Source organism: Streptomyces sp. NPDC046876 (assembly GCF_040645035.1).
Lineage (GTDB): Bacteria > Actinomycetota > Actinomycetes > Streptomycetales > Streptomycetaceae > Streptomyces.
Map to the genome: position 1 here is coordinate 134,103 of NZ_JBEYXK010000002.1, position 57,671 is coordinate 191,773.

Sequence of the window (57,671 nt, forward strand, 5' to 3'; positions counted from 1 at the left end):
GATGCCCCCGGCGGGGCTGGGATGCCCCCGGCGGGGCTGGGATGCCCCCGGCGGGGCTGGGATGCCCCCGGCGGGGCTGGGATGCCCCCGGCGGGGCTGGGATGCCCCCGGCGGGGCCGAAAGGCCCGGGCGCTGCGCGCCCGGTGCGCTCAAGCGCCGCGCGGGCTGGATTTGCCTGGCCCGGCGTACACACGCACCTGCGGCGGAAGTGCGTCGGCACCGCGGATGCGGTCGGGGCCGGTCTCGACGTGGATCGTCCGAAGTCCGGTCAGCCCGGCAAGCGGTGCAAGGTCGATGTTCGCCTCCGCGCTGAAGTCCCCGGCCAGGTGGAGCTCCTGCAGTGCGAGGAAGGCCGAGGGCAGGCGGCGGACGGCCGCCTGGATCGCCCGTTCCCCGTCCCCGCCCAAGAGGGCCAGCCTCTCGACACCGGGCAGCACCACCTCGACCGGAAGCGTCTCGATCGAGGAGGCGGACACCCTGAGCTCGAAAAGGGGCAGGGCCAGGATCTCAAGCCAGTCGGCGGCCGAGGCCGGACTCGATGCAGGGTTGAGGTCCAGGACACCGAGGCCGGCCAGCTTTCCGAGACCCTTGAGCGCATGCGCGGGACGCACCTCGCCCGAGACCACCAGTTCGGTCAGGGGGGCACCCAGGGGAAGGTTCTCCGCGGACCAGCGCACGGCGGCGGGACCGTGGAGGACGAGGGACCGCAGCTCCGGCATCCGTGAGACGGGGCGCAGATCGAGATTCGGGCCGGGGTGCGCGATGACCAGCCACCGGATCCGCAGGCTGCTGATCGCGGAAAGATCCGTCAGGCTCGCGCAGTCGCTGACGGTCAGGGACTCCAGGGCGGACTGCCCCGCCAGAAAGCTCAGATCGGACACGGTGGCACGCGTGAGATCGATCTCCTTGAGGCCGTACCTGACGAGGAACGCCTCCAGCGCCTGCCCCGAAACGCCGCTCCTGATGTCCAGGCAGTCCGGTCGGAGTTCCAGGCGCTCCAGGTGGCGGAGCTGTTCGTCGGACCCGACGGTGTAGCGGAGACCGCTCGGATCCAGGCGGGCGATGACCTCGTCGGCGTAGTCCGCGGCGTCGAACCGGGACCAGGCCCACATGAGCTGGGAGCGGACCGGCAGGAAGGGATGAGCGACGAACCGGGCGAGGAAGGTGACCGCGGCTTCCGACTTGACGTGCGAGGCCGCGATCACCACGTGGTAAGCCGCCTCGTCGTCGAGCTCCTCCGGGCCGGGGAGGAGGCCCAGGATCAGCGGACCGACCTCCGCCAGGGCGCGCGCCTCCTGCTCGTTCCGCGGCGGGATAAGGGTGGCGGTGCGCTCCTCCACGGCAGACCGCACCTCGGGGTCGAGAGTGGTGGCGTGTTCCAGGCAGGCCGCGGCCAGCAGGTAGATGCGGGCCTTGGTACGCCGCTCGGTGGACCGGTCCCCCTGGGCGAGCAGGTCGCGGAAGAGCCGGACGCGCTCACCGGGCCGGGCGAGCGCGACCGCCATCCGGATCACGTCCTCCCACTGGTCGTCGGCGGCGTGGTCCGTGAGCAGCCCGAAGTCGCCCTCCTCCACAGCGGCCCGGGCTCCCAGGAAGTCCTGGAAGGTGCGGTGGATGAAGTCCACGGTGTCGGGCGCCGGTTCACGCAGGAGGCCGCTGCGCTGGAGGAAGTGGTCGAAGACCGCCGGCGCTTCGCCCAAGGCCGCTGCTTCGGGAACAGCGGGTAGGGCCCGGGCGATGATGTCCTGCGCCCGGGAGCGGTCCATCTCCGTCCGGCCGTTCCGGATCAGCCAGTACGCGAGGCGCTGGAGCAGTTCGAGCTGCGGTTCCTCCCTGAGGTCCGGGCCGCGCATGTCGCGTTCGCGGTCGCGGCGGCTGAGCAGCATGGAGAGGGCGGCCTCGTAGAGGTCCTTGCGGCCGTGCGGGAGGTACCCGCGGCGGTCCCGGTGCAGGGCGCAGATCAGCCCGCACATCAGGGGGTTGGTGGCCAGCCGGCCGAGATCTGGCTTGGTGCGGACGGCGGCGAGCAGCTGGGCCTCGTACACCTTGAGGTCGGCGTCGTCCTCCGCGCCGGTGCGCGCCGCGTCGTGCCAGCGCCTGATGAAGGTGGCGATCTCGGCGGGCCCCATGGCGGAGAGGGTCAGCTCGGCGAAGCCGTCCTCGGTCAGCCAGTCCGCTCCCACGGCAGAGGGGCGGGAGGTGACGAGCCAGCGGTTGTCGCCGCCGTACGTGTCCATCAGGTCCCGGAGCCAGCTGCGGGCCCGTTCCCGCTCCCGGTCGGGGATCTCGTCGATGCCGTCCACGAGGACCACGCCCCGTCCCGCGGCGAGGACGCGGTGGGCCCAGCCTTCGGGCTGGACCTCGCCGAGAGCGCAGCCCACGGCGGTCAGGAAGTCACGGGGGGCGGGGAGCCGTTCGCCGTGGCGGGTCAGGGTGCGCAGCGGCAGGACGAACGGGATGCGGTCCTCCAGGTACGCCATCTGCGGCGCGAGGTCCTGGCGGGCGGCGGAGACGGCGAGCCACTGCACGAGGGTGGTCTTGCCCGACCCGGCCTCGCCGCGCAGCAGCACGCGGGGACTGTCGGCCAAGGCCTGATCAGCAGGCAGCAGGGAGGCGGCGGCACGGAACAGGGCCAGCTGCGCCTCCAGGGGATGCTGGTGGAAGAGGCGGAGCGCCTCCTGCACGACGGACGACGCTGACGGCGAGGCCGAAGTCGCTTCGAGGCTCAGGTAAGCCACGTCCAGCGGCCACCGCTTCGGCGAGTTGCCGAGGTCGATCCCGTAGATCGTCAGCTTGCCGTGCTTCTTGGCCACGTACGGCAGGTACTGCTGCTCGAAGGCGGCGTCCTCGGTGCCGGGCAGGGGATTGCGGCGGATCAGCTCGTCGACTCCGGCGGTCAGTTCGGCGAGGTCGCGCGTCTGCTGGACCAGCGTGTGGGCGACGAACGTCGAGCGCTGCGTGAAGAAGTGCAGGATGTGCAGGCACGCGGCGTCGAGGAGGCGCTCGTAGAAGTACGTGGCGTCGGCGCTCAGGTGGCGCTCGGGGCGGCCGGCCGCCCGCCGCAGCTCCTTGGCGAAGGCTGCGGCGCCGAGCCGTACGGCCTCCAGGTCGGTCAGCGTCACGTCGCCGAGGGCGTGCAGCGTGGTGGCGAGGGCGTCGGCCACCGCCTGCTGCTCGTCCGCGGCGATGGGCCGCTCGCCGCCCGTGCGGAGCGCCTGGCGGACCAGCTTGTCGGCCAGGGTGCTCAGGTCGGAATCGGTCAGGGAGCGCTTCTCGCCCTTGAAGGAGACGTAGCCGGAGATCCGGATCGGCTTGTCGACGAGGCCGGCGCCGCTGCCCTCGGCCGCGAACAGCCGTTTGACCAGGGGTCCGATGGCCGCCGAGGCCAGTCGGGTGCCGATGATCCCGGGCTCCATGCATCCCCCCGCAACGTCGAGTCCGTTGTGGGGATCCTAGGCGCCCGGGTCCGGCTCCGCCGGGGTTTGGGCGAGCGGCTACGCCTCGACCAGGGCTTCCTGTTCCGCCGGGTTGAGGGTCTCGCGCAGGATGCGGGTGCGCTCCGCGGTGTCGTCGGAGGCCAGGAGGGCCGTCAGGACCGCGATGCGGGCCTGGCCGGCGCGGAGGGTGCCCGTCGGGACCGCGCCCGCCGCGACCAGGTCCACCGCACCGCCGTGCGTGTAGATCTCGGTGACCGGGCCGGCCGCGACCCGGGTGGTGAGGGCCACCAGGACGCCGCGCTCCACCGCCGCGCGGACCGCGTCCACGATCTCCGGGGTGGCGTTGCCCGCGCCGGTGCCGATCAGGACGATGCCGCGGGCCCCGGCCGCGACCGCGGCCTCGAACAGCACCGCGTCGCCGTCGGCGTGGTGCATCACCATGTCCACCCGCGGCGGCACCTCCGGCATCGCCGGCACCGGCAGCGGCTGCGGGCGCCGGGTCGTGCGCAGCAGGGTGACCTTGCCGAAGCCGATCTTGCCGAGGAGTTCGCGGGAGGGGTCGGCGAAGGCGTCCAGGGCGACGGCCTGGGTCTTGACCGTGCCGCGGGCCGCGTGCACGCGCCCGGCGAAGCTGACGAGGACGCCGAGGCCGCGGGTGGTGGCCGCGGTGAGCAGGGCGTCGTACAGGTTGCCCGGTCCGTCGCCCTCGGCGGTGCCCATGGGCAGCTGTGCGCCGGTGAAGACAACGCTGCGCTCGTCGTGGTGGTGCAGGTCGACCAGGAAGGCCGACTCCTCCAGGGTGTCGGTGCCGTGGGTGACGACGATGCCGTCGACGCCGGGGTCGGCGAGCACCTCGTGCACGGTGCGCAGCAGGGTCAGCTGGTGGGCGGTGGTCAGCCGGGGGCTGTTCACCCGGAACAGGTCGACGACCTCGACGGTCGTGCCCTCGGGCAGCGGCGCGGTGGCCATGACCTCCCGGCCGTCGGCGTCGGCCGCGAAGCCGTTGCCCTGCCAGCGGCTGGCAATCGTTCCGCCGGTGCTGATGACGACGATCCGCCCCATGGCCACCCTTCCCCAGTACGGGTGATACCTCGTACACGTGTGCTGATGTGCTGAAGTCAGCAATGATAGGGAGTTCTGTGCGCAATTCGATTGCCGGTTTGACGGATTCCGGTTGATTCCGTGGGGGATAATTGCGCCATGGATGCCATTGATCGCGAAATCTTGCGCGAGCTCCAAGCCGACGGGCGGCTCAGCAACCAGGAGCTGGCCCAGCGCGTGGGCCTCACCCCCTCCCCCTGCATGCGCCGCGTGCGCCAGCTCGAACAGGACGGGGTGATCCAGGGCTACCGGGCGGTGATCGACCCCGACGCCGTGGGCCGCAGCTTCGAGGTGCTGGTCTCCGTCGAGGTGCGCCGCGACCGCGAGGCCGTCGAGGCCTTCGAGGCGGCCCTGCAGGACATCCCCGACGTCATCGAGGCCTACCGGCTCTTCGGCAGCCCCGGCTGCCTGCTGCGCATCGCCGTCGCCGACTTGCGCGCGTACGAGCGGCTGTGGATCGAGAAGCTGACCGCGCTGTCGGGGGTCACCGAGGTCAACTCGCAGATCATCATGAAGCGGATCAAGGGGCCGACCGGGCTCCCCGTGTGACCGCCCGCCTCCCCGTGTGACACCGTCCGCCTGCCCGTGTGACCGGCCCCGTCAACGGGCCGACGCCCCCGCCGATAGCGGTGGCGGTCGTCGTGATAACCCGCCAATAAGGCCCCCTCCTACCTTCTGGATCCAGAACGGATGCTCACACCAGAAGGGGGTGCCGCATGGACTTCCGGCTTCTCGGGCCGGTCGAGGCCAAACGGGGAGGCGGCAGCACGATCCCGCTCTCCGGTTCCAAGGTGCATACGGTGCTGGCCGCGCTGCTGCTCTCCGAGGGCCGCGTGGTCTCCGATGCCCGGCTGAGCGCCCTGCTGTGGGGGTGGAACCCGCCGGCCACGGCCAGCGCGCAGATCTACACGTACATGTCGAGGCTGCGCAAGCACCTCGGCGAGGAGGCCGAGATCGTCCGGCGCCAGCCCGGCTACGTGCTGCACGCGCCCGGCGCCTGGATCGACCTCGGCGAGTTCGCCCGGCTCGACCGGCTGGGCCGCGAGGCCCTCGCCGAGCGGCGCCACGAGGAGGCGGGCGCCCTGCTGCGGGACGCACTGGAGCTGTGGCGGGGCACCGCACTGGCCAACACCACCGAGCAGATGATCGAGGCGGAGCTGCCCCGGCTGGAGGAGGCGCGGATGATCGCGCTCGAGAGCCGGATCGAGGCCGACCTCGCCCTCGGCCGGCACGAGCAGGTCACCGCCGAGCTGACCGGCCTGGTCGCCGAGCACCCCGTACGGGAGCGGCTGCGGGCGCAGCTGATGACGGCCCTGTACCGCTGCGGACGGCAGGCCGACGCCCTGCACACCTACTACGAGGGCCGCGCCGTCCTCGCCGACCAGCTCGGCGTGGACCCGGGCGAGGCGCTCGGCTCCACCTACCAGGCGGTGCTCGGAGGGGACCTCGGGCTCGGCCCGGCCGCCGCCGCACCCGCTGCCGCGGCCGCCTCCGCCGCTGCCGCCCCCGCCGCCGGTACGGCCGCTCCGGCCGCCGCGGCGGCCGTACCGGCGATGCTGCCGGCCCCGTACGGGGAGTTCACCGGGCGGCGGGCCGAACTGGTCCTGCTGCGCGAGCGGCTGACCCGCGACGACGGCCGCCCCCGCCGGCTGCTGATCACCGGCATGCCCGGGGTGGGCAAGACGGCCCTCGCGGTGCGCGCGGCCCAGGACTGCGCCGCGCGCTTCCCCGACGGGCAGCTGTACGCCGAGCTCTGCCACCCGGACGGCACCCCGAAGGAGCCCGCCGAGGTGCTGGTCCGGCTGCTGCGCGCGCTGGGCGAGCCGGCGCCGGCCGCCGCGGACGATCTGGAGGAGCTGGTCCGGCTGTACCGGACCCGCACCGCCGACGCCCGGCTGCTGCTCGTCCTCGACGACGCGGTCGGCGACCGCCAGGTGGCCCCGCTGCTTCCGGGCGGGCCCGAGGCCGCCGTCCTGATCACCAGTCAGGCCCGGCTCGCCCGGGTGGCCGGCGCGGACACCACCGCGCTCGCCCCCGTGGACGACGACGAGGCGCTGGAGCTGCTGGCCTCGCTGGCCGGCCGCGACCGGCTGGAGGCCGAACCGGACGCCGCCGACGACCTGGTGGCGTACTGCGCCGGCCTGCCGCTGGCGCTGACCGTCACCGGCGCCCGGCTCGCGGCCCGGCCGCACTGGCCGGTGTCGCGGCTGGCGGCCCGGCTCGCCGACCCGGACACGCGCCTCGGCGAGCTGGCCTTCGGCGACGTGAGCGTGCGCGAGGCGCTGGTGCACTCCGTACGACGCCTCGGCGGCCCGGAGCTGTCCGCGCTGACGGGACTCGTCGACCGCGACGGCGAGCCGTTCTCGGCGCAGTACGCGGCCCTGGTGCTGGGCACCGCGGAGGAGGAGGCCGAGTCGGCCCTGGACTCCCTCGTGGACTGCGCGCTGCTGGAGCTGTCCGGGCTGGACCGCCAGGGACGCCCCCTGTACCGGTGCAACGACCTCGTCAGGCTGCTGGCGGGCTCGCTGACGACCCGTGAGCTGAGCGCGGGCGGGGCCCTCCCCTCCGCGGTGCGGTGAGCGGTACGGCGCAGGGCAGCGGACCGGCGGCGCTCACCACGAGCTGTGCGACCGCGCGAACACCGTGCCGGTCGGCCGCAGTGCGGGCTCGATGGTCTCCCGTACGATCGTCCACACGTCGGCGACGACTCGCTCGCGCGGCGGACGCGGGGAGCGCGACAGCGCGTCCGCCGCGATCGCCCAGGCCGACGCGACGGCCGCCGTGGCCCGCACCTCGGCGGACGGCTTGGGGGCCTTGGCCCGGGCCCGGCCGACGTCGATGCGGAAGGCCAGCTCGGCGGCCTCGCGCAGCCGGACCCCGCGGATGAACCGGTCCGCCGGGAGCGCGAAGACGGCCGGCGAGAGCGGGTGGGCGTAGACCTGGCGGACCCAGGTGGAGAAGCGCAGCCGCTCGCGCTCCTCCCAGCCGCCGCGGGCCGCCGGGCCCGGGTCGTCGCGCTCGACGGCCTCGGCGATCAGCGCGAAGTACGCGGCCAGGTCCTCGGGGGTCGGGACGGGAACGCCGGGAGCGCCTGAAGCGCCGGCGGCCGGGTCGGTGAGCAGCTGGTCCACGGGGAAGAGGGACTCGACGGTCATGGCGGGACGGCCTTTCGCTGAGGCGGTTCGGGGCGGGATACGGGCGGCAGTGCGGGCGGTGCCCGGAGTACGGGCGGGGCGGGCAGGGTGCGCCGCGGTGTACGGCGGGGCCGCGGTACGGGCCCGCGTACGGGACGGCGTACGGGACGGCTCAGTGGTCCGCGTGCCGGTACACCGGGCCGTGCGCGGCAGGACCGGCCGGCCGGGCCAGCGCCACCGCGACGCCCTCGGCGAGCGGGAGGTCCTCCACGGTCCAGGCGGTGGTCCGGCCGCGGTGGGTGTGGATGACCCGCACCGGGCCGGAGCGGGCCGGATGGGTTTCCAGCAGCCCCAGTTCGGTGCCGGACAGGCCGAGGCCGACGGCTTTGACCACGGCCTCCTTGCGGGTCCATATGCGGTGGAACGAGGCGTCCCGCTCCGGGCCGGCCGGCAGTGCGGCCAGGTGCCGCCGCTCGGCCGGGGTCAGGTCGGGGTCGGTCATCGCCGCCGGGCGTACGGGGCGCAGCGCCTCGGCGTCCACGCCGATCGCGGAGCCGGCGCCGACCGCGAAGACGCAGGCGCCGGCGGTACGGCTCATGCTCAGCACGAGCGGGAGGTAGGGGACGACGAGCCGGGGCGGGCCGTGGCTGCCGTCGCCGCAGCCGGGACACGCCCGGCGGCCCAGGACGAGCTGCCCGGGGTCGAGGCCGAACAGGCCGGCCAGCGCCTGCCGGGCGCCGGCCCGGGAGCGGACGAAAGCGGCGGCGTCCCGTTCGGCGGGCAGGGACAGGGCCCGCCGGAACTCCTCGGTGTCCAGCAGCGGCAGATCGGCCGGGTCGGTGTGCTCCGGCGGCCGCCAGAACCAGACGTGGGCCTCGCCCCGGGCGGCGAGCGCGCCGGCCACGGCCATCGCCGTGCCGGGGGCGCCTTCCTCGCGTAACGCCATGAAATCCCCCTTCCTTCTCCCCCGTCGGACGGTGCGGTCACGCGGCCCTTCGCGTCTTCCGGGACATTACGGAGACAAAGCCGCCCCCTGAGCATGGTGCGGCCGACTATTGCTCGCCTATACCTGTCGCCGCGGCCGCCCGCGGCCGCTTTCCCATAGGAATGGGATAGTTCGGGTCCGGAACATTGCTCGGGTCACCCTTTCATCGACCCGAGGAATTTCTTTCATGCCTCACATGCAAGAGGACACCCTCACCCTCGGCTCGGCGTCGACCGTGCCGGGCGCCATGACGCTGACGGACACCGAGCGCGATGCGATGCTCGCGCTGGCGGCCGACGTACTGGCCTCCTCCCCCGCCCTGATCGACGACCCGGCCTGGCTGGACACGGTCCGCGACGCCTCGGCGATGCTGCCGCGCCCGGTGCTGGCGATGCTGCGCCGGTTCCGGCACGACGCGGGCCCCGACGGGGTGCTGCTGCTGCGCAACATGCCGGTGGTCGGGCGCGACCCGCTGCCGGTGACGCCGACCGTACCGGGTTCCGTGGAACGGGTGCCGGCCGTCGCCTCGGCTCTGGTGACCGCGGCGATGCTCCAGCTCGGCGAGGTCATCGCCTATCGCAGCGAAAAGACCGGCGCGCTCGTGCAGAACGTCGTTCCCGTGCCGGGCAGCGAGCATTCCCAGAGCAATGCGGGTTCCGTTCTCCTCGAACTCCACGTGGAGAACGCATTCCACGACAACAAGCCCGACTACGTCGGCCTGCTCTGCGTCCGGGAGGACCCGACGGGCGATGCGAAGCTGTGCACGTCCTCGATCCGGCGGGCGCTGCCGCTGTTGTCCGGACGGACCGTGTCGGTGCTCTCGGCCCCGCGCTTCCTCACCGAGCCGCCGCCGTCCTTCGGCGACCTGAACTCGGTGACCCCGGCCCACCCGGTGCTCGTCGGGGACCCCGAGGACCCCAACGTCCTGGTGGACTTCGCCGCCACGCACCCGCTGGACGACGAGGCGGCGGCCGCCATGGGCGAGCTGCGCGAGGCGTTCATGCGGACGATGTCCGCGCTGGCCCTGCGTGTCGGTGACCTCGCGGTGGTCGACAACCGGCTCGCGGTGCACGGCCGTACCTCCTTCACCCCCCGCTACGACGGCCAGGACCGCTGGCTGCACCGGGTGTACGCGCACTTGGACCACCGGCGCAGCCGGGTGGACCGCAAGGGCGGCGGCGCCGTCCTCAACTGACGGCAGCCGACCCCGCGCAGCCGAGGCGAACGCACGGAGGGCCGGCCCCCACAGGGGGCCGGCCCTCCGGCCGTACGGGGCCTACTGGCGCGAGCCGATGACGTCGGCGGGGCGGCCGGCCAGGGCCAGCCGGCCCGGGACCAGCGTGGCCAGGGCCGCGAGGAGCGCCGCGAAGCCGAGGACACCCAGGTACATCCAGGGGTCGATGGCCGGGGAGGCGGAGCCCGTCATGCCGATGCTGAAGGCGGTCAGGACCGCGAAGGCGATCCCGGTGCCCAGCACCGCCGAGATGATCACCACGAGGGCCGACTCGATCCGGAGCATGCCCATCACCTGGCGGCGCGTGGTGCCGACGAGCTGGAGCAGGGCGAACTCGCGGGTGCGGTCGGATACCGACATGGCCAGGGTGTTGACCACGGCGATCGCGGTGAAGGCGATGATCAGGCCCATGGCGACGTAGTTGACCTCGGCGTTGGACTGCTGGACCTCGGCCTGCAGGTCCTCGACCTGGCTGCGGTCCAGGACGCCGACGCCGGGCAGGCCGCCGAGCGCCTTCTGCAGCTCGCCCCGGCCGGCCCGGCCGTCACCGGCCGTCTTGACCAGCAGCGAGGAGGCCAGCGGGTTGTCGACGTGCTGTACGACCAGGGCGTGGGACATCGTCAGATCGCCGAAGCCGAGGCCCCGCTCGTAGACCGCGGAGACCGTCAGCTCGGTCTCGGTGCCGTCACCGAGGGTCAGTTTCAGGGTGTCGCCCGGCTTCTTGCCGAGGTTGTCGGCGGCGACCTCGCTGAGCGCGACGCTCTTGTCGCCGAAGCCGTCCAGGCTGCCGCCGGTGACGCCCGGATCCCAGGTGCGGGTCAGGCCGTCGGTGGAGACGCCCTGCGCCGGGTACTTCTCCAGCCCGACGCGCACGGAGGTGCGTACGACCTCGGTCACCGCGGTCACGCCGGGCACCCGTCGCAGCTTGTCCGCGGCCTGCGCGGGCACGCCGGGGCCGGCCGAGCCGACGACCCAGTCCGCCTTGTTGCCGGCCTTCGCCTGCTCGGTGGCCGCCGCTCCCATGGTGGTCTGGACGAAGAACACCGTGCACGCCATGCCGATCAGCAGGGCGAGCGGGGTGATCGCGGCGGAGAGCCGCTTGGTGTTGGCGCGGGCGTTGGCCGTGGCCAGGTAGCCGCCCACCCGGGACGCCCTCAGCGGCACGCCCAGGACGGCGACCGCGATCCGGGCGATCAGCGGGCCGAGCAGCGAGACCGCCACCGCGAGCACCACGACCGACAGGAACGTCACCGGGGTGGAGGCGGGCTCGGTGCGCAGCGCGGCGAGGACCGCGAGGAGCACGATGCCGCCGGCGAGGAAGGCCGCGCCGGCGCCGAGCCGGCCCCACGCGAAGTTCCGCTGCTCCATGGCTGCTTCGGACAGGGCCTCGGCGGGCCGGATCCGCGCGGTGCGGCGGGCCGAGATCCGCGCGGCGGCCCAGGCGCCGAGCAGGGCCGCGCCGATCGCGGCGAAGAACGGGAACACGCTGAAGGTGACCTCGAGGGTGTCCGGGATCGCCTTGAAGCCGACGAACTTGCCGTGGAGCCAGTAGGCGATGGGCAGTCCGGTGACCGAGCCGAGCACACCGGCGAACGCGCCGACGATCAGCGCCTCGCGGCCGATGAGCTGGCGGACCTGCTTGGGGGTGGCGGCGATGGCGCGCAGCAGCGCCAGCTCGCGGTAGCGCTGCTGGATGGACAGGGCGAAGGTGCCGACGACCACGAGGATCGCGACGAGCAGCGAGGTGCCGCCGATCGCACCGCCCATGGAGACCAGCTTGATCCGGGCCTTGGCCGCGTCCAGGAACTCGACGGGGCCGCGGTCGCCGCCCGTCGCCACCTGGGCGGTGCTCCCGTCCAGGGCCTTCCTGACCTGCCCGGCCAGCTCCGCCGTGGACACGCCCTGCTTGGGCAGCACGCCGACGACGGCGACCTCGCCCTCGCGGCCCGAGAGCCGCTCGGCCTCGGTGTCGGAGAAGAACAGCGAGGTCTGCTGCTTCAGGTCGCCGCCCGCGGGGGCCGCGATGCCGGTGATCCGGTACGTGCGGGGGGAGTCGGTGGACTGCACGGTCAGCTCGGCGCCGGGCTTCAGGCCGGCCCGCCGGGCCAGTTCCCGGTCCACGACGACCTCGTCGGCGCCGACCGGGGCCGCGCCCTCGGCCAGGGTGAAGGGGGTCAGGGCCGCCGAGGTCCAGGCGTGCCCGTACGAGGGCTTGCCGTCGACGCCCGGCAGGACCTGCCCCTTGCCGGTGACCGCGTACGCCGGGAAGGTCAGCTCGGGCAGGGCCGCCTTCACGCCGGGCAGCGCGGCGAGCTTCGCCGCGGTGTCGGCGGGCAGCCAGACGCGCTCGCCGAGCGGCTTGGCCTTCTCCTTCGTCTTGGTCTTGCCCTTCTTCTTCTCCTTGGTGGTGACCTGGTGGACGTTCTGGTCGCCGCCGACCACGACCGGGGCGCCGGCGTAGCGCTCGGTGCCGATGGTGCCCCTGAGCCCCGTCTCGAGGAGGATGCCGCAGGCCGTGACCAGTGCGGCGGCGCAGAACAGGGCGAGGAACGCCCCGATGAAGCCGCCCTTGCGGGCGCGCAGCGTCTGCAGTGCGTAGCGCAGCATCAGGCCCACGCTCCCAGGTGGGTCATGCGGTCGGCGACGCGGTCGGCGGTCGGGGAGTGCATGGTGTCGACGATCCGGCCGTCCGCGAGGAAGAGGACGGTGTCGGCGTAGGAGGCGGCGACCGGGTCGTGGGTGACCATGACCACCGTCTGGCCCGTCTCGTCGACGCAGGACCGCAGCAGGGCGAGGATCTCCTTCGCCGTCACCGTGTCGAGGGCGCCGGTCGGCTCGTCGCCGAAGATGACGTCGGGGCGGGTGATCAGCGCGCGGGCGATCGCCACGCGCTGCTGCTGGCCGCCGGACAGCTCGGCCGGGCGGTGCGTGGCGCGGCCGCCCAGGCCGACGCGCTGCAGGATCTCCTCCAGCCAGCCCGGGTCCAGGCGCTCTCCGGCCAGGCGCAGCGGCAGCTCGACGTTCTGCCGGACCGACAGGGCCGGGATCAGGTTGAACGCCTGGAAGACGAAGCCGATGCGTTCGCGGCGCAGCCGGGTCAGCTGGGTCTCGTTCATCCCGCCGAGCTCGGTGTCGCCGATGTAGGCGCGGCCGCTGGACGGCTTGTCCAGGCCTGCGGCGCAGTGCAGGAAGGTGGACTTGCCGGATCCGGAGGGTCCCATGACGGCCGTGAACGAGCCGCGCTGGATGCCGACCGAGACGCCGTCCAGGGCGCGCACGCCGCGGCCGCTCTTTCCGTATTCCTTCACGACCGCGTCCATGCGCAGCGCGAATCCCGGGGATCCGGTGCCGGCGCTCTGTCGGCGGAGGCTGTTCGTCTCGGTCCTCATGCGCGACCAGTCCTTCCAAGGCTTTGAGGGGGGTTCATCAGCAGCACGATCCGCGTGTGGCGGAGGCAACACCCTCGATCCTTGGGGTCGGATCTATATCGGCTCTACGGCGGCGGGGCCGGGCATGCGTTTCCGGCCGAAGGCGGGGTGCCTTCGGCCGGATCGGGGTGGGTGGGGCGGGGCGGGCGGGGTGGGGTGGGGCGGGGTGGGGTGGGTCAGCGGCGGTTTCTGGTCCAGCGGACGACCAGCGCCGCGGCGGTGGCCGCCACGCACACGGCGTAGGAGGCGACCACCCACGGGGCCGGGGTGCGGCCGGCGCCGAGTCCGTGCACGAGGCCGGCGAGCCAGCCGGCGTAGGCCAGGCCGTGGAGGATCCGGAAGGGCCGGATCCAGCGGCGGGTGGCGAAGACGCCGCGCCACAGGCCGGTGAGCAGGGCGAGGACGAACAGCTGGGCGGCGAGGGTGCCGAGGTCGACGAGGCGGTCGCCGCTCCCCCAGCCGAGCACGGCCTCGCTCGCGGCGATCCGGTCCCCGGCCACCTTGACGCCGATGTGGATCAGCAGGAAGCCGACGCCGGCCACGGCGGCGGCACGGTGGAGGTGCTGGGCCAGGGTGCGGTGGGTCGGGGAGAGGACGTCGCGGAAGACGGTGGCCAGGCCCAGCATCACCGAGCAGCTGAGGGCGACCAGGGCGAAGACCCCGGCCATCTCGTCGAGGAACTCCTGCAGGGCGCCGCCCGCGAGGGCCCCGACGGCGAGCAGTGCGGCTACGGCGGCCAGGCCGGCCGTGACGGCGGGGGCGCCGGGGGCGGGCGTGTGCGGGGGCCCTGGCCGGGCGGGGGGCGGGGTCGGGGTCGGGGTCGGCCGTTCGGTCGGGCGGGTGGTGGTGTGGGCCATGGGGGGCTCCGGGGGGTGGTGGGACTCCGTGCGGGGAGGTCGGGCCGGGGGTACGGAACGGGCGCGCCCGGGGCTCCGGGGCGCCGCCCCGCACCCCCGCGCCTCACGCCGGCGAGGCTGGATCGGGCCGCCCGGGCGGGGGAACGGGCGCGGCCCGGAGCCCTTTCGGGGCTCCGCCCCGGACCCCGCGCCTCAAACGCCGGCGAGGCTGGATTGGCCGGACCCCCGCCGCAAGCGTCGGCGAGGCTGGATTGGCCGGGCCCCCGCCGCAAGTGTCGGAGGGGCTGGGTTGGGCGGGCTATGGGCGGTGGCGGTGGATGGGGCCCAGGGTGGGGGTCAGGGGGCGGGCCAGGGAGGCTGACCAGTTGCCGTCCAGGTCCAGGTCGTCGACCTGCCAGCGCGTCACCTCCCCCTGGTAGCCGTGCACCACCTCGACGGGGCCCGGGATGCCCGGGGTGACGTCGAGGGCGTTCAGGTCGATGCCCAGCAGGCCCAGCCCGACCCCCTTGAGCACGGCCTCCTTGCGGGTCCACACCCGGTGGAACGCGGCGGTCCGCTCGGGCCCGGCGGGCAGCGACATGATGTACGCGTACTCGGCCGGGGCGAGCACCACGTCGGCCAGCGAGCCGGATTCCACGGGGCGCAGGGCCTCGATGTCCACGCCGATCCAGTCCCCGGCGTGCAGGGCCAGCACCCCGCAGCCGCTGGTCCGGGTCAGGCTCACCGCGAGGCCGACGGCCGGGGCGGCCACGGCCGGCGGGCCGTGCTCCAGGTCCCCGCAGCCCGGGCAGACCCGGCGGCCGAGGGCCACCGTACGGGCGTCGACGCCGAGCAGCTCCCCGATGGCGCGCCGGGCGCCGGCCCGGGTCCGTACGAACGCGGCGGCGTCCCGCTCGTTGCGGTAGCGGCGGGCGCGGACCTGCTCGACCTCGTCCAGCAGGTCGAACTCGGCCTGGTCGACCCGGTCCCCCAGCGGCCACCACCACACGTGGGCCTCGCCGGTCTCCTCGAGCCTCGCCGCCTCCCGTGCGGCCGATTCCGGCACGTGCACGGTCGGGGCGGCAGCCAGCAGCTGGCTGGTCATCGGATCCTCCTCCCCCTCTGGGGTGTCGTCAGGTCAGGCCGCCCAGGCTCAGGAGCAGGTCCTTCACCTCGGTGGCGTGGTAGCGGGCGCGTTCCCGGGACGGGTCGGAGCACAGCAGCAGCGGCCCGTCCCGCTCGTCGTCGGGCAGCCGGCCGTGGCTGCCGCGGACGCACCCGGGGTCCAGCGGCACCACCTGCAGCGGTGCCCGCAGGCCGGCCTTCTTCTTCAGCACGGCCACGGCCGCCTTCGCCCTGGCCGCCGGATCGGCGGGGTCGAAGAACAGCTCGGCCGGGTCGTAGCCGGGCTTGCGGTGGATCTCGACGCCGCGCGCGAAGTCGGGCGCGTGCCGGTCGTCGAGCCAGTAGTAGTACGTGAACCAGGCGTCGGGCTCGCAGACGGCCACCAGCTCGCCCGCGTTCGGGTGGTCGATGCCGTAGTCGGCCTGTTGGGTGCGGTCCCACACCTCGTCGACCCCGTCGAGCGCCTTCAGCACGTCGCGTACGCGCGGTACGTCGTACGGGTCGGCCACGTAGACGTGGGCCGCCTGGTGGTCGGCGACGGCGAAGGCGCGCGAGGTGTACGGGTCGAGGTACTCCATCCCGCGCTGCCGGTACACCGACAGCAGGCCCTCGCGGCGCAGCGCGCGGTTGATGTCGACGGGCCGGCTGACCGGTGCGATGCCGTACTCGCTGAGCGCGACGACGGTGGTGCCGCGCTCCCGCAGGTCGTCCAGGAGCGGCCCCAGCGCGGCGTCGGCCTCGCGGGCGGCCCGGACGGCCTGCGGGCTGTCGGGGCCGAACCGCTGGAGGTCGTAGTCCAGGTGCGGGACGTAGATGAACGACAGGTCGGGGTCACGGGTGTCGGCGACGTGCCGGGCGGCGCCCGCGATCCACCGGGTGGAGGTGAGGGAGGCCGTGGGACCCCAGTAGTTGAACAGGGGGAATTCGCCCTGTAGCTCGGTGAGTTCGTCGCGGAGGGCGGCGGGCACCGTGTAGCAGTCGGGGGCCTTGCGGCCGTCGTAGTGGTAGACGGGGCGCGGGGTGAGGACCGTGTCGACGTCGGCGCCCATCGCCCACCACCAGCACAGGTAGGCGGTGGTGTGGTCCGGGTCGTGCCGGCGGGCGGCCTGCCAGACCTTCTCCCCCTGCACCAGGGCGTTGTGCTGGCGCCACATCATCACTTCGCCGTGGTCGCGGAAGTACCAGCCGTTGCCGACGGCGCCGTGTTCGCGGGGCAGGGTGCCGGTGGTCAGGGTGGCCTGGACGGTGGCGGTGACGGCGGGGAAGACGGTGTCGAGCGGGGCGGCGAAGCCCTGTTCTCCGATGGCCCGCAGGTTCGGCATGTGCGGCAGCAGCCGGGAGGTCAACCCGACCGTGCACAGGACCGCCACCTTCCTCTTGCCCTGCCGGCTCGTCGATCCGGTCATGAGCGGGGCTCCTTTCCGGGGAGGGCAGCGGCCGCGCCGGCCGGGGTCAGGCCCAGGGACGTCAGTTCGCGGGCCGTCCAGCGCAGTTCTGCGGCGATGCCGCGGGCGAGGCCGGCGGCGCCGACCGGGCGGCTGCCCTCGGGCAGCACGGACCAGGTGTACGTCTCGACCTCGACGTGGTCGGCGACGGCGTGGTCCCCGCCGAACAGGGCCGCGAGGGCCTTGCGCAGGACCGGGCTCGTCGAGGCCAGCGGCGGGGCCGGCTCCTCGTGCAGCGGCACGTGGTAGTGGATCCGCCAGGGCGCCTCCCCGGGCAGGGCTCCGGCGAGGGCCGGCCCGAGGTCGTCGGAGCCGAGGAGCTCGGCCCCGGCGGGTCCGGCCTCGCGGGTCTGGTGCAGGAACCGCGGCTCCGCGAAGGCGGCGAGGGCCTCCCGTACGCGCGGGTCGGCCGGGTCGGCGGCCTCCAGGGCGCTCGACGCCTGGACCTTGACCACCGGCAGGCCGGCGGTGAGCAGCCGGGCGACCGCGGTGTCGGGGTCCTCGTGGGCGACCGCGAGGTGGCAGACGTCCAGGCACAGCCCGATCCGGTCGTGGTCGACGCCGGACAGGAGTTCGACGGCCTGCTCGGTGGTCTCGGCCACGCAGCCCGGCTCGGGCTCCACGGCGACCCGGATGACGCGGCCGGTCTCGGCCTCGATCCGGCGCAGGCCGGCGGCGAGCGCGTCGAGCTGGCGCATGGCGGCGGCCTTGCGGGTGCGGGACCAGGCGGTGCGCCAGGCCAGCGGCAGGGTGGAGACCGAGCCGCGTTCGGCGTCGGCCGGCAGCAGCCGGGCCAGGACGCGGGCCAGGTTGAGGGTGTACTCCAGGCGGGCCGGCTCGGACCAGTCCGGGTAGTACACGGCCCGCTTGACGACGGGGGCGTGGAAGCCGCGGTACGGGAACCCGTTGAGGGTGACGGTCTCCAGGCCGCGCACGGTCAGCTCGCGGCGCAGGGCGGCGACGGCGGCCGGGTCGGCGGCGAGGGCCGCGGCCGCGTCCACGGGCAGCCACAGGCCGAGGCCGATGACCGGCTCGTCGGTCTCCTTGCGGACGGGTTCGGCGTAGGTGGTGAGCTGGGCGGTGATCCCCTCCAGGGTCTCGGCGGGGTGCACGTTGGTGCAGTACGCGAGGTGGACGGCGGTGCCGTCGCGGTGGCGGAAGCGCATCGGTGGTGGTCCCTCCGCCCCGGTCAGCTGCCGCCGCGGGCGATCGAATTGCCGGCGTACAGGCCCGCGGCCTGCACGTCGGTGTACCCCTCGAGGCCGAGGCGGCCGGACTGCCCGTAGAAGGCGACCGGGTTGCGCCACAGGACGCGGTCGACGTCGTCCTCGTCGAAGCCGGCGGCGAGCATGGCCTCGGCGGTGGTGCGGGTCAGGAGCGGGTCGCTGTGGCCCCAGTCGGCGGCGGAGTTGACGAGCATCCGCTCGGTGCCGTGCTTGCGGAGGATGGCGACCATCCGCTCCGGGGTCATCTTGGTGTCGGGGTAGATGGAGAAGCCCATCCAGCAGCCCGAGTCCTGGACCTCGGCGACGGTGACCTCGTTGAGGTGGTCGAGGACGACGAAGGACGGGTCAATGCCGGATTCGCGGACGACGGCCAGGGAGCGGGCGGTGCCGCCGGCCTTGTCGCGGTGCGGGGTGTGCACGAGGGCGGGCAGGCCGAACTCGGCGGCGAGGCCCAGCTGCACGGCGAACGCGTGGTCCTCGGCCTCGGTGACGGTGTCGTAGCCGATCTCGCCGACGGCGACGACCCCGTCCTTGGCGAGGTAGCGGGGCAGCAGGTCCAGCACGGGCGTGCAGCGCGGGTCGTTGGCCTCCTTGGGGTTGAGGCCGATCGTGCAGTGGTGGCTGATCCCGAACTGGGCGGCCCGGTACGGCTCCCAGCCGAGCAGGGAGTCGAAGTAGTCGGCGAAGCTGGCCGGGGAGGTGCGTGGCTGACCCAGCCAGAACGCGGGCTCGACCAGCGCGCGGACGCCGGCGGCGTGCATCGCTCGGTAGTCGTCCGTGGTGCGGGACGTCATGTGGATGTGCGGGTCGAAGATGCGCATGGCCGGGCTCCGGAAGGGGTGTGTGGTGTGTCGTCAGTGGTCGAGGGCCGCTACGACCCACAGGTCGGCGGGGACGGGACGGCCGGCGGCGCGGCGCTCGGTGGCGAAACCGCGGGCCATCCGGGCCAGTTCGGCGTCGCGCCGCTCGTTCAGCCCGGAGACCCGGGCCAGCGGGATGCCGGTGAACAGGCACTTCAGGACGGCCTGGCGCCAGCGGTACTGGTCGAGGTGGGCGCGGGCGTACGGGCCGAGGGCGGCGGCGATGAGCCGGTTGTCGTTGGTGCGGACGGCGTCGTCGGTGAGGTGGACGGCGCGGGCGCCGAGCGGCAGGAACGGCAGGGCGCGCAGGACGCCGCGGCGCTCGGCGGCGTCCCCGTGCGCGTACCGCAGGGCGACCTCGTCGGCCAGGGCCGGGCCGGTGGTCCCGTACCGGGTCAGGGCGCGCAGCAGCAGGGTGCGGACGGCGTCCTCGACGCTCCAGCCGGCCCAGCCGGGCAGCGGGCCGCGGCCGTGGTCGCGGCCGGCGGCCGGGAAGCGGCGGTCCAGGGCGCGGGGGCCCTCGGCCGCGACGGCGGCGGTGTCGGCGGCGAGGCGGGTGCGGTGCTCCTGGTCCAGGGCGGAGCGCAGGGACTCCTGGAGGGTGCGCAGGGTCAGCGCGTCGTGGACGCAGGTGTCGGCGGCGGCGAGCGGGGGCGCGGGGTCGGGCAGTACCGCTGCCGCGGCGGCGGGGCGGGCGAGGGTCGGTGCGCTCATCGGAGTACGGCCTCCTTGTCCAGGTGGGCGGCGGCGGCCGCGCGCAGGAAGGCGATGCTGTGGTGGGCCACGTGGGCCGCGGCGTGGCTGTGGCGCGGGAGCTCGACGGAGACCAGCCCGCGGTAGCCGGTGCGGACCAGGGCGGCCAGGACGGGAGGGAAGTCGATCTCGCCCTCGCCGAACGGCAGGTGCTCGTGGACCCCGCGGCGCATGTCCTCGATCTGGACGTGCGCGAGGCGGTCCGCGGCGAGCTCGATGCAGTCGGCCACGGAGTACGGCTCCAGGCACCGGCAGTGGCCCAGGTCCAGGGTGAGGCGGAACCGCTCGGGCCGGCCGAGGTCGGCCAGCAGCCGGCGGTAGCCGGCGAGGTCGGCGACGAGCATGCCCGGCTCCGGCTCGAAGGCCAGGTCGATGCCGGCGGCCTCGGCGTGCGAGACGGTTTCGGCGCAGCCGTCGACCAGCCGCTGCCAGGCCTCCTCCCGGGTGGTGTCCGGGTCGGGGGTGCCGCTCCAGAAGTGCACCGCCTCGGCGCCCAGTTCGGCGCCGATGCCGATGGCGCGGCGCAGCAGGTCCAGGCGCAGGGCGCGGCCCTCGGGGCGGGCGGACAGCAGGGTCGGGCGGTGCTTGCGGCGCGGGTCGAGGAGGTAGCGGGCCCCGGTCTCCACGACCACCGACAGGCCGGTGGCCGCCAGGGCCCGGCGGACCTCGCCGACGCGGGAGGGCAGGTCGGGGGCGTACGGGTCGAGGTGCTGGTGGTCGAGGGTGAGCGCGACGCCCTCGTAGCCGAGGTCGGCGAGCATCCGCAGCGCGTCGCCGAGCCGGTGGTCGGCGAGACCGTTGGTCCCGTACGAGAAGCGGGGCATGCGGGGTGCGTTCACGAGCGGCCTCCGCGGCCCGCGGCGGTGGCGAGGGGGGTCATGTGGAGGACACCTTCCGGGCGAGTCGGCGGACGAGCGGCAGGGCGGCGGCGAGCGCGGCGGCGGGGCCGGGGGCGCCGGCGCGGGCGACCAGGGCGGCCTGGAGCGGCAGCAGGGAGTGGATCCCGGCCCCGACGGCCCCCCGCACCCGGGCCCCGTCGGGCTCGCGCACGGCCCGCACGAGGGCGGGCCCCCACCCGAGCGCATACAGCCCGACCGCGGCGGCCTGCACGGCCCGACCGGCTCCGGCGGCGGAGCGGGCGCTGCCGGGGACCGCCCCGGCAGGAGCGAGGGCCCGGCCGGCCGCACGCAGCACGGCGGCAACCGCCCCGCCCGGCCCGCCGGTACGGCTGACCGCGGCGAATGCGGCGGAGCCGCCGCCCGCGGGAGCTGCCCCGGCGGGGGCGGGCGCCCACCGGGCGGCCGCGCGCATGGCGAGCAGGGGTGCCTCGGCCGGGCCGCCCGTACGGGTGGGGTCCGAGCCCGCACTGCCGGGGGCCGCCCCGGCGGAAGCGAGGGCCCGGGCGGCCGCGCGCAGCGCGGGGGTTGCTGTCCGGGCGGGTCCCTCGGTACCGCTGTGCGGGGTGAGGGTGGTTGCGGCGAGGGCTGCCGCGGCCGTGAGGGTCAGGGCCGGCTCGTGGCGCGGGGCGCCGTCGACCTCGTGGCGGCTGAGCCGGGTCAGGGCCAGGGTGTGGGCGCCGACGGCTGCCGCCGGGGCGAGCGCGGCGCGGGCCGGGCCGGGCCCGGTGCCGTGCAGGACGTCCAGGGTGCGGGCGGCGGCCATCACGGCCGGGCCCAGCGGGGTGTTCTTGACGCCGAGGTCGTACGCCCACACGGCGGCCGCCAGCGGCAGGGTGCGCCGCAGCACGGTCCGGCGGCCGCCGGCGAGGGCGGCGACGGCGAGGCCGGCAGCGGTCAGCCCGGCCGCCGTGGCGAGGGCCGCGGCGGGCCGGATCCGGCCGGACGGCAGGGGCCGCTCGGGGCGCTCGACGGCGTCGAGCTCCCGGTCGGCCCAGTCGTTGAGGGCCATGCCGGCCCAGTAGAGGCAGACGGAGGAGCCGGCCAGGCCGAGGGTGCGCGGCCCGGCGCCCCGCCCGGCGGCCAGCGCCCCGGCCAGGACGTCCCCGGGAACGGTGGCCGCCGCTGGGGCCCGTACCAGCTCGACGTAGGCCCGCAGGGTGCGCCGGGCCCGAAGCCCCCGCCCCGGGAAGGGCGGCAGCCGCAGCGGTTCCTCGCAGCCGCCCGCCCCGGCCCGGCCCGCACGCGGGACCCGGAGCACGGCAGCCCGCCCGAAGGCGAGGACCCGCCCGAGAACGGCCGGGCCGCTCCCCCCGGCGGCTGCAGAGTCGGCAGCAGGGGCGTCGGGCGCACCATGCGGGGCAGCGGACCTGCCGGCGGGCACATCCTGCGCGGCGGCCGGGGATCCGGTCGGCGCGGCAGCGGCCGGGGCAGCGGAGGCGGTGGCGGTGGCGGTGGCCGACCCGCAGCCGGCAGCCGGGGCTCCGGCGGGCGGCGCGGCAGTGGCCGTTGCGGCGGCGGGAGCGGCTTCCGTGGGCGCTCCGGGCGCAGGGCGCGCCGCGGTGGGCATCGGGGCGGGGGTCATCGGGTCGATCCCGGGGTCCGGTCGGCGGCCGGTGCGGTGGCCCAGGCCGTCAGGGTTTCGTGCTGGAGGGTCAGGTTGTGCTCCGTGGAGCCGGCCGGGTCCTTGAAGAAGAAGGCCAGCGCGGGCAGGGCGCCCGACTCCCCGCGCCGCCCGGCCAGGGCGGTCAGCCGCACCAGGTCCAGGACCAGCGGCGCGGCCAGCGCCGAGTCGCAGCCCTGCCAGGTGAACTGCATGGTCATCCGGACGCCGAGGAAGCCCTCGAAGGAGATGTGGTCCCAGGCGGTCTTCCACTCCCCCATCTCGGGGACGTTGTCGATGTGGACCTGGCCCTGCACCGGGTGGCCGACGGTCTCCTCCAGGCTGCGCTGCTTGGACTCGGTCTTGGAGCGGGCGGCCGCCGGGTCGGCGAGGGTGGCCCCGTCTCCGCCGCCCAGCAGGTTCGTCCCCGACCAGGACCGCAGCCGCAGCGCCCGCTGCGTGAACATCGGGGCGAGGGCGCTCTTGACCAGCGTCTCGCCGGTCTTGCCGTCGCGGCCGGCGTGCGGGACGCCGCGCAGCCGGGCCAGCTCCTCCAGCGCGGGCAGCGAGGCCCCGGCGGAGGGGGTGAAGTTGACGTAGGAGCACCCGGCGGTGAAGGCGGCGTACGCGTACAGGGAGCTGGCCGGGAGGGTGAGCGAGCCGGCGCCGAGGGCGGCTTCGAGGGCGGCCAGGTTCAGGTGGGCGGGGTCGGGCTCGGGCAGCGGCTCGGTGGAGGAGACGTTGACGACGACGACCTGCTCCAGGCGGTGGCGGTCGCGGAAGGAGGCCATGTCCTCGGCGAGGCGGGCCGCGGCCCGGCACTGCGACTCGCCGGGGCGCAGGGACCCGTCGCGGATCTCCAGCTCGGCGGCGGCGAGCGCGGTGTCCACCGCGGGGAGGACCGCGGCGGGCAGCACGCCCGCCGCGGCGAGCTGCCGGGCCCTCGCCGACAGCGGGGTGTCGACGACGTCGTGGCCGCCGAACACGAGGTCGGCGAGGGCCGGCAGGGAGGCGCCGCGGAACGGGGGTGTTTCCGTGACGCATCCGACGGGGGAGGCGGCACCCGCGACGATGGCCCCGGCGCCGGCCACGGCCGCCGTGGCGACCGAGCCTCGCGCGCCGACCATCCAGACGCCGATGCGGGGTGCGGATCCGGTCGTGTCTCGCATGGTGTGCCAATCCTCCTGAGTGCTACGGGATGTGGGGGGCGGGGGCCTGTCCGGCGGGGCGGCGGGGCGGCGGGTCGTGGGACCGCGGACAGGCCCCACCGGGTCACTTGCCCAGGTCGGCCGGGTAGGGCCAGACGTCGAACGCCGAGGTGACCTTGGCGTCGGAGCGGCACAGCCACTTCGCCGTGACCTTGTTGACCACGCGCTTGGGCAGGTGCTTGTTGTCGTTGGCGTCGTTCACCGGCTTGGCGATGGACTGGAGCTCCCAGGCCGCGCCGGCGAGGCGGTTGATGTGCGCCCAGAAGCGGCGGTCGATGCCCAGCAGCTGGAAGGACTGCAGGTAGGCGTGCCAGCGGTGGTAGGCGTGGGTGGCCTCCGGCGGCGTGTAGTTCATCATGTGGACCTTGTTGCCGGCCGGGCGGCGCGGGTCGAACAGGGTGCCCTGGCCGAACTCCTGGAAGGCGAAGACCAGGCCCTTGGGGTCGTGGCCGTACCACTTGTCGTAGACCTTCTTCTGCTCGCGGGAGAGCAGCTCGAAGTGGGCGCGGTTGGGCTCGATGAGCTCCAGCCAGCTGCGCGGGTAGCGGCCGCCCTGGCGGGTGGCGAGCCAGGCGTCGTAGGACTTGGTGAAGCCGCCGAAGGGGGCGGTGATCGCGGCGACCGCGGCCTTCATCTCGGCGGTCGGCGTGTAGTACGACATCTCGTCGTACTCGTACCAGAACTCGCTCGCCCAGCGGTCGCCGACGAGGCCCTCGACCTTGGGCAGGGTGGGGCGGCGGCCGTGGGCGGCGGCCGGGGCGGCACCGACGAGGCCGACGGTGGCGGCGGCTCCGGCGACGCCGAGGGCGGTCCGCAGGACGCTCCTCCGGTCCATGGAGTTGAGCGGCATGGTCGTGCTCCTTCGAGATGTGCGCGGATGCGGACGGGCATTCGGGAGGTGCGATGACCTGTACTTTTCCGTGGTCCGCTATGGCCGATCTATACGGCTTCGCCGTGGCCGCGCAGGGCGTGCCCCAGGCCCCGCGCAGGCCCCGTACGGGGGCCGGCGCGGGGCCTGGGGTGCGGTGCCCTGCGGCGCGCTACGCGTCGAGCGGGTTGCGGCGCAGGGCGGGCGAGAGCAGCGCGGCGAGCGCCGTCAGGCCCATGGCGGCGCTGAGGCCGAGCACGGTGCGGGTGGGGCCGAAGGCCTCCAGGGCGAAGCCGGCGGCGACGGGACCGGCGGCCATGGCACCCGAACCGACCAGCATGGCCAGGGAGTTGGCGCGGCCCCGCATCCGGTCTGGGGCGACCCGGACCAGGAAGACCCCGCCGGCGACGTTGAAGACGCCCCCGACGTAGCCGCTGGCCGCGAACAGGGCGCCCAAGGCGAGCGGTTCGTGCAGGTAGGCGACGGGCACCATCAGCGCGGTCCACGCCAGCAGCCCGCCGAGGACCAGGGCCCGCAGGGAGGACCGGCGGGTCCACCACCCGCCGGAGAGGGCGCCGACGAGCCCGCCCGCGCCGCTCAGGGACAGCACGAGGCCGATCTCGAACTGCGAGCCGTGGCGGGCCTGGATTCCGGTCATGACGGCGAGGTTGAGGCCCTGGAAGAGGACGTTGGAGACGGCCACGGCGGCCATGACGGCGCGCAGGAAGTGCTGGCGCCACATCCAGGCCAGGCCCTCGCGGACCTCGGCGAGGAGATCGGGCCGCGGCCCGGTCCGGCCGCCGTCCGGGACCGTCTGGAGCTTGCCGTGTACGCCGAACAGCAGGACGGTGGAGGCGAGTTGCCCCACGAGGGCCGCCAGGTACGGGAAGGAGGCGCCCAGGGCCACCAGGCCGCTGCCGAGCGGCTGCCCGGCGATGGCCGCGCCGCGGGTGCGGGCCTCGTTGCCGGTGAGGGCGGCGGGCAGCTGCTCGGCCGGGACGACCGCCGGGACCGCGGCGCGCTCGGCGAGCTGGTGCAGCACCCCGAGGGCGCCCTCGGCGAAGGCGGCGGCGAGCAGGGCCCACAGCCAGACGTGGCCGCTCAGCAGCAGGGCGGCGACGGCGCCGGCGATCAGCGCCTGGCCGAGCCCGGCGCCCAGCATGATCCGGCGGCGGTCCCACCGGTCCACCAGGGCCCCGCCGGGCAGCTGGACCAGCAGCTGCGGCAGCAGCAGGGCGGTCCCGACCAGGCCGGCGTCGCCGGGCGAGCCGGTGACCCACAGGACGGTCAGCGGGTAGGCCACGGCGGTGGCCCGCCCGGCGAGCAGCGACAGACCGGCCCCGCCCCACAGCAGTCCGAAGTCCCGGTTCCGCCGCAACGGGACCGCGGCGCCGGGCCCGTCGTGTGCCGGGGCCGCGTCCGGGGCCTGGGCCGGGGCGACGGCCCCGTCCTCGCCGCGCGGCAGCACGTCCGTCCCGGCACCCGGCCCGGAACCGCTCCCGGGCACGGGCGCGGGCGCGGGTACGCGCTGCCGCGCCGTCACCGCCCGGGCGGCGGGCCCTGCGAGGGGGACCTCCGGGTCGGCGGCCGCCGGGGCCGGGCCGTCCTGCGACAGGTGCCACGGCAGGGTCGACGGGTCCGTGGCCGATCTCGGCGGCGGGGTCACCGGACGGCCGAGCCGCGCGCAGCAGCGGGGGCGACGCTGTGCTCCAGGACGGCCATCGCGCTGTGCATCTTGTTCGTCGCCTGGGCGAAGGCGATGCTCATCGGGCCGTCCAGGACCTCGGCGGTGACCTCCTCGCCGCGGTGGGCCGGCAGGTCGTGCATGAACACCGCCCGCGGGCTGGCCTCCCACAGCCCGGTGGTGACCTGGAACGGGGCGAAGACCTCCCGCCAGTTCGCGTCGGGCTTGGAGGTGCCGGTGGTCTGCCAGCGCGTGGTGTACACGACGTCGAAGCCGGCCGGGAGCGCGGCCATGTCGTGCCGCTCCACCAGCACCGACCCGTACGCCTCGGCCCGGGCCTGCGCCCGGGCGGCGACGGACGGCGGGAGTCCGTACCCCGGCGGGGTGCGCAGCTCCAGGTGGACCGACGGGAACCGGGTCAGCGCCAGGGCGAGGGCCGCCGCCGTGTTGTTGCCCTCCCCCACGTACAGGAAGCGCAGCCCCTCGATGCGGCCGAAGTGCCGCAGCAGCGTGGTCAGGTCGGTCAGCGCCTGGGTGGGGTGCTCCTCGGCGCTCATGGCGTTGACGACGGCCATCCGGTCCTGGGCGGCCCAGCCCCGCAGCTCCGCCTCGGGGCCGGCGGTGCGGGCGACGAGCACGTCCAGCATCCCGGAGAGCACGCGCCCGGTGTCCCCGGTGGTCTCGCCGGTGTTGAGCTGGAGGTCGCCGGGCCCGTACGCGATGATCCGCGCGCCGAGCCGCAGCGCTCCGGAGGAGAAGGCCGTACGGGTGCGGGTGGAGGTCTTGGCGAAGTAGATGCCGGCGACGAGGCCGTCCAGGGCGTGGGAGCGGCCGGCGGTGCCGGCCGAGAACTCGGCGCCGCGCAGGACGACCCGGCGCAGCTCCCGGTCGGTGAGGTCGTCGATGGAGACGAGGTGGCGCGCCCGGCGCCGGCCCGAGGGCTCGGGGGCGGCCGCCTGGAGGTCGGCGTCCGGGATGTCGGCGGTGTGCAGCGTTTCCATCGGTCAGCCCTTCCGGGGGTCTTCGAGTGCGGCGGCGGTCTGCGCGACTGTGGGGTGGCGCAGGGCGGTGGCGAGGTCGAGGGCGAGTCCGTGCCGGCGGGCGGCGACGAGCAGCGGGGCGACGAGCAGCGAGTCGCCGCCGAGGTCGCGGAAGTCGTCGTGGACGCCGACCTGTTCGAGGCCGAGGACCTCGGCCCACACCTCGGCGAGCACCTTCTCGAGGTCGGTGCGCGGTGCGGTGTACGGCAGCGGGGTGGCGGTGGCCCCGCGGGAGGCGAGGGCGGCCTTGTCGCGCTTGCCGTGGGCGGTGAGCGGGAGGCGGTCGACGACGGTGACGGTGGCGGGGACGACCGCGGCGGGCAGCAGCGCCCGCAGCCGCTCGCGCAGGGCGGGGACCTCGACGGCCTGCCCGTCGGCGGGCACCACCCAGGCGGCGAGCCGCTTGCCCCCGTCGGCCGCTTCGACGGCGGCGACCAGGGCTTCGCGGACGGCCGGGTCGGCGGTCAGGGCGGCCTCGGCCTCGCCGGGCTCGACGCGGTGGCCGCGGATCTTGACCTGCTCGTCGGCGCGGCCGGTGAACTCCAGGACGCCGCCGGGCAGCATCCGCGCGAGGTCGCCGGTGCGGTAGATCCGGGTGCCGGGCAGTCCGTACGGGTCCGGCAGGAACGATTGCGCCGTGAGGGCGGCCTGCCCGGCGTAGCCGCGGGCCAGCCCCTCGCCGCCGAGCCACACCTCGCCGGTGATCCCGTCGGGCACGGGCCGCAGCCGGTCGTCGAGGATCCGCAGCAGTACCCCGGGCAGCGGGGAGCCCAGCGGCACCAGCGTCCGCCCGGTCCGCGGCCGGACGTGCCCGAAGGTGGCGGCGACGGTGGCCTCGGTGGGCCCGTACTCCGCTCCCAGGACCATCCGCCCGCCGGCCGCGGCGATCCGGGCGGCGACCCGCTCGGCCTGGGCGGTCGGGTAGGCGTCGCCGGCGCAGACCGCGATGCCGGCGATCCCGCCGAGCTCGGAGTCGGTGAGCTGCGCCTCCAGCAGCTGCAGGTGGCCGGGGGTCAGCCCGAGGAAGGCGTACGGGGCGCCGGCCATCAGCAGCGGTCCGAACTCCTCCGGCTGCCAGGTCTGCGGCAGCAGGTGCACCGGCTGCCCGGTGGCCAGCGGCGCGTACAGGGCGGGCAGGCCCAGGTCGAAGCCGACCGAGGTGAACCAGGGAGCGCCGCCGGAGCGGCCCTCGGCGTAGGCACGTACGGCCCAGTCGAGGTAGTGGGCGAGCGAGCGGTGGCTGATCTCGACGCCCTTGGGGGTGCCGGTGGAGCCGGAGGTGTGCAGGACGTAGGCGAGCCGGTCGGGGTCGAAGGGGGCCAGGCCCAGTGGGGTTCCGTCGGCCTCGTCGGAGACCTCCTCGACGGTCAGGACCCGCCCCTGGGGCAGGATCCCGGTGAACCGGCCGGCGTAGGGGGCCTGCGTGAGCGCCAGGACGAAGCCGAGCCCGGCGATCCGGGTGTCGGGGGTGCACGGGTCGACGGGCAGCTGGGCCGCGCCGGCCTTCCACACGCCGAGCAGGGCGGCGACGAGCTCGGGACCGCGGTCCAGCAGGACGGCGACGCGGGTCTCGGGGCCGGCGCCGAGGGCGCGCAGCCGCCGGGCGATCCGGTTGGCCCGCTCGTCGAGCTCGGCGTACGAGACGCCGCCGGCGGGGGCGCCGGCCCCGGTGAGGGCGGTGGCCCAGGGGGTGCGGGCGGCCTGTGCCTCGAACGCGGCGAGGACGTCGGCCGGGGAGTCGGGGTGCGGCAGCGCGGGCGCGGTGAGGCGGGCGCGCTCCTGGGCGGTGGGGAAGGCGGTGCGGGCGTCGCCGTGGGCGCCGGTGCGGGCCATGTCGGCGAGAACGGCCCGGTACAGCGCGGCGAGCCGCTCGGCGCCGGCCTTGCCCAGGGTGCGGGTGCGGGAGGCGATGGAGAGGTGGCCGCGGACGGGGGTGCCGACGACGAGCGGGAACTCGTTGGGGCTGTCGTCGCGGCTGGCCATGATGTCGATGAGCTCGGTGTCGACCTGGTGGAAGTCGAGGTAGTGGAAGAGCACGTCGATCAGGTGGCTCTCGCCGCCGGGCACGCGCATGGCGGGCATCGGGTAGCGGCGGTGCGGCCACAGCTCGACCTCGCGGGCGAAGACCTCCTGGGCCAGCTCCCCCCAGGTCGCGGCGCCCGTACGGTACGGGAACGGCACCGAGTTGAGGTACATGCCGGAGACGCGCTCGGCCCCGGCCTCCTCGGGGCGGGCGTCGGCGACCATGCCGCCGCGGAAGGCGCCGGACCGGGTGAGCAGCGACAGGACCTTGCTGTGGGCGGCGTGCAGCACGCTCTTGTACGGGACCTCGGCGGCCGAGGCCAGGGCGCGCAGGCCCGGTTCGACCTCGTCGAGGGCGATGTCGATGCGGTAGCGCTCGTCGGGGCCCTCGGGGTCGCCGGCCCAGCCGGCCGGGAGGGTGAACCTCTCGTGGCCGTCGACGAGTCCGCGCCAGAAGTCGCGGTCCTCGGCCGAGGCGAGGGAGCGCAGCTCGCCGGCGATGAAGTCGGCGTAGCGCACGGCGGGGACGGGCGGGGCGGGCTCGGGCTCGCCGCCGGTGCGCATCGCCTTGTAGGCGCGCAGCAGTTCCATCAGCTGGGAGTGGTAGCTCCAGCCCTCGATGACGGGGTGGCACTCGGTGATGGACAGCCACCAGCTCTCGTCGTCGACGAGGTGGACGGCCATCCGCATGAGCGGGGCGGCGGCCAGGTCGAAGAGCTCGGCCCGGTCGCGGTCGGCGAAGGCCCACATCGCGGACTCCCGCTCGGCGCGGGGCAGGTGGCGCAGGTCCTCGAAGAGGCACGGCATGGACACCTCGCCGACGGCGTGCACGAGCTGGAGGGGCTCGCTGTAGCCGGAGAGGGCGAAGGAGGTCCGCATGACCTCGTGCCGCTCGACGATCAGGTCGGCGGCCCGCCGGAAGACGGCCGGGTCGAAGGGGAGTTCGTCGCGGATCCGGAAGGAGGTGATGTTGTGGTAGCGGTTCTCGCCGCTGCGGCCGTGCATCTCGACGAGCATGCCGGCCTGGATCCGGGAGACCGGGTAGGCGTCGGTGACCCCGCCGGGCAGGGTGAGCCGGTCCTCCTCGCCGATCAGGGCGAAGGGGGCGACGGGGCCGTCGGCGCGCTCGGCCGTGCCGTCGCCGGCCTGGTCGCCGAGGGCGGCGCGCAGCCTGGCGACGGTGCGGTGCTCGAAGACGTCGCGGACGCTGGTCTCCCAGCCGGCCTCGCGCAGGGCGCCGACGAGGGAGACGGCGCGGATGGAGTCGCCGCCGAGGTCGAAGTAGTTGTCGTGGACGCCGACCTTCTCCAGGCCCAGGGTCTCGGCCCAGACGGCTGCGATGGAGGCCTCGGCGGCGTCGCGCGCCTCGACGTGCTCGCCGACGGCGGTGGCCTCGCGGCCGGGGGCGGGCAGGGCGCGCCGGTCGAGCTTGCCGTTGGCGGTGAGCGGGAGGGCGGCGAGGCGCAGGTAGGCGGAGGGGATCATGTAGGCGGGCAGCGCGGCGGCGAGGTGGTCCTTGAGGGCGGCCGGGGCGAGGGCCTCCTCGTCGGCGCCGGGCGCGGGGACGAGGTAGGCGACGAGCTGCCGGTCGCCGGGGCTGTCCTCGCGGACGAGGGCGACGGCCTCGGCGACGGCGGGGTGGGCGCTCAGGGCGGTCTCGATCTCGCCGAGTTCGATGCGGTAGCCGCGCAGTTTGACCTGGTGGTCGATGCGGGCGATGAAGTCGAGGTTGCCGTCGGGCAGGACGCGGGCGAGGTCGCCGGTGCGGTAGATGCGGGCGCCGGGGGCGCCGTACGGGTCGGGCAGGAAGCGCTCGGCGGTCAGGTCGGGCCGGCCGGCGTAGCCGCGGGCCAGGCCCGTGCCGCCGATCCACACCTCGCCGGGGACGCCGACGGGCAGCGGGCGCAGCTGCTCGTCGAGGACGTACATGGTGGTGTTCGGGATGGCGCGGCCGATGGAGACGAGCTCGGTGGCGACGGGTCCGCGGGCGGCGCCGTCGGCGGTCAGGAAGAAGGCGGAGTTGCCGACGGTGATCTCGGTGGGGCCGTACTCGGCGGCCAGCCGGGTGCCGTCGGGTCCTGCGGCGGCGGCCCAGCGTTCGGCGAGGCGGTGGGTGAAGGAGTCGCCGGCGGCGATGACCAGCCCGGCCAGGTCGCGGATCTGCGCGGGGTCGAGCTGCCGGGAGAGCAGGTCGAGGTGGCCGGGGGTGAGCTTGATGAAGGCGTACGGGCCGCCTTCGGCGAGCAGCGCGCCGAGGTCGGCGGTGTCGAAGTCCTGCGGCAGCAGGTGCACGCTCTGCCCGGTCATCAGCGGCGCGTACAGGTCGGGGACGCCGAGGTCGAAGGCGACGGAGGAGAACAGGGGGGCGCCGCCGGTGCCGGCGGAGGCGTACGCGCCCGCGGTCCAGGTGAGGTAGTTGGCCAGGCCGCGGTGGCCGATGAGGACGCCCTTGGGCCTGCCGGTGGAGCCGGAGGTGTAGATGACGTAGGCGAGCTGGTCCAGGTCGTACGCGGCGGGCAGCTCGGCCTCTGCGGTGGCGAGGGCGATCCGCTCGGCGGGGTCGTCGACGACCACGAGCTCGGGCCCCGAGAAGCGGCCGGCGTGCCGGGCCTGGGTGACGACCAGGCGGGTGCCGGTGTCGCCGAGCATGAAGGAGATCCGCTCGTCGGGGTAGCCGGGGTCGATCGGGACGTACGCGGCGCCCGCTCGCCAGATCCCGAGCAGGGCGGCGACCAGGTCGGGGCCGCGGTCCAGCAGGACGCCGACGGTGTCGTCGGGCCGGGCCCCTAGCTGCACCAGCCGGCGGGCGAACCGGTCGGCGAGGGCGTCCAGTTCGGCGTAGGTGGTGGTGCCGCCGGCGTGGCGGACGGCGATCGCGTCGGGGGTGGCGGCGATCTGCTCGGCGATGGTCTCGAAGACGGGCCGCGGCTCGCCGGTCACGGGCGCGCCGACCGGCTCGGCGGGTCCGTCGAGCAGCAGGGAGCGCTCGGCGCCGCCGAGGAAGTCCAGGGCGGACAGCGGGTCGCCGGGCCGTTGGGCGACGGCGGCGAGCAGGGCGGCGTAGTGGCCGGTGATCCGCTCGGCGGTGGCCGCGGCGAACAGGTCGGTGGCGTACTCGAGGCTGCCGTGCAGGGACCCGTCGGGGCGCTCGGCCAGGTGCAGGGTGAGGTCGAAGCGGGCGATGCGGCCGGTCGCGGCGACGGGCCGGACGTCGAGTCCGGGCAGGTCGGGGCTGTCGGAGCCGTGCCCGGAGGCCAGGTCGAACATGACCTGGAACAGGGGCGTGGTGGACAGGTCGCGGGCGGGCTCCAGCTCGTCGGCGATGCGGTCGAAGGGGGTGTCCTGGTGGTCGAAGGCGTCCAGGACGGTGGTGCGCACGCCCCGCAGCAGCTCCCGGAAGGCGGGGTCGCCCTGCCAGCGGCCGCGCAGGACCAGGCTGTTGTAGGCGTAGCCGGCCATCTGCTGGAGTTCGGGGCGGGTGCGGCCGGAGACGGCGGTGCCGACCGCGACGTCCTGCTTGCCGGTGTAGCGGCCCAGCAGGGCCTGGTAGGCGCCGAGCAGGACCATGAAGAGGGTGGCGCCCTCCTCCTCGGCGAGGCCGCGCAGCCGGTCCGCGACCCCGGCCGGGACGTCGAACTCCGCCACGGCGCCGTCCCAGCCGCGCACGGCGGGCCGCGGCCGGTCGGTGGGCAGGCCGAGCGGGGCTGTGCCGGCGAGCTGTCCGCGCCACCAGTCGAGGGCGGCGTCGGCGGCGGGGCCGCTCTGGCGGGCGTTCATCCAGGCCGCGTAGTCGGCGTACTGCACGGGCGGCTCGGGCAGGACGGCGCCCAGCGGGCCGGTGACGGCGCCCGCGGCCCGGTGGAGGGCGGCCAGGTCGGCGAGGAGCAGCGGCCTCGTCAGGGCGTCGCAGGCGATGTGGTGCATGACGACGACCAGGACGTGGTCGTCGGAGGCGAAGCGCAGCAGGCGCACGCGCAGCGGGGCCTCGGCGGCCAGGTCGAACACCTCGGCGGCGCGGGCCCGGGCGAAGGCGGCCGCGGCGGCGTCCCGGTCGGCCTCGGCGGTGCCGGCGGCCTCGCTGACCGCGTAGTCGACGGGGCCGGGGGCGTCGATGACCTGGCGGGGCTCGGTCCCGTCGAGGACGTAGCGGGTGCGCAGGATCTCGTGGCGGGCGGCGAGGGCGTCGAAGGCGCGGCGCAGGGCGCTCTCGTCGAGGGTGCCGCGCAGCCGGAAGACGAGCGGCAGCAGGTATTCGGGGCTGTCGGGGTCGAGCTGGTGCAGGAACCACTGCTGGCGCTGGCCGGCGGAGAGGGCGAGGGGTGCGTCGCGGTCGGCGCGCGGGATCGCGGTGCGGGCGGCGGTGCGGCCGCCGGTGCGGCCCGCGCGGCCGGCGAGCCGTCTGCGCAGCAGTTCCGCCCGCAGTTCTTCCTGCGTGGGTGCGGTGGGTGCGGTCACGGCTGGTACTCCCTGTGGGCGATGGCCAGTTCGGCGTGGTCGAGCGACTCGATCTCAATGCGTACGGCTTCCTCGACGGCGGCGGCGAGGGCGGTGACGGTGGGGTTCTCGAAGACGGCGCGCAGCGGCATCTCCACGTCGAACTCCTCGTGGAGGCGGGCGACGACGCGGGCGGCGAGGACGGAGTTCCCGCCGATCCGGAAGAAGCCCTGGGTGGCTCCGATGCGGCGTTCGGTGCCGTCGTCCGTGAACCGCTCGTCCCCGTGGAGGACTTCGGCCCAGATCTCGGCGATGATCTCCTCCACCGGGCCCTCGGGGGCGGTGTACGGCTCGTCGGAGAGGGCGGCGGCGAGGTCGGGGGCCGGCAGGGCCTTGACGTCGACCTTGTTGTGGCGGGTCAGCGGGATGTCCGGGACCGGTACGAGCAGGGCGGGGACCATGTAGTCCGGGAGCCTGCGGGCGCAGTGGTCGAGGAGTTCGGTGTCGCCGGGGACCCGGCCCGGTCGCGGGACCCAGTAGGCGACGAGGGCGGCGGCGGTGCCGCTGCCGTGGACGACGACGGCGCACTGGGCGACGCCGGGGTGCTCGGCGAGGACGCCCTGCACCTCGCCGGTCTCCACGCGCCGACCGCGGATCTTGGCCTGGCCGTCGGCGCGGCCGGCGAACTCCAGGGTGCCGTCGGGCAGCAGGCGGGCGCGGTCGCCGGTGCGGTAGAGGCGGGCGCCGGGGGCTCCGTACGGGTCGGGCACGAAGGCGGCGGCGGTCAGGTCGGGGCGGCCGTGGTAGCCGCGGGCCAGGCCCGCGCCGCCGACGCAGAGTTCGCCGATGACGCCGTACGGGACGGGCTGGAGCCACTCGTCGAGGACGCGGGCGGTGACGTGCGGGTAGGCGCGGCCGACGGGGACCGAGGCGGCCGTGTCGTGGGCGTCCCAGCGGGTGGCGGCGATGGTGGTCTCGGTGAGGCCGTACTCGTTGACGAAGCGCAGCAGCCGCCGGGACAGCTCGCGGGCCAGGGCGGGCGGGCAGGGCTCGCCGCCGGTCTGGCCGACGAGGGGGCGCCGGCCGAGGCCCGCGTCGATCAGCATCTGCCAGTGCGGCGGGCCGACCTGGAGGTGGCTGACGCCGTGCTCCTCGATCAGGCGCAGCTGGGCGGGGTGGTCGGCGAGGTCGTCCTCGCGGGCCAGGACCACCCGGCCGCCGGCGGTCAGCGGCATCAGCAGCTCGGTGCAGGAGATGTCGAAGGTGGGCTGGGCGAGGGCGAGCCAGGCGTCGTCGGGGCCCTGGCCGAAGTCGAGGTGGGCCTGCGAGGCGCGGAGCATGGCCAGCAGGGTCCGGTGCTCGACGGCGACGCCCTTGGGCCGGCCGGTGGAGCCGGAGGTGTACATGATGTAGGCGAGCCGGGCCGGATCGGCCGGCGCCTCGGGCGGCGTGCCGGCCCAGGATGCGGGCCCGCCGGCCGGGCCCTCGGCCGGGCGGGCGGCACCGGTCCACGAGCCGAGCCCCTCCGTGGCGACGGCGGGGTCGCTCGCGGCGGCCAGGGCAGCGGCGAAGGCCGGTGCCTCCGGCGGTGGGGCGGTCTGGGCACCCGTCCCGGGAGCCTGGGTGGTGGCGGCCCACGCGGTGGTGAGGCCGTCGGCGGCCAAGGCCGGGTCGCTCGCCGCGGCCAGGGCAGCGGCACCCGCGGCCGCGGCGAACGCCGGTGCCTCCGGCGGCGTGGCGGTCCGGGCGCCAATCTCCTCGGGCTCGGCCCACGCGGTGGTGAGGCCGTCGGCGGCCAGGGCGGGGTCGCTCGCGGCGGCCAGGGCGGCGGCGCCCGCGGCTGCGGCGAAGGCCGCGCTGGGAGCCCAGGCGGCAAGCCCGGCCCCGGGACGCCCGGCGGCCCCCGCCACGGCCGGCCCCGGCACGGCGGATCCGGCGGCGTCGCCGTTCGCCGTCGCGGTGCCCTGCGCACCGGCGGAGCCGGGCACGGCGGCGGTCGCCGTGGTGGCACCCGCATCGGCGGAGCCCGGGACGGCCGGGGCCGGCACGGCGGAGCCCGCGGCGGCCAGGGCGGCGAGGCGGTCGTCGGTGTCCAGGGCCAGCCAGGGGCCCTCGTGGCGGCCGCGGAGGCGGGTGGCACCGGCCAGGTCGGAGACGAGCAGGGCGGCGCCGGAGTCGTCCAGGATGTGGCCGAGGCGCTCGTCGGGGGCCGCCGGGTCCAGTGGGACGAAGGCGGCTCCGGCCTTCCAGATGCCGAGGTAGGCGGCGATCAGGTCGGGGGTGCGGCCGAGCAGGACGGCGACGGTGGTCTCGGGGGCGGCGCCGAGTTCGCGCAGCCGCAGGCCGATCGCCTCGGCGCGGGCCTCCAGCCGGGCGTAGCTCCAGTGCTCGTCCCCGCAGATGACGGCCGTGTCGTCCGGGGAGGTCCGGGCGACGGCGGCGATCGCGGTGTGCACGGCGCCCCCGGCGCTGCGGTCGGCGGCGGGCGCGGCGGCCGGGTCGCCGGCCGCGGGCGTACCCGGCTCGGGCGCGCCCGGGCCGAGCGCCAGGAGTTCCGCGCGCAGCCCGTCGGGGAGCATGTCGGCCCGGTCCAGGCGGACGGCGGGGTCGGCGGTGACGGCTTCGAGCAGGCGGACCCAGCCGGCCGCGAACCGTTCGACGGTGGCGGGGTCGAAGAGGGAGGTGGCGTACTCGACGAGGCCGAGCAGACTGCCGTCGGGCTGCCGCTGGACGACGAAGGTGAGGTCGGTGCGGGCGGCCCGCCAGGCGCCGCGGAAGGCGTCGACGTCGCCGCTCGCGGTGGCGGTGCCGGTCCGGCCCTCCTCGTGGAGGTCGAACATGACCTGGTAGAGGGGGGTGCGGCCGGGGTCGCGGGCGTCGTCGAGGGCGGCGACGAGCCGGTCGAAGGGCAGGTCCTGGTGGGCGAACGCGGTGCGGGCGGTGTCCCGGACCCGGGCGAGCGCCTCGGTGAAGGGGGCGTCGGCCGGCGCGTCGCAGCGCATGACGAGGGTGTTGAGGAAGAAGCCGACGACGTCGGCGACCTCGGGGCGTTCGCGGCCGGCGACGGGCACGCCGACGGGGACGTCCCACTGGCCGGTGAGCCGGGCGACGAGCGTGGCGAACACGGTGAGCAGGGTCTGCTGGAGGGTGGCGCCGTGGGCGCGGCCCAGGGCGGCGGCCCGCTCGGTGAGGGCGGCGGGCACGGTGAAGACGTGGGCGGCGCCGGCGCCGTCGCGGACGGCGGGCCGGGGCCGGTCGGCGGGCAGGTCTACGGGGAGGATCCCGGCCAGGGTCTGCTTCCAGTGGGCGAGTTCGGCCTCCGCGGCGCTGCCGGAGAGCCGGCGGCGCTGGTGGACGGCGTGGTCGGCGTACTGGACGGGCAGCGGCGGCAGCTCGGCCGCGGTGCCGTGGTGGGCGGCTTCGGCCAGGGCCGTCAGGTCGCGTTCGAGGACGACGGAGGACCAGCCGTCGCAGGCGATGTGGTGGACGGACAGGACCAGGCTGAGGGCCGCGTGCGGCTGCGGGCCGCGGACGGCGAGGGCCCGCCAGACGGGTCCGTGCTCCAGGTCGAAGGGCCGGGCGAACTCCTCCTGGACGAGGGCTCCGAGGGCCGCGGCGGTCTCGGCGCGGGCGAGGCGCAGCTCGACGCGGGGCTCGGCGTCGGCGATCTGGACGGGCTCGGCGGCGCGCAGGGCGTAACGGGTGCGCAGGATCTCGTGCCGTGCGGCGAGCGCGGTCAGGGCGGCCCGGAGGGTGTCGTCGGTGTAGTGGGGCGGCAGGGTGATGAAGACGGGCGCGTTCCACTCGGAGCTGCCGGGGCGCAGCCGGTCCATCAGCCACATGCCCTGCTGGCCGGGCGAGAGGGGCAGCCCCTCGGGGGTGCGCTCGACGGGCCGTACGGGCTCGTCGGCGGCCAGGGCCGAAGGGGCGGCGCCGGCCAGGGCGGGGGCGTCGGCGAGCAGCGCGGCCTGGGCCTCGACGGTGGTGGCGGTGAACAGCGAGCGCAGCGCGACCCGGGTCCCGCCGGCGGCGGTGAGGGCCTCGGCGAGCTGGCTGAGCATCAGGGAGGCCCCGCCGAGCTGGAAGAAGTCGTGGGTGGCGCCGATGCGGTCGGCGGGGATGGACAGCAGCTGCGCCCAGGTCTCGGCGACGACCCGCTCGGCGGCGGTGCGTACGGGCACGTGGGCGCCGGCGTCGGCGGCCGCGGCGGTGGCCGGCTCGGGCAGCGAGGAGCGGTCGATCTTCCCGTTCGCGGTGAGCGGGAACTCGGCGACCGGCACGTACACGGACGGGACCAACGGGTCGGGCAGGGAGCGGCGCAGGAAGGTGCGCAGCTCGTCGGGGCGCAGGTGTTCGCCGCGGGACTGCACCCAGGCGACGAGGCGGTGGCCGCCGGAGCCGTCGGGGACGGCCGCGGCGACGGCGGCCCGCACCCAGGGGTGGCCGGTGAGGGCGGCCTCGACCTCGCCGGTCTCGATGCGGACGCCGTTGACCTTGACCTGGTGGTCGAGGCGGCCGAGGTACTCCAGGGTGCCGTCGGCGAGCCAGCGCACCCGGTCGCCGGTGCGGTAGAGCCGCTCGCCGGGGGCGCCGTACGGGTCGGGCACGAAGCGCTCGGCGGTCTGGTCGGGCCGGCCGTGGTAGCCGAGGGCGAGTCCGATGCCGCCGGCGTGCAGTTCGCCGGGGACGCCGACGGGCACGGGCCGGCCGGCCGGGTCGAGGACGAGGGCCCGCATGTGGGCGATGGGCCGGCCGATGAGGACGGCTCCGGTCTCCTGCGCCGGGTCCCAGCGGTGCTCGGTGATGTCCACGGAGGCCTCGGTGGGGCCGTACGTGTTCCAGATCTCGGCCCGCGGGGCGCGCTCGGCCAGGGCGCGGCACAGCTCGGCGTGGAGCGGCTCGCCGGCGCTGAAGATCAGCCGGAGGCCGGCGGCGCCCTCCCAGCCGGACTGCTCGACCAGGCGCCGGTGGACGGAGGGGACGCCCTGCAGGACGGTGACGCCGTGCTCGGCGACGGCGCGCAGCAGGGCGGCGGGGTCGCGCTCGGCGTCCTCGGGGGCGATGGCGACGGCGCCGCCGCTGATCAGCGGGGAGAACACCTCGAGTCCGGCGGCGTCGAAGCCGATGGTGGTCTTGAGCAGGAAGCGGTCGGCGGCGCCGAGGCGGTGGCGGTGGGCCAGCCAGCGGACGCGGTTGGCGATGCCGGCGTGCGGGACGAGGACGCCCTTGGGGCGGCCGGTGGAGCCGGAGGTGTGCAGGACGTAGGCGGGGCGGGCCGGGTCGGCGGCGACGGGGAGGGCTGCGGCCTCGGCGGCGGTCAGGGCCGCGGGCGCGTCGGCGATGTCGAGGACGTCCACGCCGGCCGGCAGCCGGTCGGCGGTGGAGCCGGCCGCGAGGACGGTGCGGGCGCCGGTGTCGTCCAGGACGAGGGCGAGGCGGGCCTGGGGGTAGGCGGGGTCGAGGGGGACGTAGGTGCCGCCGGCGAACCAGACGCCGAGGAGGGCGGCGACGAGCTCGGGCCCGCGGGGCAGGCAGACGCCGACGAAGTCGCCGGGCGCCACGCCGCGGGCGCGCAGGGCGGCGGCGTAGCGGCCGGCGAGGTCGTCGAGGGCGGCGTAGGCGAGGACGGTGCCGTCGGCGCCGAGGACGGCGGGGGCCTCGGGGGTGCGGGCGGCCTGGGCCTTGAACAGGTGGGGCAGCAGCAGACGGCCGGGGGCGGATCCCGACTGTGTACGGTCGTTCACGTGCTCTCCTTCATCGGGATCCGGCGGCGCCGGTGCGGGCGCACGGTGCGCCTGGGGTGTGGGGTGCGGGGTGTGGGGGGCGGTGCGGGCCCGGGGAGGGGTCAGGCCGCGGTGCCGGCGGCGGCCATCCGGCGGCGCAGGCTCGCCGGGCGCAGGTCGGTCCACACCTCGGTGATGCGGGCGAGGCACTCCTCGCGGGTGCCCTCGGTGCCCTCGGCGTGCCAGCCGGCGGGGAGGTCGCGGTCGGCCCACCAGATCGAGTACTGCTCCTCGTCGTTGAGGACGACGCGGTAGACGGTGGCGGACCCGGCCGCGGTGTCGTTCTGCTGTTCGCTCATCGCTGTTCCCTTCGCTTCGGTGAGGTGCCGCCCATCCTTGAAGAGGGCCCTATCGACGCCCTATCGGGCGCATATACGTCCCCCGGCACGGGGCGGGCCCCCGACGCCTGTTGGCGTCGGGGGCCCGTGAGTTGCCGTGTGTGCTGCGTGCCCTGGGGGTGGTGGGTCAGGCGGCGTTGTTGTTCACGTTGTTGTTGTTGAAGTTGTTGTTGTTCAGGTTGTTGTTGACGTTGTTGTTGTTGAGGTTGGACTCGACGTCGTTGTCGAGGATCCAGTTGACGTTGGCGGCAGCGTTGTTGATGTTGTTGTTGGCGTTGTTGCTCATGGTGTGGTTCCTCTCCTCTTCTCCGGTGGGTCGACCGGTCCGGGAACCGAGCTGCACACGGGTCGTGTGCGGTCGGCGGACCGATTCGTAGCGGCGCAGGGCGGCGGCGATGCCGTCCGCCTCCCCGTCCGCCTCCTCGAGGCAGATGGCGAGTGCCACCCCGTCCTCGATGGCCTGGTTGGCTCCCTGCCCGTGGTGCGGGAGCATCGGGTGGGCTGCGTCGCCGAGCAGGGTCACGCGGGGCGTGCTCCACCGCTCCAGCGGCGCCCGGTCGTACAGGGCCCAGCGGCGCACCTCGCCCGCCGCGGCGACCAGCTCCCGTACCTGCGGCGCCCAGCCGGTCAGTACGGAGTCCAGGTCGGCCCGGTCGGTGGCGCTGGTCCAGGACTCGGCGTCGCCCTCGGCGGCCGGCACCACCACGACGTAGGTGAACTGCCGTCCGCCGGAGACCGGGTAGCACAGCACCCGGGCATCGGGCCCCGCGAACATGTACATCCGCGAGGGGTCCAGGCCGGGCACGTCGGCGGCGTCCACCAGGCCGCGCAGGGCGCTGTTGCCCGAGTACACGGGGGCGTCCGCGCCGGCGACCGCGCGGCGCACCGCCGAGTGGACCCCGTCGGCGCCGATCAGTACGTCGGCTTCGGCGGCGGTGCCGTCCGCGAACTCCAGCCGCACACCGGCGGGATCCTCGCGGAAGCCGGTGAGCTGCTTGCCGGTGTGCACCCGGGCGGCGGGCAGCAGGGCCGCCAGCATCCGGTGCAGGTCCCCGCGGTGGACGGTGAGGTAGGGGGCGCGGAACTGCCGCTCCCAGGCCTCCCCCATCTCCTGGACGGCGACCTGCGCCCCGTTGTGGAAGGCGCGGACCTCCAGGGCCTCGGGTCGGACCGCCGCCTCGGCCAGACGGGGGGCGAGGCCGAGGCGGCGGAGCAGGCGGGTGCCATTGGGCCCCAGGTGCATGCCGACGCCTTGTTCGCGCAGGGCCTCGGCGCGCTCGTAGACGTGGACGTCGATGCCCCTGGCGTGCAGGGCGGCCGCGGCGGTCAGCCCGCCCAGGCCGCCGCCGACGACGGCAACGGTGGGGGTCATGCGTGGTCCCAGGCGTTCTCGAAGGCCTCGAACTCGTCGTAGGCCGGGTCGTCCCAGCCACTCCCGGCGCCGGCCCCGGCGCCCGCGCTGAGCGCGAGCAGCGCCGCGAGCTCGGCCTGCCCGGCCAGTTCGACGTCGGCGATCCGGGTGTCGGGCGCGGCGACCGCGGCCGCCAGCATCCGCTCGTACCCGAGGGCGAACCGCTCGACCGTGGCCCGGTCCAGCACGTCCGTGTCGTAGGAGAAGACCGCGGTGATCCCCTCCGGGGTCTGCTCGATCCGCAGCAGCAGGTCCAGCTGGCCCTCCTGCTGCGGGACGTCGATCAGGGCGATGTCCAGCCCGGCGTACGGGACGGACGGGCCCTCGGCGGCGCCCGGCGGGACGTTGGGCACCGGCGGCTCCATCCGGTCCATCTGGACCAGGAACAGCGCGGTGCGGAAGACCGTCGCCCGGGGGAAGGCCAGCGCGCACGGGTAGCGCACGTTGACCATGCCGCGCATCACCCGCTCGCCGGCCTGGGCGGCGGCGCTGCGGAAGGTGGACTGCGGGGTGAAGTCGGCGCGGACCGGCATGGTGTTGAGGAAGCAGCCGACCACGTCGCGCAGGGCCCGGCCCATCCGGCTGGTGGCCGGCACGCCCAGGACGAAGGCGTCCTGGCCGGTCCAGCGGTGGGTCAGCGCCTGGAACACCGACAGGAGGTACGCGAACGGCGTCACTCCCGCCGCCCCGGCCGCCCCGCCGAGACCGTCCGCGGTCTCCCGCGGGAGCTGTCGTACGACGGTTCCGCCCCGGTAGGAGCGGAGGGCGGGCCGGGGCCGGTCCAGGGGGAGCTCGGCGGCGGGGGCGCCGCCCACCGACTCCTGCCAGAGGGCGGAGCTGCGCCGTCCCGCCTCGGAGGCGGTGTGGCGCTGCTCCTCGGCCGCGTGGTCGGCGTAGCTGCCGGGGATGGGCCGCCAGCGCGGCTCGACGCCGGCGGCGAGGCCCTCGTAGGCGTCGAGGAGGTCGCGCACCAGCAGCCAGCGCGAGGTGAAGTCGCTGACGATGTGGTGGGCGGAGGTGACCAGCGCCCAGTCCTCGTCGGAGCGGCGCAGCAGCACCACCCGGAAGGCCGCGGACTCGAGCCGGAAGGGGCGGGCCCCGGCCTCCTCGGCGGCGGCGTGCAGGGCGGCCTCGCCGGCGCCGTCCATGTCCCGGTACTCCAGGCGGACCAGCGGCTCGGCGCTGACCGTGCGGCGGGCCCCGGCGGCGGTCTCGGTGAAGACGGAGCGCAGCAGCTCCTGGCGGGCGCCGACCGCGGTGACGGCGGCGGCCATGGCGGCGGGGTCGACCCGGCCGCGCAGCCGCAGCGGCATGACGATGTTGTAGGCGGAGGCCTCGGGTGCGACCCGGTACGCCGTCCACATGGACTGCTGGATCGCGGTCAGGGGCAGGGCAGCGGCCTCGGTGGCGGTGGCGCTGGTGGGGGCGGTGCTCATCCGCAGCCTCCCGCGTGGCTCATGTCGGTGGTCCGGCCGGCGCCGACGACGGCGAGCTCCGCCTCGGCGGGCTGCGCGGCGGGGGCCGGCGGCTCGCCGTCGGCGACGGACCCGGTGAAGGAATCGGTGAAGGAGGCGGCGAAGGCGGCCACCCGGTCCAGGCCCCAGTACGGCTCGCTGCCGTGGATGAAGTAGGGGACCCCGAAGACCCCGTCGCGGTGCACATCGAGCAGGGCGCGCACACCGCGCTCGCGCAGGGGCCCGCTGTCGGTGGCGGCGGCCGCCTCGGAGGCGTCCAGGCCGATCTCGGCGGCCAGTTCGACGACGGTGGCCGGGTCGCAGATGTCGCGGCCCTCCAGCCAGCGGGCACGGCCCGCGCGGGCCACCCACTGCCGGCCCAGGCCCGCGTCGGCGGCGAGGAACCAGGTCAGGTGGGCCGGCTCCCACCACGGGGTGCGGTCGGTCGGCCAGGTCAGCGCGAGGCCCCGCTCGGCGGCCAGGCGCCGTACGTCGCGCAGGATGTAGAACTGCTTGGCGCGGGTCATCGGGGTGTACGGGAACTGCCCGCCGGCCGCGTCGAGCAGCGCGGCGCTGGTCTCGTCCGGCTCCCAGAAGGGCCGCCACTCCAGGCGGTCGAGGAGCTCGGGGTGATCGCGCTCCAGGTCGCCGAGGGCGAAGAAGTTGTAGGGGCTGCGCAGGTTGAAATAGAACCTCGGCGGTTTGGCGGCACGGCCGGCCATGACGTTCTCTCCTTGGTGGCAAGCGCCCGGTCCGGGGTCTGTCCGGTGGATCAGGGGCGGACGGGCCCTGGCGGGCGGCGGGGTCAGACGACCAGTCCGCCGTCGATGTGGAAGACCTGTCCGGTGATGTACGCGGCGCGGGGGGAGGCGAGGAAGGACACCAGTTCGGCGACCTCCTGCGCCTCGCCGAAGCGGCCCAGCGGGATGCGGGCGGTCATCTCCTTGGCGTGCTTCTCGGACAGGCCGCCGACCATGTCGGTGGCGATGAACCCGGGGGCCACGGCGTTGGCCCGCAGCCCGCTGCGCCCGGCTTCCTTGGCCAGGGCCTTGGTGAAGCCGATGATCCCGGCCTTGGTCGCGGAGTAGTTGCTCTGGGTGGCGTTGCCCGCGGCGGCGACCGAGGACAGGGTGATGACGGTGCCCTTGCGGCGCTTCATCATCGGGAAGGCGAGGGCCTTGGCGAAGTTGAAGGTGCCGTCGAGGTTGGTGCGCACGACCGCGTCCCAGTCCTCGTCCTTCATCATCGCCAGGTGGCCGTCGCGGACGATGCCGGCGGCGGTGACCAGGACCTCGACGGGGCCGAGTTCGGCCTCGGCCCGCGCGGTGAAGGCCCGTACCTGCTCGCGGTCGGTGACGTCGACCCGGCCGGCCAGGACCCGTGCGCCGTGCTCATGCGCCGTCTTGGCCGCGAGGGCCGCGGCCTCCTCGTTGGAGTGGTAGCAGAAGGCCACGTCGTGGCCGTCGCGGGCCAGGGTCTCCACCACGGCCCGGCCGATGCCGCGGGAGCCGCCGGTGACGAGGGCGACCGGCCTCGGTGTCTCGGACATGGAAGGTGCCTCTCTATCTGCTGTCTCGGACGTCGTCTGCGTCGTCCGCGTCGTCTGCGGGGCCCGGGGCTCAGCCGAGCCGGAGCAGGGTGGCGCCGACGGTGCCGTCCCGGTCGAGGGCGGTGACCAGCGCGAGCCGGTCCACCAGGGCGGGGTCCGCCCCGGCCAGGGCCAGGACGGCGGCCAGCTGGAAGGCGGCGGAGGCCGCGGTCGCGTCGCCGACGAGCGGGCGGACCGCGATCCGCTCGCCCGCGAGCCCGTCGAGGGCGGACCGCTCCTGCTTGCCGAGCTGTCCGGGCGGGGTGCCCGGGGCGACGAGGGCGAGGTCCACGGGGGCGGCCCCGGCGTCGGCGAGCACGTCGGCGATGCAGCGGGCCAGCGCCTCGCCGGCCCGTCCCGTCTCGGGGAAGGCCCTGAACCGGGAGCCCAGCACGGTGGCGAGCACGGGCCGGCCCCCGTCGCGGGCGGCCGCCCCGCTCTCCAGCAGGAACAGCGCGGCCCCCTCGCCGAGCGGGTCGGCCCCGGCGCCGCCGTGGTCGGCGACGTGCTCCAGCCGCGCCCGCTGTACGGAGAACTCCTCGGCCGCGCCCGCCAGCAGGGCGGTGGCGTGGCCGCCGCGCAGCAGCCGGGAGGCGTAGTTCAAGGCGAGCAGCCCGGTGGCGGAGCCGCCGGAGACGGTGACGTTGGGGCCCTTGAGGGTGTGGCGGATGGCGCTCTGCCCGGTCGGGCAGTTCATGACGGTGTTCGGGAACCGGGCCGGGTCGACCAGGTAGGGCTTCTCCCCGGTCAGCGCGTCCTTGGTGAAGTCCATGATGGACTGGACGCTTCCCGAGGTGCCGAGCACCAGGCCGGTCTTCTCCGGGTCCGCGGCCAGGCCCTGGCCGTAGTCCTGGAGGAGTTCGCCGACGGTGATGACGGCGATCCCGGTGGCCCGGTCCATGGAGCGGGTGCCCTTGCGGCCGAGCACGGCCTTGATGTCGAAGTCCGGGATCAGGCCGGCCTCGGCGTAGGGCACCGGCCAACGCCCGGCGTCCAGGGGGGCGGTGGCGGCGGCCTTGCCGAGGAGCCCCTCCGCGAAGGGCCGGCGGCCCAGCCCGTAGGGGGAGGACACCGCCCAGCCCGAGATGACGAGCTGCTGCGCGGGATCGGTCGCGGTGGCGTTCATGCGACGGCGCTCCTGTCTGCTCCGGCTGCGGCGACTGCGCCGGCTGCTCCGGCTGCGGCGGCCGTGTCGTTCCAGTGGCCGAGGACCAGGACGGCGTTGTTGCCGCCGAAGGCCAGTCCGTTGTTCTGCACGACCTTCAGGTCGGCCTCGACCGCCTCGTTGGGCACGCAGTCCACGCCGCACTCGGGGTCGGTGGTGCGGTGGTTGATGGTCGGCGGGATGAAGCCCTCCTTGAGGGCGAGGGCGCAGGCCGCGGAGGCCAAGGCGCTGGCGGCGCCCATGGTGTGGCCGATCATCGACTTGATGGAGACGGTGCGCGGCAGGTCCTCGCCGAACACCTGGCGGATCGCGCCGACCTCGGTGACGTCGTTGGCCTTGGTGCCGGTGCCGTGCGCGGAGATGAAGTCCACGTCGGCGGGGGTGATCCCGGCGTTGGCGTGCGCGGCCGTGATGCAGCGGGCGATGGAGTCCCGGTCGGGGGCGACCGGGTGGCTGGCGTCGCACGACAGCCCGTAGCCGAGCACCTCGGCGTAGATGCGGGCGCCGCGGGCGAGGGCGGACTCCAGGGACTCCATGAGCAGGATCCCGGCGCCCTCGCCGGTCAGGATGCCCTGCCGGTCGGCGTCGAAGGGGCGGCACACGTCGGGGGCGATGGTGCCGAGCCGGTAGAAGCCGGTGAAGGTCTTGCGGCACAGCGCGTCGGCGCCGCCGCACAGGGCCATCTCCACGTCCCCCGAGCTGATCGCGTCGTAGCCGTAGCCGACCGCGTAGTTCCCGGCGGCGCAGGCGGTGGGGACGGTGACCGTCTCCACGTCCTCCAGACCGAGTTCGCGGACGATGCCGGCGGAGAGCCGGCCCGGCCAGACGCGGCGGGCGACCACCGGGTCGAGGGTGTCCTCGCCGCCGGCGACCTGGAGCCCGGTGAGGTGGTCGAGGTCGCGGGACTCGCCGTCGGTGGTGCCGACCGAGACCAGGGAGCGCCTGGCCCGGACGTCCGCCTCGGCGAGGCCCGCGTCGGCCACCGCCATCCGCGCTCCGGCGACCGCGAACTGGGCGGCCCGGCCGAGCTCGTCGGCGGGCAGCTCGCGCAGCCAGGCCTCCGGCTCGAAGTCGGTGATCTCGCAGGCGTTGGAGTGCGCGAAGCCGGTGGTGTCGAAGGCGGCGATGGGCTTGGCCCCGCTGCGTCCGGCCCGCAGGCTCCTGGCGAAGGCGTCCACGCCCGTACCGATACTCGTCACGACACCGAGCCCGGTGATCACCACCCGGTGCCGGGCAGCGCCCGGCTGCCCTGTCGCGGCCGTCCCGTTGCTCACTTGCCCTCGGCCTCCGCGATCACGGCGTACACGCCGGCCAGGTTGACCATGCGGCTGAGCTCGGCCTGCTCGAGGGAGAGGCCGAAGACGCGCTCCAGGGAGGCCAGGATCTCGATGGTGCGCAGGGAGTCGGCGTCGTGCTCCTCTTTGAAGAGGCTGGTCTCGGTGACCTCGTCGAGGTCGAGCTCGAGGATGTCGCAGACGATGTCCTTGATCTGCTCCTTGCGCCCGGCGTCCAGGACGTTGATCTGGGTGGTCATCTGAAATTCCTCCGTGAAGGGCGGTGGGCGGGGGTGGGGCGGTTGGTGCGGTGAGTCGATGGTGGGCGGGCCCGCTATCCGTGGGCTATATCGACCAGGGCCGGGACGGCCCCCACGGACAGGGGCTCCTTCCACAGGTGCGAGACCTCGCCGAAGTGGCGGTGCACCCAGGCGTCGTCGTAGATCGTCTCCAGGTAGCGGTCGCCGCCGTCGGGCAGGACCAGCACCACGTTGGAGCCGGGCGGGATGTCCGGCGCGATCCGCTCCAGGGCGGAGACGACGGCTCCGGAGGAGCCGCCGGCGAGGACGGCCTCGCGGGCCACCAGCTGCCGGCAGCCGACGACGCAGTCGAGGTCGCCGACGTGGATGACCCGGTCGGCGTCCGCGGGCCGCAGCAGGCGCGGGACGACGGAGGCGCCGTGGCCGGGGATGAGGCGGGTGCGGCGCTCGGGCGGGGCGAAGAGCACGCTGCCGATCGCGTCGACCGCGTTGACGGTGGTGGACATCCCGCTCTGGCGGATGTACTCGGCGCAGCCGCCCAGGGTCCCGCTGGTGCCGGCGGCGACGATCAGCTGGTCGACGCGGTGGTCCAGGGCCTCGGCGATCTCCCGCATCGTGGCCTGGTGGGCGAGGGGGTTGAGCGGGTTGGAGTACTGGTCGGGCCAGTACGCGTCGGGGGTGTCGGCGACGAGGTCGGCGACCCGGCGCAGCCGGGCCGGCAGCAGTTCGCCGGTGACCGGGTCGGGGTCGACGACGATCTCCACCTCGGCCCCGTAGGCGCGCAGGATCGCGATGTTCTGCCGGGTCGTGCGGGCGTCCACGACGCAGATGAACCGCAGTCCGAAGTAGCCGCAGATCTGGGCGAGGCCGATCGCGAGGTTTCCGGAACTGGATTCGATGACCGTGGACTTGCCGGGGACCAGGTCCCCGGATCTGATCCGCGCGAGCACCATGGAGAGGGCCGAGCGGTCTTTGATGCTTCCTCCGGGATTGAACCGCTCCACCTTGGCGAACACCCGCGAGCCGAGGCCTGGCAGCAAACGCTCCAGTTCGATGAGCGGAGTTCCTCCCACGGTCGAGAGGATTCCCTTCTTCCCTTCGTCGTACGGCATCTGATGCAGCCATCCTCTGCTGGGAGTTTCGGGGTGTGGGGCATCTCTCCCGGCATCGGCCGGCGGAGATACGACGTCACCGAGATTCGGCCGATCCGCTATACGCAGGCCATATGGCTGGTTATAGCGATGGCATAGCCAGGGGCCGGAATCTTTCGTCTCAACACGAACTCCCCGTAGACGGAAGAGAGAGTCATCGCTATGACCGGCACCGACGCTCGCATTCAGAAAGTCGTCATCCTCGGCGGCGGCACCGCCGGCTGGATGACGGCCGCTTATCTCGGCAAGGCCCTGCAGGGCACCGCGGACATCACGGTGCTGGAGGCGCCGGCCATCGGCAGGATCGGTGTGGGCGAGGCGACCGTCCCGAACCTGCACCGCGTCCTGTTCGACTACCTCGGCATCGCCGAGGAGGAGTGGATGCGGGAGTGCAACGCCAGCTTCAAGATGGCGGTCCGCTTCGTCAACTGGAGAACCGGCGGCAAGGGACAGCCGGAGGCGCGCACACTGGAGAACGGCGGGCCCGACCACTTCTACCACCCGTTCGGCATCCTGCCCGACCACGACAACACGCCGATGTCGCACTACTGGGCCAAGCGCAAGCTGGAGGGGCAGACGGAGGAGCCGTTCGACTACGCCTGCTTCCGCGAGCCCCCCGTCATGGACGCCAAGCTGTCGCCGCGCTGGCTGGACGGCACCGCCTCCACCCTGTACGCCTGGCACTTCGACGCCGCCCTGGTCGCCGACTTCCTGCGCCGGTTCGCCACCGAGAAGCAGGGCGTGGTCCACGTCGAGGGCGAGATGACCCGTGCGGAGAAGGACGGGCGGGGCTTCGTCAAGGCCCTGCACACCAAGGACGGCCGCGTCCTGGAGGCCGACCTGTTCGTGGACTGCTCCGGCTTCCGCGGCCTGCTGATCAACCAGGCGCTCGGTGAGCCGTTCATCGACATGAGCGACCACCTGCTGTGCGACAGCGCGGTGGCCACCGCCGTCCCGCACGACGACGAGGCGAACGGCGTAGAGCCGTACACCTCCGCCATCGCGATGTCCTCGGGCTGGACGTGGAAGATCCCGATGCTGGGCCGTTTCGGCTCCGGCTACGTCTACTCCAGCAAGTTCGCCTCGAAGGAGGAGGCGACGAAGGAATTCTGCGAGCTGTGGGGCCTGGATCCGGAGACGACGAAGTTCAACCACGTGAAGTTCCGGGTGGGCCGCAACCGCCGCGCCTGGGTCAACAACGTGGTGAGCATCGGCCTTTCCTCCTGCTTCCTGGAGCCGCTGGAATCGACCGGCATCTACTTCATCACCGCGGCGATCTACCAGCTCGCCAAGCACTTCCCGGACAAGAACTTCCACCCGGAGCTGGCCAACAGCTTCAACCGCGAGATCGAGGTGATGTTCGACGACACCCGCGACTTCATCCAGGCGCACTTCTACTACGCGCCGCGCAACGACACGCCGTTCTGGAAGGCCAACAAGGAGCTGACGCTCCCGAAGAACATCCAGGAGAAGATCTCCGCCTACAAGGCCGGCCTCCCCATCAATTCGCCGATCGCCGACGAATCCACGTACTACGGCAACTTCGAGGCCGAATTCCGCAACTTCTGGACGAACGGCAGCTATTACTGCGTCTTCGCCGGGCTCGGCCTCGAGCCGGACGCCCCGCTGCCGGTCCTCGCGCACAAGCCCGAGTCCGTGGCCGGCGCGGAGGCCCTGTTCGGGAAGGTCAAGCAGGAGCAGCAGCACCTCCTCGACACGCTCCCGAGCACCTACGAGTACCTCAAGCAGCTGCACGGCAAGTAACGGCGAACACGCCACGCGCGCCCCTTCCGGTGCGCGGGCCCGGAGCCGGCTCCTCCCACCGGCCTCCGGGCCCGCGCCGCACCCCGTACCCGACCGAGCAGGAGTCACCGCCGTGTCCCACACGTCCCGTCCCGCCCAGCCCCTGCGCGCGCCGCAGACCTCCAGTGGCGCTGCCGCTGCTGCTGCCGACATCAGGCCCTTGATGTCGGCGTTCCCGTCCGGTGTCTCGGTCGTCACGACCGTCGCCGCGGATTCCGAGCCGCGCGGTATGACGTGCAGCTCGCTCGCCAGCGTGGCCCTCGACCCGCCGACCGTGGTGCTGTGCCTGCGGACGCAGAGCCCGACCACGCAGGCGGTGCTGGAGACCGGGCAGGTCGCCGTCAACCTGCTGCACGAGGAGGGCCGCCCCGTCTCGGACCTGTTCGCCTCCGGGGACCCGGACCGGTTCGCGCGCACCGAGTGGCGGCTGCCGCTGGGCGCCGGCGGCCCGCACCTGACGGAGGCCGCGCACGCGATAGCGGACGGCGAGGTGGCCGGCGCCGTCGAGTTCGGCGACCACACCGCCGTGTTCGTCCGCGTCCACCGGGTCTCGCTGCACGACGCCGTGGAGCCGCTGCTGTACGGAAAGCGCAGGTACGCGCGGTGGAGCGATGCCACGGCCGTGCCCGGACCACCCGCAGCCGCTCCCCCGGCGGCAGGCTCGGCGGCAGCCCGGATCCCCGCTCCTTCGGCGCCGGAGGGAGCAGCCCGTGTCCGCCCGTGACCCGCTTCCCGACCTGCTGATCGCGATCCCCGCGGTCATCCTCGCCTGCAAGGCCGGCGCGATGCTGTTCCGCCGGCTCGGTCAGCCGCCGGTCGTCGGCGAGATCGCCGTGGGCATCCTGATGGGCCCCTCGCTGCTGGGCTGGCTGTGGCCGGACGCCCAGGCATGGCTGTTCCCGAAAACGGTCCTGCCGTTCACGGGCGCGTTCGGAAACGTGGGGCTGCTGTCGTTCATGTTCCTGGTGGGCCTGGAGCTGAACCTGTCAGCGCTACGCGGCCACAGTCGGACCGCGATCGCGGTCAGCCAGGCGAGCATCGCGCTCCCGCTGGTCCTCGGCTCGGGGCTGGCGCTGCTGATGTACCGGACCTTCGCGCCGGCCGGGGTGTCCAAGCTCGCGTTCGTGCTGTTCATCGCCGTGTCCATGAGCATCACGGCCTTCCCGGTGCTCGCCCGGATCCTCACCGACCGGGGGCTCTACCACACGCGGATCGGTGCGCTGTCGATGGCGTGCGCGGCCGTGGACGACGTGACCGCCTGGTGCCTGCTGGCGGCCGTGGTCGCGGTCAGCACCAGCACCTCCGCGATCGACGCGGTGACCACCGCCGGCCTCGCGGCGCTCTTCCTCGGCTTCATGATCTACGCCATCCGGCCGCTGATGGCCCGGTGGGCGGTGCGCGCGGCCCGTACCGTCGACTCGGTGGTGCTGGTGGTGCTGTTCAGCGGGCTGTGCCTGTCCGCGTTCACCACCGACAAGATCGGCGTGCACGCGCTGTTCGGGGCCTTCGTCTTCGGTGTGGTCACCCCGCGCGGCTCCCGCGTCATCGAGCTGTGCGCGGCGCGGCTGCGGGCCTTCACCATCCCGGTGCTGCTGCCGCTGTTCTTCGTCAACACGGGCCTGAAGACCAATGTGCAGGTGGTGGCCGCCGACCCGATGCTGTGGCTGTGGGCGCTGGCCGTCATGGCCGTCGCCTTCCTCGGCAAGTGGGGCGGCAGCACCACGGCTGCCAGGGCGAGCGGCCAGTCCTGGCGGGACGCCATGTCGATCGGCGCCCTGATGAACTGCCGCGGCCTGACCGAGCTGGTGGTGCTCAACCTGGGGTTCGAGCTGGGGGTGATCGGGCCCGAGCTGTTCACGATGCTGGTCCTGATGGCCCTGCTCACCACGGCGGTCACCTCTCCCGCCCTGTCGTGGCTGCGGCGGGACGTGCCGCCCGACGAGGAGGGCGGGGACCCGGCGCGCGGACCGCTGGTCCACGAACCGGTCCGGTTGCCGGCCAAGGCCGGCGCGGCCGGCTGACCGGTCCCGCGGGGCGGCCCGCGGGCGCGGCCCTGCGGCCGCGGCGTCCCCCTCCCAGGGGCGCCGCGGCCGCGGGGCCTCGGTGCGCTGCGTTCACCGCGCCGCGGCCGCCGCGGCGAGCGGGGCGGCGGGGTGCACCTGCGGTGCGGGTGCGGAGCCGGCCCGGACCCACCGCTCCAGTACGGCCTGCGCCGCCCCGGAGTCGAGCGCCCGTGCCGCGGCGGCGACCGACGGGCGCAGCCGCTCGGTCACGGTGCGGCCCCGCGCCGGCTCGGCCGCGGCCAGGGCCGCACCTGCCGACAGCAGGACCGCGTTGCGTACGGGGCCCTGCTCGCCGCCGGCGAGGAGGCGGCGGGCGACGGCCGCGTTGTGCACGGCGTCCTCGCCCCGCAGGGCCTCCACCGGGGCGAGCGGAATGCCGATGTCCCGCGGGTCGAAGGATTCCTCCCGGACCCTTCCCCCCTCCACGGCCAGCACCGTCGATGTGGTGGTGACGGTGAGCTCGTCGAGCCCGTCGTCACCGCGGAACACCAGCGCGCTCGCACCGCGCCGGGCCAGCACCCCCGCGATCAGCGGGAGCAGCCGCGCATCGGCCACCCCGACCGCCTGGGCGGTGGGCCGGGCCGGGTTGGTCAGCGGGCCGAGCGCGTTGAACACGGTGGGGATGCCCAGCTGCCTGCGTACGGCGGCGGCGTGCCGCATGGAGGGGTGGAAGTCGGGGGCGAAGCAGAAGGTGATCCCCGCCTCCTCCACCAGCGAGGCCACCCGCTCCGGGGCCCGGCGCAGGGTCACGCCCAGGGCCTCCAGGACGTCCGCCGAGCCCGAGGCGGAGCTCGACGCGCGGTTGCCGTGCTTGACGACGCGGGCGCCGGCACCGGCCGCGACGATCGCGGACATCGTGGAGATGTTCACGGTCCGGGCGCCGTCGCCGCCGGTGCCGACGACGTCGACGGTGGCGCCCGGTACGTCGAGGGGGACCGCGTGGTCCAGCATGGCGCGGACCAGGCCCTCCAGTTCGCCGACCGTCTCCCCCTTGCCCCGCAGGGCCACCAGGAATCCGGCGAGCTGTGCCTCGGTGGCCTCGCCCCTCATCACCCGGTGCATGGCCCAGGCGGTGTCGGCGGCGGCCAGGTCACGGCCGGCCAGGAGGTCTTCCAGCAGGGCGGGCCAGCCGCGGTGCTCGCGGCCCGGTTCTGGTCTGACGGTGGTCACTCGGTTCTCCCTCGGTGGGTCGTGGGGTACGGCCCCGCGCTCAGCCCCATTCCTTGTTGTTCGGGGAGGTGCTCGGCGAGGGGCTCGTGATCGGGTCGGCCGGGGCCGGGGCCTCGGTGGTGGAGTCGGCGCCGATGGTGGTCCGCGCCTGCGCCGGCTCCCCGTACGCGAGGGATACGCCGCCGGCGATCGCGACCGAGGCGATGATCGCGACGGTGATGCGCCTGACCTGAGTGCGCCACGTGTTCCGCATGATTTCTGCTCTCCCCGTTGGTCTCTTCCGAACTGCGGTTTCTTCCGGTGAGAAGAACACTAGGGAGACGGGGCTTCGAGCCGATATCGCTCCTCCTTTGAGCGGCGGCCCCCTGCGATAAGAGCGATATAACCGCTGGTGCGAGGGGGTCCCGGGGGGCCGGTGCGGACTTGCCGGACTCGTCGGCCGGCGCTTGACAGGCGCTCGAGGGCCGCTTGAGGAGCCCTCGAGGGCCCCGTCGGGCCCGGCCGTTATCGTCCGCCTCAGCGCTCGCGATACATCTCCGCGACGAGGAAGGCCAAGTCGAGGGATTGCGTCCGGTTGAGCCGCGGATCACAGGTGGATTCATAGCGTTCGCCCAGCTCCTCCAGACTCACTTCCTCACCGCCGCCGACGCATTCGGTGACGTCCCCTCCGGTGAATTCCAGGTGAACGCCGCCGGGATGGGTGCCCAGCTCCCGGTGGACCTCGAAGAAGCCCTTCACCTCGTCGACGATGTCGTCGAAGCGGCGGGTCTTCAGACCCGAGGGCGCCTCGAAGGTGTTGCCGTGCATGGGATCGCTGACCCAGGCCACCGGCGCCCCCTCCGCGGCCGTCTTCTCCACCAGCTCCGGCAGCCGCTCGCGCACCCGGCCGGCGCCCATCCGCACGACGAACGTGAGCCGGCCCGGCTCCCGTTCGGGATCGAGACGGTCGATCAGGCGCAGCACGGTGTCGGTGTCCGTGGCGGGCCCGAGCTTGACGGCGACCGGGTTGGCGATCTTGGAGAAGAACTCCACGTGAGCGCCGCCGAGGTCGCGGGTGCGCTCGCCGATCCAGAGCATGTGCCCGCTGGTGGCGTAGCGTCTGCCGCTCGCCGGGTCCTCGCGGACCAGGGGTTCCTCGTACTCCAGCAGCAGGCCCTCGTGGCTGACGTAGAACTCCACGGCGTGCTGGATGCGGTCGTCGGCCCCGCAGGCGCGCATGAAGCCGAGCGCCTGGTCGATCTGGGTGGCGAGCGCGGCGTACCGCTCACCGACGGGCGAGCGGGCGACGAAGTCCTGGTTCCAGGCGTGCGCCTGGCGCAGGTCCGCGTAGCCGCCGGTGCTGAAGGCCCGTACGAGGTTCAGCGTGCCGGCGGCGGCCCGGTGCATGTGCAGCAGCCGTACGGGGTCGGGGGTGCGGGAGGCAGGGTCGAAGGCGAAGCCGTTGACGGCGTCGCCCCGGTAGGCGGGCAGGGTCACCCCGCCTCGGGTCTCGGTGGGCCGGGAGCGGGGCTTCGCGTACTGGCCGGCCATCCGGCCGATCTTGACGACCGGGACGGAGGCCGCGTACTGCAGGACCAGCGCCATCTGGAGCAGGGTGCGCACCTTGCGGCGCACGGAGTCCTCCCCCGCGTCCGCGAAGGTCTCGGCGCAGTCACCGCCCTGCAGCAGGAAGGCCTGGCCCAGGGCCACCGAGCCGAGCTGCGCCTTCAGCTGCTCGCACTCGGCGGCCACCACGAGCGGAACGGCGGCCCGCAGCTCCCTGCGGACCGCCTCCAGGGCGGCGGGGTCGGGCCAGTCGGGTTGCTGGGCGGCGGGCAGCGCCCGCCAGGAGGCGGCGTGTTCGGCGGGTTCTGTGGGGTGCACGGGCTTGCTCCTTCGTCCGGGGTCACCCGGTGCGGGTGCCGGCCGGCTGGGATCGTGCGCCGGCGAGGAAGTTCTCCAGGAGCCGCAGGCCGCCGACCGTGGTGATCGACTCGGGGTGGAACTGGACCCCCTCCACGGCGAGGGTGCGGTGCCTGAGCCCCATCACGTAGCCGTCGTCGACGGCGTGCGCGGTGGCGGTCAGCTCCGGCGGCAGGGGTTCGGCGACGATGAGCGAGTGGTAGCGGGTGGCGGTCATGGTGGAGCCCAGTCCGGCGAAGACCCCTGCCCCGTCGTGGCGGACCTGGCTGGTCTTGCCGTGCTTGAGGCGGTCCGCGACGGTCACCCGGCCGCCGTAGGCCAGGCCGATGGCCTGGTGGCCCAGGCAGATGCCGAGCAGCGGCACCCGGCCCGCGAAGAGGCGGACGAGGTCGGGGTGGCCGGAGTCGGCGGGATGGCCGGGACCGGGGCCGAGGACCACGGCGTCGGGCCGGCGGGCGGCGAGGTCGCCGGGGCTCTCGGTACCGGAGCGGACCACCTCGGTGTCGGCGCCGAGGGTGCGCAGGTACTGGTCGATGATGTGGGTGAAGCTGTCGTAGGCGTCGACGAGGAGGACCTTCACGGGAGCAGCTCCTCACCGGTGAGCGCCCAGTAGGCGGCGCCCATCTTGTGCAGGGTCTCGCGCCATTCGGCGGCGGGCGAGGAGTCCGCGACGATGCCGGCGCAGCTCTGGGTGGAGTAGGTGGTGCCGTCGTGGGTGACGGTACGGATGCACAGGGCCAGGCGGGACCAGCCGCGCAGGTCGATCAGGCCGACGGCGCCGGCGTACATGTCGCGCGGCTCGTCCTCCAGCTCGTGGATGATCTCCATGGCGCGGATCTTGGGGGCTCCGGTGACGGTGCCGGCCGGGAAGGTGGCCTTGAGCGCGGACCAGGCGTCCTCGCCGGGGGCGAGCTCGCCCTCGACGGTGGAGACGAGGTGGAAGACGTGGCTGAAGGTCTCGACCGTCATCACGTCGCGGGCTTCGAGGGTGGTGGGCAGGCAGACCCGGCCGATGTCGTTGCGGCACAGGTCGACGAGCATCACGTGCTCGGCCTGCTCCTTCTCGCTGGCGAGCAGGGCCTCGATGCGGGGCAGGTCGACCGCGGGGTCTCCGCTGCGGGGGGTGGTGCCCGCGATGGGCCGCATGACGATCCGCTCGCCCTCGGTGCGGAAGAGCACCTCGGGGCTGGCGCCGATCAGGGTCCGGCCGTCGCGGGGGACGAGGTACATGTACGGGGAGGGGTTGCGCCCGCGCAGCCGCCGGTAGACGTCGAGCGGGGCCAGATCGGTGTCGACCTCGATGCGGTGCCCGATCTGGATCTGGTAGATGTCGCCGACGCCGATGTGGCGCAGGCAGTCCTCGACCCGGGCGCGGAAGGAGGCCTCGTCGGTGCTGTCGCGGACGGCGCGCGGGGCGGGGGCGGCGGGGATCGGGGCGGCGGGGGCGGCCGTGTGCGCGGGGAGCCGGTCGACGATGCCGGCCAGGTCGGTGCGGGCGGCGGGACCGCCGTCGGGGCCGAAGGCGGCGCTGCGGGCGGCGAGGCGGACCGCGGTCCCGGCGTCGAGGTCGTACCAGACGGTGTCCTGGAAGAGGGTGAGGACCAGGTCGGGTGCGGCGTCGGCGCGCGGGGTGCGCGGGGGCAGCTCCTCCATGTGCCAGGCGGCCCCGTATCCGATGGTGGCGAGGAAGCCGAAGGCGTACTCGGGGCGGCCGGAGACGACGTCGAAGGAGGCCTGGACGGCGCGCAGGACGTCCCAGACCTGCTGGGGCCGCTCGTAGAGCCGGTCGCCGGAGGGTCCGGCGACCAGACCCAGGTCGTCGGCGACGCGGCCGAGGGCGGCCAGGACGGAGGGCACGCCGGTGGCGGCGATCCGGCCGGGGTGGATGCGCAGCTCGGCGAGCCGGCCGAAGCCGACGACGGCGGAGTTGCCGTCGAACTCGGGGCTCTCCAGGGACTCGAGGAGGAACACGTCCTCGCCGAAGCGCTCGCGCAGGGCCGCGTAGAGCTCCACCGGGGGGTGGGGGTCGAGGGCGGTCTCCTCGATCCGGACGGTCAGGGGGCGCCGGCTGTGGCCGGCCGGCGCCCGAGTGGTGGTGTCGAGCAGTGTGGTCACCGGAACTCTTTCCTCGGATGGCTCGGGGCCGTTCGGGGCGGCCGTGGGGATCCGTGGGGGCGTGGTGGGGCGCCGCGCCGGGTGGGGCCGGCACGGGGGCGGGGCGGGGGCGGGGCGGGGCGGGGCGGGGCGGGGGCGGGGCGGTCCGGGCGGTCGCGGCGGGCGTCAGCCGTAGCGGCGCATGTCGTGGAAGAAGTCCTCGACGACGCTCAGGCGGCCCTCGCGGCCGAGGGTGTCGTACACGTGCCGGCCGACCGCGAGGTCCAGGACGCCCAAGCCGAACGGGGAGAAGAAGACCGGCTCGTCCTCGGGGACGGCGAGGGCTCCGCTGAGGACGTCGTGGAGGGTCCCGTCGAGGAAGTCGCGGCTGCCGGTGAGCTGTTCGGCGAGGTGGGGGGAGGTGTCGGCCTTCAGGCAGTGCTCGATGTCGTCGACGACGTTGAAGCCGGAGAGGATGACCTCGGGCGACAGGTCGCGCAGCGAGACGTGCAGGACGAGCGGGTTGTGGCCGAACCATGCGGGATCGGTGACGTGGGGGGTGCCCGCGACGGTGGCGAACACCACCAGGTCGCTGGAGCGGATCAGCTTCTCGGCGCTGTCGTGGACGGTGACCGGACCGGACTCGCCCGCCCGGGCGAGGTAGTCGGCGAAGCCGCCCGCGTGTTCGGCGGACAGGTCGTGCACGCCGATCTCGTCGAACTCCCAGCCGGTGCCCGCCAGGTACTGGTGGATGTACCGGGCGATCAGGCCGACGCCGAAGAAGCCGATGCGGCGCGGGCGGCGCCCGGCCGGGCTGAGCCGGTCCGCGGCGAGCGCGGCGGAGGCGGCGGTGCGGGCCGCGCTGATGATCGAGGACTCCAGGCAGGCCAGCGGAT

41 protein-coding genes (1 of these 41 only partly in view) are annotated in these 57,671 nt (G+C 74.8%); 6 read left to right on the top strand and 35 right to left on the bottom strand.

Annotated elements, in window-relative coordinates; all coding sequences use genetic code 11:
- Window positions 1-149 precede the first annotated feature (149 nt).
- Together ABZ924_RS02300 and ABZ924_RS02305 are read right to left on the bottom strand one after the other, a co-directional pair.
- A complete protein-coding gene (locus ABZ924_RS02300) occupies window positions 150-3,416 on the bottom strand; it encodes an NACHT domain-containing protein (protein ID WP_361902720.1) in 3,267 nt (1,088 codons plus the stop codon).
- 78 nt (window positions 3,417-3,494) lie between these two features.
- On the bottom strand, window positions 3,495-4,499 hold the full coding sequence (locus ABZ924_RS02305) for an asparaginase (RefSeq protein ID WP_361902723.1): 1,005 nt from the start codon (window positions 4,497-4,499) through the stop codon (window positions 3,495-3,497).
- Window positions 4,500-4,637: 138 nt separating this feature from the next.
- Here ABZ924_RS02305 and ABZ924_RS02310 point away from each other — a divergent pair, with 138 nt between their 5' ends.
- Window positions 4,638-5,087 carry an Lrp/AsnC family transcriptional regulator gene (locus ABZ924_RS02310; protein WP_361902725.1) on the top strand — a complete coding sequence of 150 codons (450 nt, stop codon included), beginning with the start codon at window positions 4,638-4,640 and terminating at the stop codon, window positions 5,085-5,087.
- 167 nt (window positions 5,088-5,254) lie between these two features.
- Entirely contained in the window at window positions 5,255-7,117 is a 1,863-nt protein-coding gene (locus ABZ924_RS02315; RefSeq protein WP_361902728.1) for a BTAD domain-containing putative transcriptional regulator, read from the top strand.
- 33 nt (window positions 7,118-7,150) lie between these two features.
- Here the strand turns inward: ABZ924_RS02315 and ABZ924_RS02320 are convergent, their stop codons facing one another.
- Both ABZ924_RS02320 and ABZ924_RS02325 read right to left on the bottom strand, forming a co-directional pair.
- Window positions 7,151-7,693, bottom strand: coding sequence for a hypothetical protein (locus ABZ924_RS02320; protein ID WP_361902731.1), 543 nt, complete (start codon window positions 7,691-7,693; stop codon window positions 7,151-7,153).
- Window positions 7,694-7,844: 151 nt separating this feature from the next.
- Complete coding sequence (locus tag ABZ924_RS02325; protein ID WP_361902734.1) at window positions 7,845-8,618, bottom strand: 4'-phosphopantetheinyl transferase superfamily protein; 774 nt, start codon at window positions 8,616-8,618, stop codon at window positions 7,845-7,847.
- A 226-nt stretch (window positions 8,619-8,844) separates the two neighbouring features.
- Between ABZ924_RS02325 and ABZ924_RS02330 the strand changes: the two genes are divergently transcribed.
- Complete coding sequence (locus tag ABZ924_RS02330) at window positions 8,845-9,852, top strand: TauD/TfdA family dioxygenase (protein ID WP_361902737.1); 1,008 nt, start codon at window positions 8,845-8,847, stop codon at window positions 9,850-9,852.
- An 81-nt stretch (window positions 9,853-9,933) separates the two neighbouring features.
- On the opposite strand, the gene ABZ924_RS02335 is transcribed toward ABZ924_RS02330, so the two are convergent.
- The 25 genes from ABZ924_RS02335 to sbnA all read right to left on the bottom strand — a co-directional run bounded on the left by ABZ924_RS02335 (window position 9,934) and on the right by sbnA (window position 47,704).
- Window positions 9,934-12,498 carry an FtsX-like permease family protein gene (locus ABZ924_RS02335; RefSeq protein ID WP_361902740.1) on the bottom strand — a complete coding sequence of 855 codons (2,565 nt, stop codon included), beginning with the start codon at window positions 12,496-12,498 and terminating at the stop codon, window positions 9,934-9,936.
- Window positions 12,498-13,280 carry an ABC transporter ATP-binding protein gene (locus ABZ924_RS02340; RefSeq protein WP_361902743.1) on the bottom strand — a complete coding sequence of 261 codons (783 nt, stop codon included), beginning with the start codon at window positions 13,278-13,280 and terminating at the stop codon, window positions 12,498-12,500. Before ABZ924_RS02340 ends, ABZ924_RS02335 begins: the two co-directional genes overlap by 1 nt.
- Window positions 13,281-13,495: 215 nt before the next feature.
- Window positions 13,496-14,176: a ferric reductase-like transmembrane domain-containing protein gene (locus ABZ924_RS02345; protein WP_361902746.1), complete on the bottom strand. Its 681-nt coding sequence runs from the start codon at window positions 14,174-14,176 to the stop codon at window positions 13,496-13,498.
- A gap of 298 nt (window positions 14,177-14,474) precedes the next feature.
- Window positions 14,475-15,260 (bottom strand): 4'-phosphopantetheinyl transferase superfamily protein, encoded by a 786-nt coding sequence (locus tag ABZ924_RS02350; RefSeq protein ID WP_361902749.1) that lies wholly within the window; start codon window positions 15,258-15,260, stop codon window positions 14,475-14,477.
- Between the two features lie 28 nt (window positions 15,261-15,288).
- Window positions 15,289-16,686, bottom strand: a complete 1,398-nt coding sequence (locus ABZ924_RS02355) for a nucleotide pyrophosphatase/phosphodiesterase family protein (RefSeq protein WP_361902752.1) — start codon at window positions 16,684-16,686, stop codon at window positions 15,289-15,291.
- A complete protein-coding gene (gene eboE, locus ABZ924_RS02360; RefSeq protein ID WP_361902755.1) occupies window positions 16,683-17,891 on the bottom strand; it encodes a metabolite traffic protein EboE in 1,209 nt (402 codons plus the stop codon). Before eboE ends, ABZ924_RS02355 begins: the two co-directional genes overlap by 4 nt.
- Before the next feature lie 23 nt (window positions 17,892-17,914).
- Window positions 17,915-18,772, bottom strand: a complete 858-nt coding sequence (locus ABZ924_RS02365) for a TatD family hydrolase (protein WP_361902758.1) — start codon at window positions 18,770-18,772, stop codon at window positions 17,915-17,917.
- Between the two features lie 33 nt (window positions 18,773-18,805).
- Window positions 18,806-19,525, bottom strand: a complete 720-nt coding sequence (locus ABZ924_RS02370) for an EboA domain-containing protein (RefSeq protein WP_361902761.1) — start codon at window positions 19,523-19,525, stop codon at window positions 18,806-18,808.
- Window positions 19,522-20,388: a sugar phosphate isomerase/epimerase family protein gene (locus ABZ924_RS02375; protein ID WP_361902967.1), complete on the bottom strand. Its 867-nt coding sequence runs from the start codon at window positions 20,386-20,388 to the stop codon at window positions 19,522-19,524. The genes ABZ924_RS02370 and ABZ924_RS02375 overlap by 4 nt, the downstream gene beginning before the upstream one ends.
- Window positions 20,389-20,440: 52 nt before the next feature.
- The gene (locus tag ABZ924_RS02380; RefSeq protein WP_361902764.1) at window positions 20,441-22,045 is read right to left on the bottom strand and encodes an SCO3242 family prenyltransferase; all 1,605 of its coding nucleotides are present in this window, start codon (window positions 22,043-22,045) and stop codon (window positions 20,441-20,443) included.
- Window positions 22,042-23,232: an inositol-3-phosphate synthase gene (locus ABZ924_RS02385; protein ID WP_361902767.1), complete on the bottom strand. Its 1,191-nt coding sequence runs from the start codon at window positions 23,230-23,232 to the stop codon at window positions 22,042-22,044. The genes ABZ924_RS02380 and ABZ924_RS02385 overlap by 4 nt, the downstream gene beginning before the upstream one ends.
- 103 nt (window positions 23,233-23,335) lie before the next feature.
- Window positions 23,336-24,121 carry a Tat pathway signal sequence domain protein gene (locus ABZ924_RS02390; RefSeq protein ID WP_361902770.1) on the bottom strand — a complete coding sequence of 262 codons (786 nt, stop codon included), beginning with the start codon at window positions 24,119-24,121 and terminating at the stop codon, window positions 23,336-23,338.
- Between the two features lie 190 nt (window positions 24,122-24,311).
- Entirely contained in the window at window positions 24,312-25,805 is a 1,494-nt protein-coding gene (locus tag ABZ924_RS02395) for an MFS transporter (protein WP_361902773.1), read from the bottom strand.
- Window positions 25,802-26,824, bottom strand: coding sequence for an ornithine carbamoyltransferase (locus tag ABZ924_RS02400; protein ID WP_361902775.1), 1,023 nt, complete (start codon window positions 26,822-26,824; stop codon window positions 25,802-25,804). Before ABZ924_RS02400 ends, ABZ924_RS02395 begins: the two co-directional genes overlap by 4 nt.
- A 3-nt stretch (window positions 26,825-26,827) precedes the next feature.
- Window positions 26,828-33,340 (bottom strand): amino acid adenylation domain-containing protein, encoded by a 6,513-nt coding sequence (locus tag ABZ924_RS02405; RefSeq protein WP_361902778.1) that lies wholly within the window; start codon window positions 33,338-33,340, stop codon window positions 26,828-26,830.
- Window positions 33,337-39,063: an amino acid adenylation domain-containing protein gene (locus ABZ924_RS02410; protein WP_361902780.1), complete on the bottom strand. Its 5,727-nt coding sequence runs from the start codon at window positions 39,061-39,063 to the stop codon at window positions 33,337-33,339. The genes ABZ924_RS02405 and ABZ924_RS02410 overlap by 4 nt, the downstream gene beginning before the upstream one ends.
- Before the next feature lie 101 nt (window positions 39,064-39,164).
- On the bottom strand, window positions 39,165-39,401 hold the full coding sequence (locus ABZ924_RS02415; RefSeq protein WP_361902782.1) for an MbtH family NRPS accessory protein: 237 nt from the start codon (window positions 39,399-39,401) through the stop codon (window positions 39,165-39,167).
- A 166-nt stretch (window positions 39,402-39,567) separates the two neighbouring features.
- Window positions 39,568-40,812 carry an FAD-dependent monooxygenase gene (locus ABZ924_RS02420; protein WP_361902785.1) on the bottom strand — a complete coding sequence of 415 codons (1,245 nt, stop codon included), beginning with the start codon at window positions 40,810-40,812 and terminating at the stop codon, window positions 39,568-39,570.
- Window positions 40,809-42,287: a condensation domain-containing protein gene (locus ABZ924_RS02425; protein WP_361902788.1), complete on the bottom strand. Its 1,479-nt coding sequence runs from the start codon at window positions 42,285-42,287 to the stop codon at window positions 40,809-40,811. The genes ABZ924_RS02420 and ABZ924_RS02425 overlap by 4 nt, the downstream gene beginning before the upstream one ends.
- The gene (locus ABZ924_RS02430; protein WP_361902790.1) at window positions 42,284-43,027 is read right to left on the bottom strand and encodes a DsbA family protein; all 744 of its coding nucleotides are present in this window, start codon (window positions 43,025-43,027) and stop codon (window positions 42,284-42,286) included. The genes ABZ924_RS02425 and ABZ924_RS02430 overlap by 4 nt, the downstream gene beginning before the upstream one ends.
- A gap of 83 nt (window positions 43,028-43,110) precedes the next feature.
- Complete coding sequence (fabG, locus tag ABZ924_RS02435; protein WP_361902793.1) at window positions 43,111-43,854, bottom strand: 3-oxoacyl-ACP reductase FabG; 744 nt, start codon at window positions 43,852-43,854, stop codon at window positions 43,111-43,113.
- Window positions 43,855-43,924: 70 nt separating this feature from the next.
- Window positions 43,925-45,019 carry a beta-ketoacyl synthase N-terminal-like domain-containing protein gene (locus tag ABZ924_RS02440; protein ID WP_361902796.1) on the bottom strand — a complete coding sequence of 365 codons (1,095 nt, stop codon included), beginning with the start codon at window positions 45,017-45,019 and terminating at the stop codon, window positions 43,925-43,927.
- Window positions 45,016-46,332: a beta-ketoacyl-[acyl-carrier-protein] synthase family protein gene (locus ABZ924_RS02445; protein WP_361902799.1), complete on the bottom strand. Its 1,317-nt coding sequence runs from the start codon at window positions 46,330-46,332 to the stop codon at window positions 45,016-45,018. Before ABZ924_RS02445 ends, ABZ924_RS02440 begins: the two co-directional genes overlap by 4 nt.
- Window positions 46,329-46,592 carry an acyl carrier protein gene (locus ABZ924_RS02450; protein ID WP_361902801.1) on the bottom strand — a complete coding sequence of 88 codons (264 nt, stop codon included), beginning with the start codon at window positions 46,590-46,592 and terminating at the stop codon, window positions 46,329-46,331. Before ABZ924_RS02450 ends, ABZ924_RS02445 begins: the two co-directional genes overlap by 4 nt.
- A gap of 74 nt (window positions 46,593-46,666) precedes the next feature.
- A complete protein-coding gene (sbnA, locus tag ABZ924_RS02455) occupies window positions 46,667-47,704 on the bottom strand; it encodes a 2,3-diaminopropionate biosynthesis protein SbnA (protein ID WP_361902804.1) in 1,038 nt (345 codons plus the stop codon).
- A gap of 201 nt (window positions 47,705-47,905) precedes the next feature.
- Between sbnA and ABZ924_RS02460 the strand changes: the two genes are divergently transcribed.
- The 3 genes from ABZ924_RS02460 (at window position 47,906) to ABZ924_RS02470 (ending at window position 51,567) form a co-directional block, all read left to right on the top strand.
- Complete coding sequence (locus ABZ924_RS02460; RefSeq protein ID WP_361902807.1) at window positions 47,906-49,507, top strand: tryptophan halogenase family protein; 1,602 nt, start codon at window positions 47,906-47,908, stop codon at window positions 49,505-49,507.
- Between the two features lie 112 nt (window positions 49,508-49,619).
- Window positions 49,620-50,270, top strand: a complete 651-nt coding sequence (locus ABZ924_RS02465) for a flavin reductase family protein (RefSeq protein WP_361902810.1) — start codon at window positions 49,620-49,622, stop codon at window positions 50,268-50,270.
- The gene (locus ABZ924_RS02470) at window positions 50,257-51,567 is read left to right on the top strand and encodes a cation:proton antiporter (protein ID WP_361902813.1); all 1,311 of its coding nucleotides are present in this window, start codon (window positions 50,257-50,259) and stop codon (window positions 51,565-51,567) included. Before ABZ924_RS02465 ends, ABZ924_RS02470 begins: the two co-directional genes overlap by 14 nt.
- A gap of 93 nt (window positions 51,568-51,660) precedes the next feature.
- Here the strand turns inward: ABZ924_RS02470 and trpD are convergent, their stop codons facing one another.
- The 6 genes from trpD to sbnB all read right to left on the bottom strand — a co-directional run.
- Window positions 51,661-52,779 (bottom strand): anthranilate phosphoribosyltransferase, encoded by a 1,119-nt coding sequence (gene trpD / locus ABZ924_RS02475; RefSeq protein ID WP_361902816.1) that lies wholly within the window; start codon window positions 52,777-52,779, stop codon window positions 51,661-51,663.
- Between the two features lie 40 nt (window positions 52,780-52,819).
- Complete coding sequence (locus ABZ924_RS02480) at window positions 52,820-53,032, bottom strand: hypothetical protein (RefSeq protein WP_361902819.1); 213 nt, start codon at window positions 53,030-53,032, stop codon at window positions 52,820-52,822.
- Window positions 53,033-53,295: 263 nt separating this feature from the next.
- Window positions 53,296-54,642, bottom strand: a complete 1,347-nt coding sequence (locus ABZ924_RS02485) for a class II 3-deoxy-7-phosphoheptulonate synthase (RefSeq protein ID WP_361902822.1) — start codon at window positions 54,640-54,642, stop codon at window positions 53,296-53,298.
- Window positions 54,643-54,664: 22 nt separating this feature from the next.
- On the bottom strand, window positions 54,665-55,261 hold the full coding sequence (locus ABZ924_RS02490) for an aminodeoxychorismate/anthranilate synthase component II (RefSeq protein WP_361902824.1): 597 nt from the start codon (window positions 55,259-55,261) through the stop codon (window positions 54,665-54,667).
- On the bottom strand, window positions 55,258-56,796 hold the full coding sequence (locus ABZ924_RS02495; RefSeq protein WP_361902827.1) for an anthranilate synthase component I family protein: 1,539 nt from the start codon (window positions 56,794-56,796) through the stop codon (window positions 55,258-55,260). Before ABZ924_RS02495 ends, ABZ924_RS02490 begins: the two co-directional genes overlap by 4 nt.
- A 165-nt stretch (window positions 56,797-56,961) precedes the next feature.
- Window positions 56,962-57,671 carry the 3' portion of a 2,3-diaminopropionate biosynthesis protein SbnB gene (gene sbnB / locus ABZ924_RS02500; protein WP_361902829.1) on the bottom strand. 325 nt of this gene lie beyond the right edge of the window, so the window shows 710 of its 1,035 coding nt (coding positions 326-1,035); its start codon lies beyond the right edge, outside the window — the gene reads right to left on this strand; the stop codon is at window positions 56,962-56,964.

Excerpts from the sequence above, each read along its gene's own strand:
- ABZ924_RS02330 (WP_361902737.1), top strand. The coding sequence starts at position 8,845 with ATGCCTCACATGCAAGAGGACACCCTCACCCTCGGCTCGGCGTCGACC.
- ABZ924_RS02375 (WP_361902967.1), bottom strand. The coding sequence starts at position 20,388 with ATGCCCCGCTTCTCGTACGGGACCAACGGTCTCGCCGACCACCGGCTC.
- ABZ924_RS02340 (WP_361902743.1), bottom strand. The coding sequence starts at position 13,280 with ATGAGGACCGAGACGAACAGCCTCCGCCGACAGAGCGCCGGCACCGGA.
- ABZ924_RS02335 (WP_361902740.1), bottom strand. The coding sequence starts at position 12,498 with ATGCTGCGCTACGCACTGCAGACGCTGCGCGCCCGCAAGGGCGGCTTC.
- ABZ924_RS02420 (WP_361902785.1), bottom strand. The coding sequence starts at position 40,812 with ATGACCCCCACCGTTGCCGTCGTCGGCGGCGGCCTGGGCGGGCTGACC.
- ABZ924_RS02430 (WP_361902790.1), bottom strand. The coding sequence starts at position 43,027 with ATGGCCGGCCGTGCCGCCAAACCGCCGAGGTTCTATTTCAACCTGCGC.
- ABZ924_RS02355 (WP_361902752.1), bottom strand. The coding sequence starts at position 16,686 with ATGACCGGATCGACGAGCCGGCAGGGCAAGAGGAAGGTGGCGGTCCTG.
- sbnA (WP_361902804.1), bottom strand. The coding sequence starts at position 47,704 with ATGCCGTACGACGAAGGGAAGAAGGGAATCCTCTCGACCGTGGGAGGA.
- ABZ924_RS02300 (WP_361902720.1), bottom strand. The coding sequence starts at position 3,416 with ATGGAGCCCGGGATCATCGGCACCCGACTGGCCTCGGCGGCCATCGGA.
- ABZ924_RS02385 (WP_361902767.1), bottom strand. The coding sequence starts at position 23,232 with ATGCGAGACACGACCGGATCCGCACCCCGCATCGGCGTCTGGATGGTC.
- ABZ924_RS02350 (WP_361902749.1), bottom strand. The coding sequence starts at position 15,260 with ATGACCAGCCAGCTGCTGGCTGCCGCCCCGACCGTGCACGTGCCGGAA.
- fabG (WP_361902793.1), bottom strand. The coding sequence starts at position 43,854 with ATGTCCGAGACACCGAGGCCGGTCGCCCTCGTCACCGGCGGCTCCCGC.
- ABZ924_RS02480 (WP_361902819.1), bottom strand. The coding sequence starts at position 53,032 with ATGCGGAACACGTGGCGCACTCAGGTCAGGCGCATCACCGTCGCGATC.
- ABZ924_RS02310 (WP_361902725.1), top strand. The coding sequence starts at position 4,638 with ATGGATGCCATTGATCGCGAAATCTTGCGCGAGCTCCAAGCCGACGGG.
- ABZ924_RS02440 (WP_361902796.1), bottom strand. The coding sequence starts at position 45,019 with ATGAACGCCACCGCGACCGATCCCGCGCAGCAGCTCGTCATCTCGGGC.
- ABZ924_RS02450 (WP_361902801.1), bottom strand. The coding sequence starts at position 46,592 with ATGACCACCCAGATCAACGTCCTGGACGCCGGGCGCAAGGAGCAGATC.
- ABZ924_RS02365 (WP_361902758.1), bottom strand. The coding sequence starts at position 18,772 with ATGCGCATCTTCGACCCGCACATCCACATGACGTCCCGCACCACGGAC.
- eboE (WP_361902755.1), bottom strand. The coding sequence starts at position 17,891 with ATGCGCTTCCGCCACCGCGACGGCACCGCCGTCCACCTCGCGTACTGC.
- ABZ924_RS02370 (WP_361902761.1), bottom strand. The coding sequence starts at position 19,525 with ATGAGCGCACCGACCCTCGCCCGCCCCGCCGCCGCGGCAGCGGTACTG.
- ABZ924_RS02345 (WP_361902746.1), bottom strand. The coding sequence starts at position 14,176 with ATGGCCCACACCACCACCCGCCCGACCGAACGGCCGACCCCGACCCCG.
- ABZ924_RS02415 (WP_361902782.1), bottom strand. The coding sequence starts at position 39,401 with ATGAGCGAACAGCAGAACGACACCGCGGCCGGGTCCGCCACCGTCTAC.
- ABZ924_RS02400 (WP_361902775.1), bottom strand. The coding sequence starts at position 26,824 with ATGGAAACGCTGCACACCGCCGACATCCCGGACGCCGACCTCCAGGCG.
- ABZ924_RS02305 (WP_361902723.1), bottom strand. The coding sequence starts at position 4,499 with ATGGGGCGGATCGTCGTCATCAGCACCGGCGGAACGATTGCCAGCCGC.
- ABZ924_RS02320 (WP_361902731.1), bottom strand. The coding sequence starts at position 7,693 with ATGACCGTCGAGTCCCTCTTCCCCGTGGACCAGCTGCTCACCGACCCG.
- ABZ924_RS02460 (WP_361902807.1), top strand. The coding sequence starts at position 47,906 with ATGACCGGCACCGACGCTCGCATTCAGAAAGTCGTCATCCTCGGCGGC.
- ABZ924_RS02380 (WP_361902764.1), bottom strand. The coding sequence starts at position 22,045 with ATGACCCCCGCCCCGATGCCCACCGCGGCGCGCCCTGCGCCCGGAGCG.
- ABZ924_RS02325 (WP_361902734.1), bottom strand. The coding sequence starts at position 8,618 with ATGGCGTTACGCGAGGAAGGCGCCCCCGGCACGGCGATGGCCGTGGCC.
- ABZ924_RS02390 (WP_361902770.1), bottom strand. The coding sequence starts at position 24,121 with ATGCCGCTCAACTCCATGGACCGGAGGAGCGTCCTGCGGACCGCCCTC.
- ABZ924_RS02315 (WP_361902728.1), top strand. The coding sequence starts at position 5,255 with ATGGACTTCCGGCTTCTCGGGCCGGTCGAGGCCAAACGGGGAGGCGGC.
- ABZ924_RS02425 (WP_361902788.1), bottom strand. The coding sequence starts at position 42,287 with ATGAGCACCGCCCCCACCAGCGCCACCGCCACCGAGGCCGCTGCCCTG.